Below are 57,014 nucleotides of genomic sequence, written 5' to 3'. Positions count from 1 at the left end.
GCCGGGCAAACCGATCGGCAAGGATCTGGGGCACTTGATGCGCCAGACCCTGGCCGCTGGCCATGAGGTCGGCCTGCACGCCTGGGATCACCACGGCTGGCAGGCCAACACCGCACGCTGGAGCGAAGCGCAACTGATCGAGCAGATCCGCCGGGGTGTCGACACCCTGAGCGACATCACCGGGGAGGCTGTCGAATGCTCGGCCGCCGCCGGTTGGCGTGCCGACGAACGCGTGGTCCAGGCCAAGGAAACCTTTGGTTTTCGCTACAACAGTGATTGCCGCGGGCACAGTCTGTTTCGGCCAAGGTTGGCCGACGGCAGGCTGGGCGCGCCGCAAATCCCTGTGGATTTACCCACGTTCGATGAAGTGGTCGGGCCAGAGCTGAGTGCCGCCGACTTCAATTCATTCATTCTTGATCGCTTCAGCCCGCAAAAGCTGAATGCGTACACCATTCACGCTGAAGTAGAAGGGATTCTAATGGCCAACGACTTCCGTCAATTGCTGGCGCAAGCCCGTGCGCGAGACATTCACTTTCACCCCCTGCGCGACCTGCTCCCCGCCGACCTCGACAGCCTGCCCGCCGGGCAGTTGAGCCGTGGCGTACTGGAAGGCCGAGAAGGCTGGTTGGGAGTGCAGAAGCCATGACGTCACGCTGGACAATACCGCTGCTGGTTCTGGCCTTTATCGCCTTTTACCTGTTGCCGCTGGGTACCCACGGCCTGTGGATCCCTGACGAAACGCGCTATGCACAGATCGGCCAGCAAATCCTGATCGATGGCAACTGGGTCACGCCGCACTTCATGGACCTGCGCTACTTCGAGAAGCCGATTGCCGGTTACTGGATGATTGCCATCGGCCAGGCCATTTTTGGCGAAAACCTGTTCGGTGTGCGTATTGCCTCGGCCATTGCCACCGGCTTGAGCGTGTTCCTGGCCTATGCCGTGGCCCGCCGCCTGTGGAATGACCCGCGCAAGAGCTTTGCCTGTGCCCTGGTGTACATGACCTTTGGCCTGATTGCCGGCCAGGCGGGTTATTCCAATCTCGATCCGCAGTTCACCCTGTGGGTCAACCTGAGCATGGTAGCGCTATGGTTTGCCGTCGACAGCAGCTCCAGCCGTGATCGCCTGATCAGTTGGGCGGTACTGGGTTTTGCCTGCGGCATGGGCTTTATGACCAAGGGCTTCCTGGCCCTGCTGCTGCCGGTACTGATTGCCCTGCCCTACATGCTGTGGCAAAAGCGCTTCCTGGAGCTGGTCAAATACGGCCTGGTGGCCATGCTGGTAGCGGCCATTGTCTCGCTGCCGTGGGTGCTGGCAGTACACGCCCAGGAGCCTGACTACTGGCGTTTCTTCTTCTGGCACGAGCATATCCGCCGCTTTGCCGGTGACGACGCCCAGCACGGTCGCCCGTGGTGGTTCTACCTGCCGCTGCTGGTGGTCTCCAGCCTGCCCTGGGCAGCCCTGTTGCCGGTTGCCTTCAAGGACGCCTGGAACAACAAGCGTCATGCAAGCATTGTGTTCCTGCTGCTGTGGCTGCTGCTGCCGTTGGGCTTGTTCAGCCTGAGCAAGGGCAAGCTGCCGACCTATATCATGCCGTGCATGCTGCCGCTGGCGCTGCTGCTGGGCCACGCGATGATGCAACGGGTTGAACAGGCCAAAACCAGCGCCCTGCGCTTTAATGGCGCGCTCAACCTGATCGGCGGCATTGCGGCATTGCTGGCCCTGGTGTACTTCCAGGTCAAGCAGCCGTTCTATGACAACGAACCGCTGCATATGGCCCTGCTGGTCGTGGTGCTGCTGACGTGGATCATCACCGGCCTGCTGACATTGAGCAAACCGTTGAAAATGTGGGCTGCGCCGGCGCTGGCAATGGGTGTTCTGGTACTGCTGCTGCCAGCCGCCATGCCGACCAGCGTGGTGCACAACAAAATGCCTGACCAGTTTGTCCTTGAACATATGGATGAGCTGTCCCAGGCCAAAACCTTCCTCAGCAACGATCTGGGCGCCGCTTCTGCCCTGGCCTGGCGCCTGCGCCGCCCCGACGTGACGCTCTACAACACCCAGGGTGAGGTCAAGTACGGCCTGACCTACGACGATGCCAAGGGCAAAAGCATTGGCCTGGCCGAAGTGGGCCAGTGGATGGCGGATGCCCGCCGCAAAGGCCCGGTCGGCGTGGTGATGCGCGTCAAGGACAGCGATGAAAGCCATGAAATGGACGAGCTGCCCAAAGATGCCAAGCGCTATGACGAAGGCAATATGGTGATTCTGATTTACCCGCAGATTGCTCCATGACCCTGACGCTATTGCTGTTGGCATGCCTGTTGACCTGTGCCGGCCAGATCGCCCAGAAGTACGCGGTCGAAGGCTGGCGCGGGGTTGACACCGGGGTGGGGCAAAAACTGCGCTCACCCTGGTTATGGATGGCACTGCTGTGCCTGGGCCTGGGCTTGCTGGTGTGGTTGCTGGTGCTGCAACGGCTTGAGGTCGGGGTTGCCTACCCGATGCTCAGCCTGAATTTTGTACTGATTACCCTGGTGGCCCGCTACCTGTTCAAGGAAACCATCGACCTGCGCCATTGGTTGGGCGTCGGGCTGGTGATTGCCGGGGTGGTTTTGCTGGGGCAACACGCATGAGCCTGTACCGTGGATTTGCTTTTGCTTCAGGCAGCGTGTTGCTGGTCAGTGGCGCCCAACTGGGCATGCGCTGGAGCATGACGCGCCTGCCTGAGCCGGCTCAATGGCTGGCCGCCATCAGCCAGGGCGATGTCTCGCTGATGGCTTTGGCCGTGGTGTTTGCCGCGATCGTTGCGTATGCCCTGTCGATGCTGTGCTGGTTGCTGGCCCTGCGCGACTTGCCGCTGGGCCGCGCCTATTCGCTGCTGAGTATCAGCTATGCATTGGTGTACCTGCTGGCGGCGAGCCTGCCGGTATTCCATGAAAGCTTCACCCTTTCAAAAACCCTTGGAGTGACACTGGTCATTCTTGGGGTGCTGACCATCAATTCTCGACGTACCCGCAGGAACTGCGCATGAAAATCAGTGTATTTGGTAGTGGTTATGTAGGCCTGGTGCAGGCGACGGTTCTGGCGGAAGTCGGCCACGATGTGATCTGCATGGACATTGACCAGAAAAAGGTCGAGTCGCTGCAACAAGGCCACGTCAGTATTTTCGAGCCGGGGCTGTCCGCCCTGGTGCGCGAAAACCTCGAAAGCAAGCGCCTGCGTTTTACCAGCGACGAAAAAACCGCCGTCGAACACGGCCAGGTACTGTTTATCGCCGTGGGCACGCCGCCAAGCGAAGATGGCTCGGCTGACCTGGGCCAGGTGTTCTCCGTGGGTGACGCCGTTGCCCGCCACCGCAAGGAGCCGCTGATCCTGGTGGAGAAATCCACCGTGCCCGTGGGCACCGGCGATGCCCTCACCGCCCATATCAACCAGGCCCTGGAACAGGCCGGGCGCACCCTGCAATTTGACGTAGTGTCGAACCCGGAATTCCTCAAGGAAGGCTCCGCCGTCACCGACTGCCGTCGCCCGGACCGCATCATCATTGGTTGCGCCCGCGATGAAGTGCGCGAGGTCATGCGTGACCTCTACGCCCCGTTCAACCGCAACCATGACCGCATCATTTTCATGGACCTGCGCAGCGCCGAGCTGACCAAATACGCCGCCAACTGCATGCTGGCAACCAAGATCAGCTTTATCAACCAGATTGCCGAACTGGCCGAGCACCTGGGCGCCGACATCGAGGCCGTGCGCCTGGGCATTGGCGCCGACCAGCGCATTGGCTATCACTTCATCTACCCGGGCTGCGGCTATGGCGGCTCGTGTTTCCCCAAAGACATGCGCGCGCTGATCCACAGTGCCCAGCAGGTCAATTGCTCCAGCGATCTGCTGCAGGCAGTCGAAGCGATCAACGAGCGGCAGAAGCACAAGCTGTTCGAACGCATCAACGCCTTCTTCAAGGGCAACCTTGAAGGCAAGACCTTTGCGTTATGGGGCCTGGCGTTCAAACCCAACACCGATGACATGCGCGACGCACCCAGCCGCGTATTGATGGAGGCCCTGTGGGCTGCCGGGGCCAATGTGCGCGCTTTCGACCCCGAAGCCATGCAGGAAACCCAGCGCCTGTACGGCGACGAGCCGCGCCTGAGCCTGATGGGCACGCCAGAGTCGACCCTCAACGGCGCCGACGCATTGATCGTGTGTACCGAGTGGCAGCAATTCAAGGCGCCGGACTTCGACCTGATCAAGCAGCGCCTGAATACTCCGGTGATCTTTGACGGGCGCAACCTGTATGACGGCGAGCGCCTGGCCAAGATCGGCTTGCAGTACTTCCCGATGGGGCGAGGCGAGTCCTGCAACTTGCCGGTAGGCTCGACAGCCCTTTAATGATCTAGCAGCGCCGCCATTGGCAACAATGGCGGCGTTTTCATGTGCGCTGCGATGAGTCAAGGAGACTCGACATGCCTGCCGCTTTCACCTCCCCAGCCCTGCTCACCCTGCGCAGGCAATCGCTGATGCTGGGCGCGCTCGCCCTGCTGCTGTTTATCCTGGGCAACCATCAGGAGGCAGCGATCGGCTTTGATTCGCGCTTTGTCATGTTTGCCAACGAAATGCTGCGCAACGGCCCCGGTTTTTTCCCGACCACCTACGGCCAGCCCTATGCGGATTACAGCGCCACCTCGACAGTGATCACCTGGTTGCTGTCGCTGCCCTTCGGCAAAGTCACCAGCCTCACCGCATGGCTGCCCTCGGCCTTTGCCAGCGCTACGATTGTGACCTTGATGTATCGCCTGGTTGCGGCGCAATCGCGAACCTGGGCGCTGGTCAGCGTGGCGCTGCTGTTGCTGAGCATGACCTTTGTCACCGAAACCCGTGCGGTATCGTTGGACCAGATGCTCGCCGCCGTCAGTTTCAGTGCCTTTTACCTGGCCTACTCCCATGATCACTTTGCTGCACCGCGCCGACATTTGTGGCTGCTGGCCCTGCTGGTGCTGGGCTTCGCCATTCGCGGGCCGATCGGCCTGGTGATCCCCACCGGTATCCTGTGCAGTTATTACCTGCTCAATGGCCAGTGGCGCCGCCTGATCAGCTTCGGGCTGCAAGCGCTGGTATTGCTGATAGCGTGCATAGGCACCCTGTTGCTGCTGGCCTGGCTCAGTGGCGGCGAAGCCTTTGTACACGAAGTGATCCGCATGCAAGTCACCGGGCGCATGGACGGCACCGAAGGCGCCAGCAGCGTGCTGTACTACTTCACCAGCTCCATGGGCAACTACGCGCTGGCGTATCCGCTCGCCGTGGCGGTGCTGCTGGCAATCCTGATTACCGGGCGCCATCACTCTGGCCCGGCCTTGCAACTGGTCAAATACTGCGTTGCCGCGGCTTTGGTCGTGATGATCGGGCTGTCGATTCCCCAGGCGAAAAAAGCCCGCTACCTGCTGCCCATGTTGCCGATGGCCGCGATTATTGCAGCCTACCCGTTCCAAGTCGTGAACGGGCGAGTGTTTGCTGGCCTGCGTGGCTTGATTCAAGGGTTGTTGCTGCTGCTGCCGGGTTTGCTGATAGTTGGCCTGATGGTGGTACGCAAGCGTTTTGGCGATGAACTTCCGTCCTTGACGGTCATTTTCGTCGTGCTGGCGGTTCTGCAGGTTCTGGCCATTGCCTTGTTGTTCAAGGCCAAATGGCGTGTTGCCGGGCTGGCAACCTGCGCAGTACTGGCGCTGTGGAGCAGCTACATCATGGTCTTCGAACCTGCCGAACGCAGCCTCTACGATACCCGTACCTTTACCCTCAAGGCGCTGCAACTGATCGACCAGGCCCCGGCGCCGGTGGTGCTGCACGGCATGGGCAAGGACGCCAAGGCGATCAAGTTCATGGTCAACGTCAACCGTGACCTGCTGCCACTGTTCACCCAGTCGCCAACAGAGCTTGCCGCCTTGCCGCCCCCGGCCTGGATCATCATGGACCTCAAGGATTATCAAGCCCTGCAAGGCACCGCGTTGGGCAATCTGGCACCGGCACTGAGCGGGCGCTTCGACAAGAACGACTACGTGTTGCTGCATCTGCCTTGACCCTGTGGGAGCGGGCTTGCCCGCGATGCAAGCGCTGCGGTCTGTCAGGCAGTGCGCGTCGATACCATCGCGGGCAAGCCCGCTCCCACAACTACAGCAAAACGGCAGACCACAAACATTGCGCCTGCGGTTACAATCCCCGCCCTTCTCTCTCATCCCAGGAATCCCAATGTCAGGGCTCGAACTGTTTGCCGCCGCGCTCGGCGTCATTGCCGTCTGGTTGACAGTCAAACAGAACCCCTGGTGCTGGCCCATTGGCCTGGTGATGGTGCTGCTTTACAGCTGGATATTTTTTGAGATCAAGCTGTATTCCGGCATGCTTTTGCAGGTGTTTTTTGCCCTGCTGCAAGTCTATGGCTGGTGGCAGTGGACCCGCTCGGGAGCGCAGCACGAAGGCCGTGTGGTCAGCCGCTTAAGTACCTTGCAAGTGCTCGGCGGCGTGGTTGCAGGCGCCATCGGCAGCGTGGCGCTCGGCGCAGCAATGGCCCACTGGACCGACTCCACATTTCCCTGGTCAGATGCCACGCTGACCGCCTTCAGCCTGGTTGCGCAATTGTGGATGGCACAAAAGCGCCTGCAGTGCTGGGCACTGTGGTGCGTAATCGATGTGCTCTATATCGGTTTTTTCGCCTGGCAGGACCTGTACTTCACCGCCGGCCTGTACGCGCTGTTTACCCTGATTGCCATCCAGGGCTGGCGTGACTGGCGCCGCGACCCGGCGCTGCGCACATGAAGGTGGTGGTACTGGCGGGGCCGGAATCAAGCGGCAAGAGCTGGCTCGCCGCGCTTTTGCAGCAGCGCTTTGGCGGCACCATGGTGGGCGAGTATGTGCGCTACTTTATCGAGCAGAACCCCCGCGATACCTGCCTGGCTGATATTCCGGACATCGCTCGCGGGCAGCTTCGATGGGAAGACGAGGCGCGCGCCAAACAACCCGGACTGCTGATTCTGGATACTCATTTGCTCAGCAATATCCTCTGGAGCCAGACCCTGTTTGGCGACTGCCCCGCCTGGCTTGAAGCCGAATTGCTCAAACGTCACTACGACCTGCATTTGCTGCTGTCCCCTGACGATGTGGAGTGGACCGCTGACGGCCAGCGCTGCCAACCCTCGCTTACGGAACGCCAGGCGTTTTTTGCGGCCAGCCTTCAATGGCTCACCGATCATCAACAACCCGTACAGGTGATAACCGGAGACTGGCATGCCCGGCAACAGCATGCCTGTGCCGCCGTCGAACAATTATTGAGTTGCGCAGAAACTTATTGCGCAAGTATTAGTCATTAAGTTGTGTTGTTTACAATAAACAACTGGCACACAAACCACTTAATGGTTTCAGCTTGCTGCCCATGTCCGTTGCTGATACATGAAAAATTCGTGAAGCCGCTGAAATACTGGCCTGAAGCACAACTTGCGAATTTGTAAAGTTCTTGAAACACCCCCTCATTTTACGCAAAAAACAGTTAGGCCCTTATTGCGCAAGCGTGTGGCCTGCTGCCCGCCCTCTCAAGTTCGTTACAGCTGATCAAGCCCCTGACAGTCATCGCGCTGCGTGCTGTTGTTTCCAAAGATTAAATTAAAAGTGGCACAGCTAATGCTCTCTCCTTATCACGCTGACTTGGGTCAGCGGCGCAAAGGGAGCACACTTCATGGGGCATACAAGTCGTGGTCATAGTCAGCTGCTGATGGCGTGCAGCATCGGCGTCTTGCTGGGCTGGTGCAGCGTTGTTCAGGCCGCTGGCAACGGCGAAATTATCCTGACCCGTACCGTGCAGCCCCATGCAGTGGGCAATCCGCCCATGCACCCAGATCCCGACCCGCTCACCGTCAATGCCAGCCCCTTGGTCCAGGTCATGGGTGCCACCCGCGAGCTGAGTGATGGTGATTTTGCCAGCGTCAGCAGTGGTACTGCACTCAGCCGTAGCATCATGCCTTCTGGCAACACATTGCCCGGGCTCAACACCAGCAACGGCCTGCCAGGCATGAGCAACGGCCACGGTGGCGGCAGCGGCGGCACCCTGTCCAACACCATAGGTAACAGCATCGAACAGGGCATGCGGCCGCTCTCTGCACTGAGTCAGGGGAAATAACATGACTGCCTGCCGCCTGCCTGTGCTGATTGCCGCGCTGATAGCCACGTCCAGCGCGCTGGCAGCTTCTGATAACAACGCCACCATCGACAATTCCGGCGCCGGTTACCACGGCAACGTGACTCTCAACCAGGCAGCTGGCGACCAGCAGCAACAGGTCAACGTACGCGCCGTGGCCATCGGTACCGCGGCCAAGGCCAGTACTGCGGTCAGTCAAAAAATCACCACGGCGACCGACCCCGCGCTCAATGCCAGGGCCGCGATTGGCGGCAACTCTTTCAGTAACGGCAGCGGCGCGATTGGTATCAACCAGTCCGCCGGGGCCAACAATCAAATGGTCAATGCAGTACGGGTCGGCATCAGTGCCCAGCCGCAAGGCATCGACGACAGCGCCCTGTCCCAACAGAACGTGGCGCTACCAAACTCGGGTACCGCACTCCCCGCCAGCGGCAGTCGCCAGATCGTCAACAGCGATCAGGCCTTCACCGGCAGCCGAGGGGTGGTGCAGTTGAACCAGAGTGCCGGGGTGGGGAACCGCATGGCTAACACCCTGAATATCCGGGTTGCTGATTGACCCGATAACAACGCAGCGCAATTAGAAAGTGCCAACACTTAACACAACTAATGAAGCACGGAGAATCACCATGAAACCTTCAAGCGCTTTGAAACCTCTGGCTTTCGCCATGGCCGCCCTTCTGTCCGTTGCAGCACAGGCCCACAACGATGGCCCACCACCGCCATCCAACCCGCCATCTTATACGCTGGATCCTAATGCGTCGGCGGCTGCAGTTGTGATCGACTCGCAAAACAGTCACAACAACAAAGTGACCAACAAGGCGATCAAAAACACCGCGACGGTCAAAGACTCGGTCAAAGGTGCTGAAGGCAACATGGGCGTCAACGCCGCCGCCGGTTCCGGCAACCAACAAGACAATGCCGCGGCAATAGCCACCTCAGATGAAACCTTTGTGTTTGGTACCGCCGCGTCCCTGACCAGCGTCACCCAGACCAACAGCCACAACAACGATCACAATTACGGCACACAAAACAACGCCCTGCTCAAAAGCTCCGGCAACGGCAGTTCGGGCAACGTGGGTATAAACGTGGCTGCCGGCGACTTCAACCAACAGAAAAACAACCTGGCCATCGCCGTTTCCAATGGCCGCATCGCCACCGCTGGCGCAACTGCCAGCCAAACCTCGAACAACCTGTCGGTGATCAACGAGGCCGGTGCCTCTTATCTGAGCAATGTGAATACCTGGTCGCAAGGGCCAAGCTGGAACAACAACAAAACGCCAGTCGTCAACAATGCCACCATGGACCATTCGTTCAATGGCATTTCGGGCAATGGCGGTGCCAACATCGCAGCGGGTGTGGGCAACCAGCAAAGCAACTCGCTGTCCATCGCGGCTGGCTGCAAAGTCTGCATGTAATCGCGACAGCACACGAAGGGTCTCGTTCACGAGACCCTTTTCACTCCCCTGCCAGGCGTATCAATCATGCGTATTGTCGCCCTCAGCCTGTTGTTCTGTCTGACCGGTATGAGCCAGGCCGCGCAAATGCCGATCGCCGCCATGCCCGGGGGCAACCTGGTGTTCAAGCAGGTACAGAGCATTCGTGAGCGGCGTTTTGCGGATATCGTCGAGCAAAAAACTGACTTCAGTTGTGGCGCAGCTGCATTGGCCACGATTTTGCGCCAGGCCTACTGGCTGGATGTCAACGAAGACCAGATCATCAAGGGCATGCTGCAAAACGCGGATCAGGACCTGGTGCGCACCCAGGGGTTTTCCATGCTCGACATGAAGCGTTACGTCGAAAGCATCGGCATGCGCGCCCGGGGTTACCGGATCCCGGCCCAAAGCCTGGAAAGTGTCAACATACCGGTTGTGGTGCTGCTGGACATTCGTGGCTACAAGCACTTTGTGGTCCTGCAGCGCACGCAAAAAGACTGGGTGTATATCGGCGACCCGGTGCTCGGTCACAAACGCTACTCCCATGAAGATTTCCTCAAGGGCTGGAATGGCATTGTGTTCGCCATCATCGGCCCCGGCTACGACAAGACCAATGCATTACTGACGCCCCCTGCTCCGCTGACAGCGAAAAACCAGCTCGATGGTTTCAGCCCGGTCAAGGATGCAGAACTTATGGACTTCGGATTTATCCAAAGCGACTTTTTTTAGGTGCGCAGCATGACTACGGAGCCCAGGGCTCCTGGAGCAGCACATGAAAATGCCCATCTGGCTGATTGCCGCCTGCCTTGCGACCAGCCTGCCCGTCCAGGCAGCTTCGGCCTTTAAACCGGTCGAATTGAAAGACCAGGAAATGTCCGAGTTGCGTGGCCGCTATGTCATGCCCGGACGGATCATCAGTTTTGGCGTGGTGATGAACAGCACCTGGACCAGCAGCAATGGCGATGTTATCGGCGCCAAAGCCTCCATGACGGTGCAAAGCACGGTTGAACCGCGCTTCTATGTGTCTACCTACAGCACGCCCGGCAACGGCGCACATGTCGCTGCTGGCACTGGTTCGGTCACCGGCGGCGCAGGGCTGACCACCGGCCAGGGCGTGACCCAGAGCGTCAGGGCTGCGGGTGACAATAACAGCGCCTATAACAATGTCGACATCAATGTCAGCGAGGCCAACCAGGCCCCTGTGGTCAGCCAGCAAGGCACCTTGCTGAGCGCCAACAACCCCGTTACCCAAACAGGCGGTGCAGGTAACCTGACCGTTTCTGCAACCGGTGGTGGCGTGCAGGTAGCGATCCTGGCGAACAACAACCAGGGCAGTTCATTGCAACAAATCGCCCAAGGCGGCGTGTTGCAGAACACCACGCTACTGGGCGGCAGCAATATGGTTAACAACCTCACCCAACTTAATGTGGTGCTGCGCAACAACTTGCCCAGTACAGGCGCACTGGACTGTGATTTGAGTCCGCTAAAAGGTCTTCGCAACATGGGATATTGAACTAGGCTCAAATTCTTATAATTCGAGTTATTTTGGACGGCCTATTTCATGCATCGAACGCTTACCTTTCGCGCAGTTGTATGTATAAGCACTCTTTTCCCGTCAGCCCTGCTTTTTGCAGCCCCTGATAGTGATGTAGAGCTACTGAAAAAAGAACTTATGGAGCTACGCCAGCGTTACGATCAACAACAAAAAGCCCTGGCTGTACTTGAACAGCGTGTTCGACAAGTGGAGGACCAGCCTGCGGCTCCTCCTCCCAAGCGCCTGGCCAAGTCCCCGGCCGACATGAAAGGCAACCAGGGTATTGCCGCAGCCGCAGCCAGCGGTGGTGCTGCAGGGGGCGCTGCAGCGGTATCAGGCAGCTCTTACGGGCAAGCACTCAAGGATGACTCCGCACCGGCGCAAAGCGTGGTCAACCTCTACGATGAGGCCAGCGGGTTCTTCGGCGGTGGCAAGTTCAGCTTCGAAACCGGCATCACTTATTCGCGCTATGACACCCGCCAGTTGATCCTCAATGGTTTCCTGGCCCTGGACTCGATCTTCCTGGGCAACCTGAACCTGGACCGGATCAAGGCCGACAACTGGACCCTGGACCTCACCGGTCGCTATAACCTGGACAACCGCTGGCAGTTCGACGTCAACGTGCCAGTCATTTACCGCGAGAGTACTTACCAGTCCGGCGGTGCCAACGGCGGTGACGCGCAAGCGACTTCCGAGCAGACAGTCACCCGCGATCCGACCATCGGCGACATCAACTTCGGCGTGGCCTACAAGTTCCTCGACGAGTCGGTCAATACCCCGGACGCGGTGTTCAGCGTGCGCGTCAAGGCTCCCACCGGCAAGGATCCGTTCGGGATCAAGCTGGTTCAATCGGTTGACAATACCAACGTATTTACCCCTGAAGACCTGCCTACCGGTAACGGCGTATGGTCGATCAGCCCCGCCATCTCCCTGGTCAAGACCTTCGACCCGGCCGTGTTGTTTGGCACCCTGTCGTACACCCACAACCTCGAAGAGTCATTTGACGACATCAGTTCCACGCAAAACCTCAAGCAGCCCGGCAAGGTCAAACTGGGTGACAGCTTCCAGATTGGGGCCGGCGTGGCTTTTGCTCTCAACGAAAAAATGAGCATGTCGTTTTCCGTATCCGACCTGATTCAGAAAAAGAGCAAGCTCAAGCAGGATGGCGGTGACTGGCAAACTGTCACTACCAGTGATGCCAACGCCGGTTACTTCAACATCGGCATGACCGTGGCGGCCACCGATAACCTGACCATCGTACCCAACCTGTCGATTGGCATGACCGACGATGCGCCGGACTTCACGTTCAGCCTGAAATTCCCTTACTACTTCTAGCTCACAAAAAAGGCCCGCAGCATGGCAATGCTGCGGGCCTTTTTGCCGCTCAGCGGATGTGATGCTTGTGCAACAATCGATAAAACGTCGGCCGCGACACCCCGAGTACCTTGGCAGCCAGACTCAGATTATCGCTGTGCAGGTTCAACACCTCGCACAACGCCTGGCGTTCGGCGCGGTCCTTGTATTGTTCCAGGGTGTTCATCGTGGCGACGAGCAACGGGCGCAATTCCAGACCCAGGTCATGTGCTTCGATCTGCCGTCCTTCGGCCATCACCAACCCGCGGCGTACGCGGTTGGCCAGTTCGCGCACGTTCCCGGGCCAGGCATGATTGCCCAAGGCAATCAGGGCCTCATCACTGAACGTACGCGGGCGGCGACCGGTTTCCAGGCTGTAGAAGCGGGCAAAGTGACTGGCCAGCATGGCCAGGTCACCATGACGCTCGCGCAAGGGTGAGGTGGTGACTTGCAACACATTGAGGCGGTAGTACAGGTCCTCGCGAAATTGACCATTGGCAACCGCGGCCTCCAGATCGACATGGGTCGCCGCCAGGACACGCACATCGATGGGGATCGGCTGGTTGCCGCCAACTCGCTCGATGTGTTTTTCCTGCAAAAAGCGCAACAGGCTGGCTTGCAGCTCCAATGGCAGGTCTCCGACCTCATCCAGAAACAGCGTACCGCCATTGGCCGCCTCAATACGTCCAACCCGGCGTTGATGGGCGCCGGTAAAGGAGCCTTTTTCATGGCCGAACAATTCAGACTGGATCAAATGGTCGGGTATCGAGCCGCAATTGATGGCAATAAAGGGTTTGCCGTTGCGCTGGGATTGACGGTGCAGTGTGCGGGCGACCAGTTCCTTGCCCGTACCGCTCTCGCCACGAATCAGGATGGGCGACTGGGTGGGTGCAAATTTGCTCACCATCGTGCGCAGGTCGCGCATCGAGCGGCTGTCACCCAGCAGCTCATCTTGTGGTAGATCGGGCGCGGTTGTCGCCTGTCCGCGCAAGCACGCCATGCCAAAGGCCCGGCCGAGTGTGACCTGCACCCGGGAGACATCGAAGGGCAACGTGTGAAAGTCAAAAAACCATTCACAGACAAAATTCCCGACATTGCTCATTTTCAGGACATCAGGGGTCAGCGCCGCAATCCACTCGGTGCCACTGCGACTGATCATGTCTTTTACGGCTTCAGGGCGTTCCAGATGAAAAGGTTGCAACCTCAACAGGCCAACGTCGCAAGAACGGTCGACCACCGTTGCCAGCGTGCAGCTGTCTACCGCCCAGCCGATGGTGCGCAGGCCCGGGAGCAACTCGTGACAATTTTCACAGGGGTCAACCACCAGTAGACGTCGGGGAGAGGACATTGCAAGCATGACTGTTCCTTGGCGCCAGAAAAACATAAAACCGCATTCAAAACAGTCCCTTGTTATACCTACGCGTAACCTTAGCAAGGCAGTGGGGGCTTTCTCGATTGTTTGCTTATAACGCTAATAGCCAATCAAACTGTGCAGGGCCGATCAAAGTAGAAAGACGCTGGGTACACTCTCTGAAAATTGATCTGGATCAGTCATATAAAAAAACTTTTAAAAAAATGAGCAAAGTGTGTGACCTGATGCCGGTCTGAAGTCATCAGTACAAGTAACCAACCGAACGGTAAGCCCAGCCGACGGTTAATCACTTGATGGGCATACTTGAGAGAACACCCTATGAACGCCCCGCTCCGTTTCAACGAAGCTCTTTTGATTGCCGGCCACGCCTTTGAACCGTTTCAATGCGTTGCCTGGGCTGCACAGGATGGCCACGGCGAGTTGAGCCTGACGGTCATCGATCGTACCAATACCCGTATCGGCCGCAAACAGATCCCGCGCAGCGCCTGCGCAGACGCTGCCCAGCTCGAAAGCCTGCTGGCCCAGGCCCGTGCCGAAATCAGCAGCGAAGGCTATGCCCTGCAGCCTTGGGTCATGCCTGCATAAAGCCGTTTGCGTGCCCCTGTGGGAGCGGGCCAGCTCCCACGGGCTATTTAGTTAGCCGTTAGCCATCAATGTGCAGGTAATCTGCATTCAAGTCTGCCGCCAATTGAGGCGCGCGCCCCAGGCGAATCGGGCCCCGCTCGATATCGATCAGCAGCCCCGGACAGTCGATTGCCGGTAGAGCCGACCAGGCTTTCAAGCGTCCGTCCGTCACCAGTAAAAAACGCTGTTGTTCCTGCGGGAACCGTTTGCGCCGCATGGCCAGCCATGTCGAGACTTCTTCCAGGGCTTGCAGCAAGGGAGTCCCGCCACCGGCGCCCAGCTGTTCCAGCCAGTCATTGAGCGCTGCCGAAGCCTTTTCCCCGCTGACCTGCCACACAGGCGAACTGCCGCTGGCAGTCATCACGGCCACCCGCGCGCGCTGGCGGTAGGCATCTTCGAACAGCTGGGCCAACAAGCCCTTGGCATCGCTCAACGCTTGATGCCGACGGGTTGAAGCAGAGGCATCCACCACCACCAGCCACAACGTCTGCGCTGCACTTTGCCGGGTTTTAAAGGCCAGATCGGCGCGCCGCTGCGGGCGACCACCAAGCAGGGTTTGCACCCAGTCGACGAGGCCGTTGCCAGCGCTGCGACTGGCACCCTGCCTGCCCGTGGCGAGCTGACCGGCGCGGGGTATGGCATCCGCCCCCGCAACAGTTTGAGGGCGGATGCCTAAGGCTTTTTTGGCCAGCTCGGCACTTCACGGCGTACACCCATCGGCTGGGGCGCTGCAGGCAACTCGCCCCACTGCCCCTGGCCTGATTGCGCGCTGGTGGTCGAGGTCCCTGCCGGCGCCTGTTGCGGCGCGGGCGCTGGTGCCTGGGGCGGTAGCTCACGGCGTCGATGGCGCAAGGCAAACTCGGCCACGGCATCGATGTCTTCCAGTTCGATCGCGGTTGCACCGCGCCATGCGGCATGGGCACGCGCAGCGCGCAGCCAGACCAGATCGGCGCGCATGCCATCCACCGCGGCAGCAAAACAACGCTCGGTAATCATGGCCAGCGACTGATCATCCAGGGCGATGCTGGCCAAGCGTTCACGGGCCTGCTGGCAGCGCTCGCGCAAAGCCGTTTGCGCGGCGTCCCAACGGGCGCAAAAGCCCTGCGGATCGGCGTCAAAGTCCAGGCGCCGACGAATGATTTCACCGCGCTCGGCAGGTTGCGGCAAGCCGCTCATGGCCACATTCAGGCCAAAGCGATCGAGCAACTGCGGGCGCAACTCGCCTTCTTCCGGATTCATGGTGCCGATCAGCACAAAACGGGCGGCGTGGCGATGGGAGATGCCATCGCGCTCGACCACATTGGTGCCGCTGGCCGCCACGTCCAGTAGCACATCCACCAGATGGTCGGCGAGCAGATTGACTTCATCGACATACAGCACCCCGCCGTCGGCCTTGGCCAACACCCCCGGGGAGAACTGCGCCTTGCCCTGCCCCAGTGCAGCATCGAGGTCGAGGGTGCCGACCAGGCGTTCTTCGGTTGCGCCCAACGGCAAGGTGACAAACTGACCGCTGGCGAGCAAATCGGCTAGCCCGCGGGCCAGGGTCGACTTGGCCATGCCGCGCGGGCCTTCGATCAGCACACCGCCGATTTTCGGGTCGATGGCGGTCAGGCACAGCGCCAGTTTCAATGAGTCCGCGCCGACCACCGCCGATAACGGGAAATGTGGGGTGTCAGTCATGTTTTCGGGCTCCAGATATTAGAATATTGATCGGCCTCAAAAGCCCCTCACCCCAGCCCTCTCCCAAAGGGAGAGGGGGCCGATTTGTGGTGAGGCGCAAATCCTGAACATCCCCCGATCAGTCCCCTCTCCCTCCGGGAGAGGGTTAGGGTGAGGGATGCTTGGTTACTCTTCTTCTATATCCAGCAGCAGGTTTTCCAGCGCCTCGCGATACTCCCCCGGCTCACTCCACAGCCCGCGCTGCTGCGCTTCGAGCATGCGCTCGGTCATGTCGCGCAGGGCGTGCGGGTTGTGCTCACGCACAAACTCACGGGTATCCGGGTCCAGTAAATAAGCATCCGCCAACAACGCATATTGATGATCGTCGATCAGATGCGTGGTCGCATCGAAGGCAAACAGGTTGTCCAGGGTCGCAGCCATTTCGAAGGCGCCTTTATAGCCGTGACGCTTGACCCCTTCTATCCATTTCGGGTTGGCTGCACGGGAGCGGATCACCCGGTTCAACTCTTCCTTGAGCGTGCGGATCTTCGGCAAGTCGGGCTGGCTATGGTCACCGTGGTAACTGGCCGCCGCCTCACCGCGCAAGCTTTCGACCGCCGCCAGCATGCCGCCCTGGAACTGGTAGTAGTCATTGGAGTCCAGCAGGTCATGCTCACGGTTGTCCTGGTTTTGCACCACCGCCTGCATCTGCCCCAAGCGTTGCGCAAACTGGCCACGGGCCGCCGTACCTTCATCGGCGCCGCCATAGGCATAGCCGCCCCAATTCATGTACACCTCGGCCAGATCGTCGCGGCTTTCCCACAGGCGGCCATCTATCGCGTTCTGCACCCCGGCGCCATACGCCCCGGGCTTGGCACCAAACACTCGCCAACCGGCCTGGCGCGCCGCCAGTTCCGGGGCCAGTCCTTCACGTTCCAGTTGCTCACGCTCACTGCGCACCCTGGCCGCCAGCGGGTTGAGGTCATCCGGCTCATCCAGCGCCGCCACCGCCTGCACGGCGGCATCGAACAGGCGGATCAGATTGGCGAACGCATCCCGAAAGAACCCCGACACGCGCAAGGTCACGTCCACCCGCGGACGGTCCAGCAAGCTCACCGGGAGGATTTCAAAGTCATCGACCCGCTGGCTGCCCGTGGCCCACACCGGACGCACGCCCATCAGCGCCATCGCCTGGGCGATATCGTCACCGCCGGTGCGCATGGTCGCCGTGCCCCATACCGACAGGCCGAGCTGGCGCAGGTGGTCGCCGTGATCCTGCAAATGCCGCTCAAGAATCAGGTTGGCCGATTGGAAACCGATACGCCAGGCCGTGGTGGTAGGCAGGTTGCGCACATCCACGGAAAAAAAGTTGCGCCCCGTGGGCAGCACATCCAGCCGTCCGCGGCTCGGCGCGCCACTGGGGCCAGCCGGCACAAAGCGGCCACCGAGGGCATCCAGCAAGCCTTGCATTTCCGCCGGGCCGCAGGCGTCCAGGCGCGGTGCCACCTGTTCCAGCAACGCGGCAAAAATGCTCCGTGTTTCATCCCACAGCGCAGTGTCCGGCAGTTGCAAGGTGCCCTGCAGCGCTTGCTCGATCAACTGCGCGGCATACAACTCCAGGCGCTCACGGGTATCGCCAGCGGTGCGCCACAGTTCATCGCTGACCGCACGCAAGGCCGCAGGCTGACGCGCCGTCCAGGGCTCGGCCAGGGCGCAGTCCAGCGGATCGAAACCCAGCTCGAAAGCCTTGGCCAGCGCCCGCAGCAGGCTCGATTGTGCTCCGCGGCCATCGCCCCGGGGAATACGCAACAGCGCCAACAGGGTGTCGATGCGCAGGCGCCCGGCCGGTGACTCGCCGAAGATATGCAGGCCGTCGCGGATCTGCGATTCCTTGAGATCACATAGATAGGTATCCAGCCGGGGCAACCAGATGGCCGCATCGGCTTCACTGTCCAGCGCACCGTCCAGTTGCAGTTCGCGGTCGATGCGGGTCTCGCGCACCAGCTTGAGAATGTCGCGCTGCAACTCCCGCGCCCGGCGCGGATCGAGCAGTTGCGCTTCGTAATATTCGTCGGCCAGCAGCTCCAGGTCGCGCAACGGGCCGTAGGTTTCGGCGCGGGTCAGCGGCGGCATCAAGTGGTCGATGATCACTGCCTGGGTGCGGCGCTTGGCCTGTGCGCCCTCCCCCGGGTCGTTGACGATAAAGGGGTAGACATTGGGCATGGGGCCCAATATGGCGTCCGGCCAGCAATGCTCGGAAAGCCCGACGCCCTTGCCCGGCAGCCACTCCAGGTTGCCATGTTTGCCCACATGCACCACCGCATGGGCACCGTAGCTGTTGCGCAGCCAGAAGTAGAACGCCAGATAGCCGTGGGGCGGCACCAGATCCGGGTCGTGGTACACCGCGCTGGCATCCACCTGATACCCCCGCGCTGGCTGGATGCCGACAAAGGTCAAGCCAAAACGCAAGCCGGCGATCATCAGGCGGCCGCTGCGGAACATGGGATCGTTTTGCGGTTCGCCCCAGCGCTCGATCACGGCCTGGCGATTGGCCTCGGGCAGGCGATCGAACATCGTCAGGTATTCTTCCAGCCCCAGGCTTTGCATGCACGGGCGCAGGTCGAGGCTGTCCAGGTCGTTGCTGACCCCGCCCAGCAGCGCCTGAATCAGTCCGGTGCCGCTGTCGGGCAACTCGCCTTCCAGCGGATAACCCTCGGCCTGCAAGGCGCGCAGGATATTCAGCGCCGCGGCCGGGGTGTCCAGGCCCACGCCGTTGCCGATACGGCCGTCGCGGGTCGGGTAGTTGGCCAGGATCAGGGCGATACGCTTTTGCGGGTTGGGCACCCGGGCCAGTTCGACCCAGCGCCGCGCAAGTTCGGCGACAAAATCCATGCGTTCGGGGTGAGCGCGATAACACACCACATCGGACTGGCTACGCTCGCTGCGCCATGCCAGGTCCTTGAAGCTGATCGGACGGCTGATAATCCGCCCGTCCAGCTCCGGCAAGGCAATGTGCATGGCCAAATCGCGCGGCCCCAGGCCCTGCTCGCTGGCTTGCCAGCCGGGCTGGTTATCCTGGGCACAGATGGCCTGGATCACCGGGATATTGCGGCGAAACGGGCGCAAGTGCGGAGCTTCGGGGCTGGATTGGGCAAAACCGGTGGTATTGAGAATCACCCCGGCCTCTACCTCGTCGAGCAAATCCTGCACCATTGTCAGGCAACCCGGCTCTTTAAGGCTGGCCACGGCAATCGGCAAGGGGTTGAGCCCCGCCGCCTGCAGACGCTGGCAGAACACATCGACAAACGCGGTGTTGGCAGCCTGCAGGTGCGAGCGATAGAACAACAGCGCGGCCACCGGTTGCCCCGGCTGCCAGTCGGCTTGCCAGTCCTTGAGTGCCGGGCTGGAATGAGCCGGATGATAAATCGCGCTACGCGGCAGGATCTGCGGTTCGTCCCAGGCATAGTCGCGGCCCAGCCATTGGCCTGCCAGGCAACGATAAAGCTGCAGGGCGTTATGCCTCCCGCCCTGGCGCAAAAAGTGCCAGAGCCGCTCGGCCTGCCCGGCGGGCACAGTGCTCAGGGCGCTGAGTTCAGGGTCGGGGCGGTCATCACCGGGCACCAGGATCAGGGTCACGCCACGCTCGGCCAATTGCACCAGCCGCTCGATGCCGTAGCGCCAGTAGCCGATACCACCGTGCAAAGACAGCAGAATCACCTTGGCGTGTTGCAAGACCTCATCGAAATAGAGGTCGACCGAACCGTGGTTTTGCACCTGCATCGGGTTGGCCAGACGCAGGCTTGGATAATCGTCAGGCAACTGCTGCGCCGCTTCGGCCAGCAGGGCCAGGCTTGAATCACCGCTGCACAGGATCACCAGCTCGGCAGGGGTCTGGCCGAGGTCGGCAATATTGTCGTCCGCTACAAAGCCGCCGGGCTGGGTCCTGAGCAAATGCATGGTTTAGACGCTCAACGCTGTACGCAGGGTGGACTCGAGCAGGGCCGCGTCCAGTTCCTGGCCGATCAGTACCAGCTTGGTGGTGCGTGCCTCGTCGCTGCCCCAGGCGCGGTCGAAGTGCTTGTCAAAGCGTGTGCCCACGCCCTGGATCAGCAGGCGCATCGGCTTGCCCGGAATAGCGGCAAAGCCTTTGACCCGCAAAATGCCGTGCTTGACCACCAGTTGGGTCAGGGCCTCCATCAGGGCGCGTTCTTCGGCCTGGGGCAGCTCGATGGAAATCGAATCGAAGGCGTCATGATCGTGGTCGTCATGGTCATCATCGCCATCGTGGTGATGGTCATGGTGGCTGTGGCGGCCATCAATATGGTCTTCCGAACCTGCTTCCAGGCCCAGCAGCACGTCCAGCGGCAAGCGCCCGCCGCTGGCTTCGATGATCTTCACCGCCGGTGGCAGCTCTTCGGCGACTTCGGCGCGCACACGGGCCAGGTCTTGCGGGTTAATCAGGTCGGCTTTATTGAGGATCACCAGGTCGGCACTGGCCAACTGGTCGGCGAACAGCTCGTGCAGCGGCGATTCGTGGTCCAGGTTGGGGTCGAGTTTGCGCTGGGCGTCTACCTGGTCCGGGAAGGCAGCGAAGGTGCCAGCGGCCACGGCCGGGCTGTCGACTACGGTGATCACCGCGTCAACCGTACAGGCGCTGCGGATTTCCGGCCACTGGAAGGCTTGCACCAGCGGTTTTGGCAGGGCCAGGCCCGAGGTTTCGATAAGGATATGGTCGATATCGCCACGGCGCGCCACCAGCTCGCGCATCACCGGGAAAAATTCTTCCTGCACGGTGCAGCACAGGCAGCCATTGGCCAGCTCGTAGACGCGGCCATTGGCCTCTTCTTCGGTGCAGCCGATGGAGCATTGCTTGAGGATTTCGCCATCGATGCCCAGCTCGCCGAACTCGTTGACGATTACGGCAATGCGGCGGCCCTGGGCGTTGTCCAGCATATGGCGCAGCAAGGTGGTTTTACCCGAGCCAAGAAAGCCGGTGACGATGGTGACGGGGGTTTTGGCCAGTGTTTTCATCGGATGCCCTTTGGCAAAACGGCGGGCATACGGGACGACGACCGCAGGCAGTGCGCGGTCAGTCTTCGCCACCGGATCACCCCGCCCGGTTGAAGTAAGAATCTGTCACGAGGCAGGTCTCCTGGCTTACGGCTGATACCTACCTTGCGCCTTCCCGCCTGTTTGGCAGTGGCAGTGCAAGATCAATGACCGTTTACAGTTGCGGGGGCAGCCGCGGCATACCGCGTTCCCTTCTTAGCTTCGCGCTGCGAAGAACCTCGAACGCGCAAGGCTACGCAGTGCTTTGTAACAGGTCAATGCGCAGCTTTGACCCATCGACTGTGGGAGCGGGCTTGCTCGCGATGGCATCACTGCGATCTGCCCGCAAAACCGGGTCGCCTGTATCGCGAGCAAGCCCGCTCCCACACAGGAATTTCGTTGCACATGTGTTCTAATTGCTGCCTTTTTTCAGCCACAGTGCTTCAAGGATCTGCCCATGCCGTCCACCCGCCCCACCCGCGTCCTGATTATCGGCTACGTGTGGCCCGAGCCACGCTCTTCGGCGGCCGGCGGGCACATGATGCAGATCATCGAGAGTTTTTTGCAGCGCGGCTGGCATATCACGTTCAGCAGCCCGGCCGGAATTGGCGAACACAAGGCTGACCTGGCCAGCCTGGGCATCGACGAAGTCGGAATCGAGCTCAATAACAGCAGTTTCGATACCTTTATCAGCCAACTGGCCCCCGATATCGTGCTGTTCGACCGCTTCATGATGGAAGAGCAGTTCGGCTGGCGCGTCGAGAAGCACTGCCCCGCCGCCCTGCGCGTGCTGGAAACCTCCGACCTGCAAAGCCTGCGCGACGCCCGCCAGCAACAGCTCAAGGCGCGCCTCAAAAGCAGTGCCGACCTGGATGACTTCAGCAGCCTGTTCGCTCCGGCCCGGCGCGACACGTTCGAGCAGATGGCCAACACCGATCTGGCCCAGCGGGAAATCGCCGCGATCTACCGCTGCGACCTGAGCCTGATGATCTCCGAGTACGAAATCGACCTGCTGGTTGAGCACTTCAACGTGCCCAGGGCCCTGCTGCACTGGTGCCCGCTGATGGTCGACAACGTGCCCGCCACGTTCGTGCCTTTTGAGCAGCGTCAGCACTTTCTGAGCATCGGCAACTTCCGCCACGCGCCCAACTGGGATGCCGTGCTCTGGATGAAAACCACTGTCTGGCCGCTGATTCGCCAGCAACTGCCCGGCGCGCAACTGCATGTCTACGGCGCCTACACCCCGCCCAAGGCCACGGCGCTGCACAACCCGGCGCAGGGTTTTCATGTGCTCAACTGGGCCGAAGATGCCCTTGAGGTGATGAGCCATGCACGTATCTGCATGGCGCCGTTGCGGTTTGGTGCCGGGATCAAGGGCAAGATCGCCGATGCCATGCTCTGCGGCACACCCAACGTCACCACGCCGGTAGGTGCCGAAGGCATGCATGGCGAACTGCCGTGGGCCGGTGCCATCGAACAGAGCGCCACTGCGATTGCCGCGGCGGCTGTACACCTGTACCAGAACGCCGAAGCCTGGCATCAAGCCCAACAACACGGGCAGACCCTGCTGGCGCAACGCTATCTGCAAGCCAGCCACGGCCCGGCCCTGGTTGAATGCATCGAACGTTGCCGCACCGGGCTGGAACAGCACCGGCGCAACAACTTCACCGGGGCGATGCTGCGCCACCACCAGCACAAGAGCACCCAGTACATGGCGCAATGGATCGAGGCCAAGAACCGCCCGCACACTCTTTGAACCACTTGGGACTTGCCCGGTGGGTCAATGATTGGTGCGCCTCAACAGATAGGTATCCATGATCCAGCCCTTGCGCAGGCGCGCCGCTTCGCGGGCCTGCTTGATCTGCTCGCACACGTCGGCCAGCTTGCCGGCAATCAGGATTTCGTCCGCCGTGCCGATGTAAGCGCCCCAGTAGATATCCACGTTTTCGGCGACATACGCGGCGAAGGCGCAATGGGCATCGAGCATCACCACCACATTGTCCAGATCCCCGGCGTGCAGCCTGCGCCCGGTGGTGATGCGGATCGGCTGGCCGATGCCGTTGAGCGCAATCCGATGACGCGCAGCCAGCGCCTGCACACTGCTGATACCGGGGATCACCTGATAGTCGAAATCGTCGCAGCCCCCGGCCCGCACCCGGTCAAGGATGCGCAGGGTGCTGTCGTACAACCCGGGGTCGCCCCACAGCAAAAATGCGCCGAATTCGCCGTCAGCCAGTTCCTCGTCGAGCAAACGGGCAAACACCTCGGCCCGCTGCTCGTGCCAATGCTCGACACCCTCGGTGTAGGACGGCGTCGAGCTGTCACGCTGCGGATCACTGACCTGCACCACCCGGTAACCCGGTGCGCGGATATAGCGCTGGCAGATGTCCAGGCGCAGGCGTACCAGGTCGTTGGTGGTCTGGCCCTTGTCCAGCACAAACAGCACATCGGCACGGTTGAGCGCGTTGATGGCCTGCACGGTGATATGTTCCGGGTCGCCGGCGCCAATGCCAATCAGCAAGAGTGTTTTCATCTGTCGATCCATCCAGCCCCGACACGGGGAGACTTGTCATGATCGCCAGCATAACAAAGACCCTCTGTGGGAGCGGGCTTGCTCGCGATGGATGCGACGCGGGCATTCGTTTGAACCGCGTCGATCGCAAGCCAGGCCGCTGCAGCAGGGCTTTAGTTGAGGGTTACCAGATGGACAGGTTGTAGCTCACGATCAGGCGCGTTTCGTCCACGTCACGGGCGAATTGGGCGTAGTTGGTGCGGTAGGTGGCATTGCGCAAGCGCAGGCTGACGTCCTTGAACGTGCCGCTCTGAACAACGTACTTCAGCTCGCTGTCACGTTCCCACTCCTTGCCTTCCTGCGTGCTGCCCGCCACCTTGATATGGTCGCCATTGACATAGCGGGTCAGGAACGACAAACCGTCAATGCCAATGGCCTTGAAGTCATAGTCGTAACGCAGCTGCCATGAACGTTCCTGGGCATTGGCGAAGTCATTGACCTGCAGATAGTTGACCAGGTACGGGTTGCTGCCATCCAGGTACGGCATCGAGGTGTCGCCGTTCATGCGCTGCCAGCCGGCACTGAGCTTGTGCCCGGCCAGGGAGTAACCGAGCATGGCCCCCAGGGCACGGTTGTCGATATTGCCGGCCCTGGCCGAACCCGAATCGTCACTTTTGAGCAAGCGCACGTCCGCTGACAGCACACCCAGGCCCACCGGCTGCGTGGCCAGCAAACCGACAAACTGCTGACGGTAGATGTCCTGCAGCTCGCCATAATGGTACTGCGCGGTCAGGCGCTCGTTGACCTTGTAGTCCAGGCCGTACATGGTGAAGTGATCGGCAGTGATGTTGCAGCCATAGCGCTTGTTCTTGCAGTTCAGGCGCAGGTCCTGGGAGTCCGTGGAATCCCGGGCGGTATAGCGATCAAGGCGCGAGGCCATGAACTTGAGGTCCTTGATTTCCTGGGACACCAGCATCGCGCCGTTGAACATGTTCGGCAGCAAACGGCCATCGTTGTACTTGAGCAAAGGCAGGTCGGGCAGCAACGCGCCGTACTTGAGCACGGTGTCGGACACGCGCATCTTGGCCGTCAGGCCGAACTTGGCGTATTGGTCCTTGGAACGACGGGGATCGTTACCGGTCGAAGGCAACAGGCCGCTGTTGCTGTCGGCAGGGCTGGAATCCAGCTTCAGGCCCAACATACCCAGGGCATCGAGGCCAAAACCCACGGTGCCTTCGGTGTAGCCCGATTGCAGATTGAGGATAAAACCCTGCGCGGTTTCATCGCGCTTGGACGCGCCCTGGGGGTTTGAGCTTGAGCCATCGCGAAAATCGCGGTTGAAGTACACCGTACGCGCTTCCAGTTTGGCGCTGCTGTCTTCAAAAAAACCGCCGGCCTGTGACGGTGCGGCAAAACCGGCACACACTGCCAGCGCGCCCAAGCGTGTTACCCGGCTCTGCGCCAACAATGAAAAAGGAACAACCATGTACAAGCTCCAGCAGCCAATCATTGGCAAGGTGAAAACGATCGCAGGCACGCCCGGCATGACACTCGGCGTGCGCAATCAAAAAAAGGGGCGCAATTGTACGAAAGGCTAAGCTCCAGCCTCATTCGACCTTAGTCGAACGGTCAAGACTGCACCTTGCAGCAAGGTTTATAGCCTTGAGCCGGTATCCGGCATTACATACACTGACTAACAGATTCAAACCCGGGAACGACCATGGCAATCAAGAGTTCTAGGCGCCGCCAGCGTCTGCAGGCCACTGCCACCGAACAAGCCTTGCTTGAGCTTAACGAAACCCTTGAGCAGCGCGTGGCCGAACGCACCCGGGCGCTGGCCGAGGCCAACCTGCAATTGCAGTGCGAGATCCTGGAGCGGGCACGGGCCGAAGAGGCCCTGCGCCACGGGCAGAAAATGGAGGCCGTGGGTCAGCTTACCGGTGGCATCGCCCACGACTTCAACAATATGCTCACCGGGATCATTGCCAGCCTGGACTTGATGAAGCGTTATATCGCCGCAGGCCGCATTGACGAGGTCGAGCGTTTTGCCGATGCCGCCGTCAACTCAGCGCAGCGCGCCGCCGCGCTGACCAACCGCCTGCTGACCTTTTCCCGGCGCCAGTCACTGGACCGCAAGCCACTGGACCCCAACCAGTTGGTCAAGTCGCTGCAGGCGTTGTTCAGCAGCACCAAAGGCGCGCATATCGAGCTGATCCTGGAGCTGGGGCAACACATCTGGTCGGTCAACACCGACACCGGCCAGCTGGAAAGTGCCCTGCTCAACCTGATGATCAATGCGCGTGACGCGATGCCCGACGGCGGCACACTGCGGGTCAGGACCGCCAATCACTACCTCGATGCCACTGACCTGGGCACGCTGGAGTCAGTCAGTTCGGGGGACTACGTCATGCTGGAGGTCAGCGACAACGGCACCGGCATGAGCCCGCAGATTCTGGCCAAGGCCTTTGACCCCTTTTTCACCACCAAGCCGGTGGGCCAGGGTACCGGGCTTGGGCTGTCGATGATTTACGGCTTTGCCCAGCAGTCGGGTGGGCATGTCAGTATCAGCAGCAAGAGCGGCTGTGGCACCCGGGTGTGCCTGTACCTGCCGCGCCATCACCACTTCGAGGCGAAAACTCAGGCATAATCCGCGCCCGCGCACTATGCCCCACAGTTCCAAGGTAAAGACCCATGAAAGCTCAAGCCCGCCATATCCTGGTGAAAACCGCCGAAGAGGCCGAATCGCTCAAGCAACGCATCGCCAAGGGCGAAGCCTTCGATGTGCTGGCGAAAAAATTCTCCACCTGCCCTTCGGGCAAGCGCGGCGGTGACCTGGGCGAAGTGCGGCCGGGGCAAATGGTCGGGATCATCGACCAGATCATCTTTAAAAAACCGCTGCGGGTGGTACATGGCCCGGTCAAGAGCAAGTTCGGCTATCACCTGGTTCAGGTGTTTTACCGCGACTAAAGCGCAGCAAAAGCAAAAAGCCCGAAACAACACACCTCCCCCCCCCTGTGGGAGCGGGCTTGCCCGCGATAGCAGCACTTCGATCATCCATATAGAACGAGGTGCCTGCATCGCGGGCAAGCCCGGCTCCCACAGAGAAAACATGGCGTTACCCAGCTACCAGTCAAACGCCAATGCCGGCCAAGTACCCGGTACCCAAGTTAACCCCGACAACCGATTTCACCCCAATCGCCACCAACGCGGCAGCAACTGCTGCACCTTGGGCTCGGCAAAACGGTCATCGATCAGAAACAGCGTGCCCTCATCGCTCTGGGTGCGAATCACCCGCCCGGCAGCCTGCACCACTTTTTGCACGCCGGGGTACAGGTAGGTGTAGTCATAACCGGCCCCAAACAGGGCGGCCATGCGCTGTTTGATCTGCTCATTGACCGGATTCAACTGCGCCAGCCCCAGGGTCGCGACAAACGCGCCAATCAGCCGCGCGCCAGGCAAATCAATGCCCTCGCCAAATGCCCCGCCCAACACGGCAAAACCTACGCCCTGGCTCGACAGGGTGAACTGTTCAAGAAAACCTTGGCGGGCGCTTTCGTCCATGCGCCGCGCCTGCGCCCACTGGGTGACCTGCGGGTAGCGTTCGGCGAGCAACCCGGCCACCTGTTGCAGGTAATCAAAGCTACTGAAAAACGCCAGGTAATTGCCCGGGCGCTGTTCGAACTGGCGGGCAATCAACTCCACAATCGGCCCCAGTGAAGCCTGGCGATGGACAAAGCGGGTGGATATCTGGCTCACCACCTGTACCTTCAATTGCTCGGCCTGAAACGGCGACTCCACATCCATCCACACCGTATCCGCAGGCAAGCCGAGCAGGTTAGCGTAATAGGTTTGCGGGCTCAGGGTGGCCGAGAACAACACATTGCTCTGCGCGCTGGCCAGCCGTGGCCCGATAAAACCGGCGGGCACGATATTGCGCAGGTTCAGCTGCGACAGGCGCCGCTTGCCGTCTTCGCGCAGGCTGATATCAAAGAGGAAATGCCCGTCGAACAACTCCGCCACCCGGTTGAATTGAAGCGCTTCGAAGTAGAACGCCTGTAGATTACCGCTCAGCCCCTGAGGGTGATCGTTGAGGTAATCGCCAATGGCGTTAATGCACAGCGACAAGGCCGCCAGCCATTTGCCAGGCAAGTGCGAATGAACCTGATACGGACCTACCTGTTCCTTGTGCAGGGCATTCCATTCACGGTTCAGGCGCTTGAAGGGCTTGTCCAGCGGCGCCGGGGCCGAGTACCGCACAGTGTTCAAGGTTTGCTGGTCCAGGCTTGCGCTGTACATCTGCCGTGCCCGCTCCACCAGGTTGTGCGCTTCGTCCACCAGGGTCGCCAGCCGCCATTGGTTGGCCTGGCCCAGACCGTAAAGCAACGCCGTGAAATCGAAGTAATAGTTGTAATCGGCAATCACCACATCTGCCCAGCGTGCCATCTCCTGGCTCAGGTAATAGGGGCACACTTCATGGGCCAGGGCGACGCTGCGCAAGGTCTGTTGATCGAGGGGCGAGCGGGCCACTGCGGCCATGCGCGCTGCGGGCAGGCGATCATAAAAGCCTTTGGCCAGCGGACAGGCGTCGCCATTGCAGGCGTTTTCGGGATATTCGCAAGCCTTGTCCCGCGCGACCAGTTCCAGTACCCGCAAGGGCACCGGTTGCCCGGGAGGATAGAGCACCTGCGCTGCATCGAGCGCCAGTTTGCGCCCCGGGGTCTTGGCAGTCAGGAACAACAGCTTGTCGAGCTGCTGGCCCGGCATGGCCTTGAGCAGCGGAAACAGGGTGCCGATGGTTTTGCCAATCCCGGTCGGCGCCTGGGCCATCAGGCAGCGCCCGGTACTGGCTGTTTTGTACACGGCCTCGGCGAGTGCCCGTTGCCCGGTACGAAAGTGTTGATGGGGAAAGGCCAGTGTGCGGGCGGCATCATCCCGCGCCTGCCGATGGGCCATTTCTTGTTCGGCCCAGGCCAGAAACAGTCCGCATTGCTGCTCGAAAAACTGCTGCAGAGCCGTTGCTGACCAGGTTTCCTGCAGGCGGGTTTCCTTTTCTCTGACGATATCAAAGTACACCAGCGCCAGATCGACCTGCGCCAGTTGCAGGCTCTGGCACAGCAACCAGCCATAGACCCGGGCCTGTGCCCAGTGCAATTGGCGATGGTTGGCCGGGATCGCGGTGAAGTCGCCACGAAAAGTCTTCACCTCCTCCAGCACATTGGCCACCGGGTCGTAGCCGTCTGCCCTGCCACGCACGGTCAAGGCACCAAACTGGCCTTCAAGGCTCAGCTCGGCCTGATACTGTGCATGGCGCCGTGCAGCCACCGTGCGATGCCCGGCAATCCCCTGTTGCGCCGTAGGTGAGGGGGTAAAGCGCAAATCCAGGTCACCCGCCTTGGCCGTGAACTCGCACAGGGCACGCACTGCAACGCGATAACTCACTGCGCTGGCTCCTGCCATTGCACATAGCACACTGTCACCGGCATCTGATGCGCTTGGCAAAAGGCCAGCCAGCGCAACTGGTTGTCTTGCAGGCGATCACCCGGGCCCTTGACCTCAATCATGCGGTAGGTTTTTTGCTCAGGGTACAGCTGGATCAGGTCAGGCATGCCTGTGCGATTGGCCCTTATATCCAGCAACAAACGCCGGAACCACAGTTTCAAGTGCGCCGCAGGCAGGCACTCCAGCGCCTCTTCGAGCAGGTCGGGGGGCAGGTGATTCCAGGCGACAAAAGGCGATTGCAGGCCCTTTTTGGCGGCATAGGTCTCGCCAATCGTGGCCCGATAACGACCATCATCGAGCTGCGCCAGGCAGCGCTCGAACAACTCGGTACGCTGATGATAAAAATCGTCTTCGTGCAAGTCTGCAGGGCCGACCTGATACGGGTGAAAAAATGCCCCCGGCAGCGGCGCAAAAATGGCTGGCCAGCACAGCAAGCCGAACAGGCCGTTGATCAGGGTGTTCTCCACATAATGCACCGGTGCCTGGCCAGTATGAAGATGCGCCACCACCTGCTGTTCCACGCTGCTGGCAGTGTCCCGTGGCAGGCACAGGTCGAGGCGATCCGGGGCTGTCGATTTGACCACCGCCAGGGCTGCCAGCCCCAATTTGCGCCGCAACCGCGGGATAATCCGCAACAGATGCTGATGCTCTGCGTCGTTGACTGGCCCCTGTTGCGCAACTTGCGCCAGGCTTAACGCGGCCTGGTAGAGCTCCTGGCGCTCAAGCACGCGGATACTGCGCTGGCGTGCCTCAGGGTGCTGGCTGTGCTGGTACAACTGCAATGCCCGGTCCAGCTCCCCTGCCCGCTCCAGATGCTGGCCGAGCTGAAACAGCAAACGTGCACGCCGGCGCTGCAACCAGCGGTTATCCGCCTCGTAGTCCAGCACCTGTTGCAGCACGGCCTCGGCATCGCCGTTGAGCTCAAACTGCTCGCGACAGGCGTAAAGGTGCAAGTAACCTTCAATATCGGCCCGACAGCGCAACGCCCGGGATTCAGGGCTGAACTCGACCCTTTCATAGCTGAACAGGCCCAGGTCTGCCAGCACCAGGTCCGACCAGCTCTGCCCCAGGTTGCCAAAGAACATCAACCGCAGGCGATCGCACAGCGCCCGGTGGTTGAGGGTATAAAGTGCTTCGCCAAGCCCGGGATGCCATTGCCCCAGGCTCTGCTGCTGTGGAAAAACGCCGGCCAGTTCCTCGAGCCAGTCCGATTTCCTGGCCTTGGGCCGAGTGATATGTGCGCTGAAACGGCCGAGGATCTCCGGTTTTTGCAGCAGTTCAAACACCTCGGCCAACCCCAGGGGCGCCTGCTCGTCCAGCCAGCCCAACGCCAGCAACGCCGTTGCGGCCCGTGACGGCTCGCCGATCTCCGGGTAATTGAGCTTGCTGGCCCGAAAATGCACGCCCTTGCGCATCACCATGCGCACCCACAACGCCTGCGAGGCCACGGGCAGCTGGGCAAAACCCGCGATAAAACACTGCTCGTCGACGCTCAGGACATCGTCATAACGGGCGGCGATCCAGTCGAGAACATGCTGGAAGTTCTTCAGGTAATAAAACGGGTCTTCGAGGGGATTGGAAATCACGGGCAAAACGGACCACTGGCTTTGAATACTGGATATGCGTACAGATACCAGCTTGCCCGGCACTCTGGCAAATCCTATTGGATGAGCGGCTTACAGGCGGGCAGCCCGTCAGGCTGGCTAACGGGCCTGCTGAACGCGGGTATCAACCCTTCGGTGCCGTCTGCCAGGGTTTCTTGCCCGGATCGTGTGCCGACAGGTTGGCGATCAACGAGTCGCATTGCTTGAAGTCGATTCTTTGCATCTGATACAGCGCCTGCAACGACGCCAGCGACAAACCGCTGACGGACTCGAGCCAACCGGCATCCACCTGCGTCGTGGTGCCGGCCGCCATCAACAACTGACGGAAGTCCTGGAGAAAACGCAGTTTGTCGGGGTAACAATTATGTAAAAAGGCTTCCAGCCCGCGGGCCTGATTGACAAACGGCGAGCAGATAAAACAACCCAGTTGTTCATCATTGACACCGTGCAACTCGCTCAGATATTGCGTGGCCACCCCGTGCAGTTTGTGGATTCTTTTGGGGGTATTGAAGGTTGCTCCCAACTGCTTGATCAACTGCCCTTTAAAGCGATCATTGGCCTTGTTTTCCTGGGAAGCACGGCGCAAATACGCATCCGCCCCCACGCTGTAATCCACACCATATTGATAAGTACCGCGCAAACCGTGGACATGGGCGGCCAATAGTACGACGGCAGCCTGGGGTTCTTCGATATCAAACGCTTTGATATTCCACGGCCCCTCTACAAACATCAGCACTTGCGAGTGCAACACATCCACTTCATGGCACAGGCAATCAAATATATTGATCACATTGATATCCGTGCCGACACCGGCAACCGTCACTTCGCCACTGTGCGCCGGGGCCAGATGCAACAACTGCTTGTAGTCATCATCCAACTGGCTGCACAACTTGACTGCCATTTCAAAGCCATCATGCCCGCCTCCCTTTGGCCAGTGCCCCTGTCGGTGGGCGACCTCCAGAATCCAGGTTACATACTGGCCCAGATGGCTGGGCGGGCGGCGGTCAATCAACGCGTCGACCTTGCCTCCCCACTCGCAGGCATGCCGATATAACTTGGCGCGCCCCAGCAGGTCGGCATAAAAGAAAGTTGCCCGGGCGTCGCCTTGGGTCAAATGCCCCGACATCAATACCTGGGTTCGGTTCAGCTCCGATGCCTGGCTCTGAAAAGCACCCGGCTTATGCAACCTGCCAAGGCCCTTTTTCATCGACCAGCAATAACTCCACGCGATCATCGTCATAAATAAACAACTCACTGCATTGGGTCTGGATGCGCTCCATCACATTGGCCGTCATCCGCGGCTGACGCAGTATTGCAATGCGCAATATAAAGGTGTGCGGCGAGCGCCCGGCGATACTAAGTTGTGCCGCGCGCAAAAACGCCAGGGTATAAGCGCACTCCTTGCCGCCTTCATGAACAACCATCACCCGATAGCGCCCTATTCGCTCAAGCCCTCCGGCTGCCACCATTAAACGTTGAATCAACAACTGCAAGGCAATGCGCTCGGGGCGGCTGAAAAAACCCAGGAGTCGGTGCAGGACTTGTTGATAGACAAAACTCATGGCTTGTTCATGAAAGTTATTCATGGGCTATCCCTCCATATCGAGGGTCTTATTATCGGCAGCCCGATTTGACGCGCCCACATTTACATCAACCCTGCAGGTCAGAACAGACTTGGCGCACATACGCACAGGAATAACCCTACAAGGAAACCTTCGAAAAAATACATATTGTGCTACATGACAACTTTATGAATTACTTTTGCCCTTTCTTTCCACACTAAAATTCATGTATTCGCCCTGGCCTGCTGAGCGCAACACGGGGAAAAAAATACAACTTTCGCCAGCACAAAAAAAACGCCCCTGAACACTGCGTTCAGGGGCGCGTTTATTACCGTGTACTTGTCAGACCGCAGCCAACTGCAAGGCCACCCGACCGCGACAAGGGCAATCGTCCATATAGCGATGGGCTTCAACAAAGTTTTCAAATGGAAAAACCTTGATCTCCAGCGGCGTCAGCACCCCGTCGGCGGTGAGCTGGTTGATATCACGCAAGGCACGTTTCATCGCTTCTTCGTCCTGGGCGATGCCCAGCTCGGGTTTGCCGGTGAAGTTGCCGATGCAGTGGACGAAAAACTTGATGTTCTTCTGGAAGCACGCGCAGCCCGGGAACCCCGTTTGGTTGCCGCCCTGCAAGCCATACAGCACCAGGCTGCCACGCGGTGCCAGCACATCACCCAGCACCGACATTTGCGGACCGCCCAGACCATCGAGCACTACATCCACGCCCTTGCTGTCGGTGATCTTGTTGATCTGCATCAGCAGGTCTTGCTCTTCGGTGACAATCACATGGTCGGCACCCAGGGTCAGCAGGCACTCGCGTTCGCTGGCATCCTTGGTCGCGGCAATCACCTTCAGGCCCAGGGCCTTGCCCAATTGCACGAAGGAAGGCCCGGCACAGTGGCTGGCATCGGTAATCAGCACGCTCTGCCCGGGCTTGGCCTGCGCCAGGTCGACATAGGCAAAATAGGCAATCAGCAGCGGCGTGTAATGCACGCTGGCCTCGACCGCAGACAACACGTCCGGGTAGCGGGTCAGGGTGGAGCGCGGCATCAGGATCAGCTCGCCATAGGTCGGGTAGTCGTTGGCGCTCTGGCCAGGGAAGCTGGCGACCTTGTCACCAATGGCCAAATCTTCCACACCGGCCCCCACGGCGGTGACGACACCCGCCATTTCATGGCCGATACCCGCGGGCAAACGAGCGTGACTGGGGGCCAGGTTCTGGCGCCACAGGACGTCATACCAGCTGATGCCAATGGCCTCGACACGGACCTGTACTTCGCCAGGCGCAGGCGCAGCGACTTCGTGCTCTTCGCACTTGAGCACCTCGGCCGGTCCAAACTTGTGAAAACGGATCGTGCGCGACATTACCAACCTCGCCTAATTAATCGCTAATACCACGGGACTTTATCCGGGCTTTGTGCGCAAGACTAACAGACAGCATTAATAGTCGACATGCCTGACATTGATCCGCCGACAGGTTGGCCCGCACCACATCCCGCAAAAACCCGGCAAACCCGCTTTAAACGGGTGATAAAACGCCTGCAGAAAAGTAAGAAAAAAATCTACCGAGTGACGAAAAATCGTTTTTGCCAGTAAGATCCGTTACTTGACTACCTGTTGAACCCCCAGCGAAGCCTGCCTGATGAACCGTAACGACTTGCGTCGCGTCGATCTGAATTTGCTGATCGTCTTTGAAACCCTGATGCATGAACGCAGTGTGACCCGTGCAGCCGAGAAGCTTTTTCTGGGGCAGCCGGCCATCAGTGCGGCATTGTCACGCTTGCGCAACCTGTTCGACGACCCGCTGTTTGTGCGTACCGGGCGCAGCATGGAACCGACCGCCCGGGCGATCGAGATCTTCGCCTTGCTGTCGCCGGCCCTGGACTCGATCTCCACGGCTGTCAGCCGTGCGTCCGAGTTCAACCCGGCCACCAGCACCTCGGTATTTCGCATTGGCCTGTCGGACGATGTCGAATTCGCCCTGCTGCCCTTGCTGCTCAAGCGCTTGCGCGCGGAAGCGCCGGGTATTGTCCTGGTGGTTCGCCGGGTCAACTACATCCTGATGCCGCCGTTGCTGGCCTCGGGGGAAATTTCCGTGGGCGTCAGCTACACCAGTGACCTGCCGGCCAACGCCAAGCGCAAGGTATTGCGCCGCAGCCGTCCCAAACTGCTGCGTGCCGACACCATGCCGGGTTCACTGAGCCTGGACGACTTCTGTGAGCGACCCCATGCCCTGGTGTCTTTTGCTGGCGACCTGAGCGGGTTTATCGACACTGAGCTGGAAAAAATGGGCCGCAAGCGCCATGTGGTCCTGGCCGTGCCGCAGTTCAACGGCCTGAGCACCCTGCTGGCGGGCACCGACATCATCGCCACCGTCCCCGACTACACGGCCGAAGCACTGACGGCTGCGGGTGGCGTACGCGCCGAGGACCCGCCGCTGGACACACAAAGCTTCGAACTGCACATGGCCTGGCGCGGCGCCCAGGACAACGACCCGGGGGAGCGCTGGTTGCGTTCAAGGATTCAGATGTTTTTCGGGGATCCGGACAGTCTTTGACAGAGGCGTCTGGAACCGTTCTGAAATGCTTGTTTCAGAGGGTTTCAAAGGCTCATTTTGATCCACTGCCATCCGTCGAATTCTGCTAGATTCCAGCCTTATTGGGGGCAAATATGGGGGCACGTTTGCCACTAAAAAAATGGCATGCCCCCAAATATGAACGACTCAGCCAACTAAGATAGACGCGAGTGCTCAGCTTTCTCTCAAGCTCATGTGTGAAAATATTTCCACCGGGCCCGTGTGCTGAATAGCCCCAGGACACAATAGCAACAGTTCCTCGGCCAACACCTATGCCTACTCGGCTTGCAGAGGCACAAGCCTTTATCACATGGCGGTAATGCTCACCTGTCCCACGCAGCATCACCGCCAAGACGCGCACTCGCAACAGTTTTGGACGACAGCATTTGCGCCTGTTGTGCCGGCGCCCAAGCTTAACAAAACGCTTACTCAAGCACCCCCGGATCGCGGCGGATTTCTTCCCGGGCCATAGCCTCCCACAAGAACGGGAACCCGTTGGCATCAGTGCGCTTGCCGGTGGCAAGCACCACTTGATCGGGCAACGGCGAACCGCCTCCGAGTGCCTCTACATGCCAGGCCAGACGGCTGCGCCACTCCAGGGTGATCGCACGCAAATGCGCCTGGCGTATACCGTTACCCACCACCAGCACACCGTGGTTGGCAAGCAACGCCCACTTGTTGGGGCCCAGTGCGTTCACCACGGCACGCCCCAATTCGCCGTCTTCAACCGTGCCGCGGTACTCGTCATAGAGCACCGGGTCGGTGTCAACCAGGGCCGATGTCTGGTCGTAGACCGGCGGTATGCGCCCCGCCGCCGACCACACCGATCCCCATTGCGGGTGATTATGGATCACCACCTGAACATCATGCCGTGCGGCATGTAAGTCCATATGCAAGTTGATCGCCGGGGTGATGTTCCATTCTCCTTCAATCACCTTGCCCGCATGATCGAGGCGCACGATATCCGAAGCACTCACCTCTGCCCACGTCAGCTCCCACGGGTTGGCCAGGTATGTGCCGTCGTCCTGGCGCACCGTGATATGGCCGGCGATATGGTCGTTATAGCCTTCGCGACACAACACCCGGCACAGCAGGGCAAGCGTCTGGCGGGGGCTCAGTTCGGGCAGCAGCGCATGCCGGCCCGGCTTGGGCGTGAAGCGCGCCAACAGCGCCTGGTTCAGTTTGTCGTGCAACATGGATAGTCCCCTTCAATCACGCGTGGATGCTCTGGCGAGCGAATACAGAGGCACGCTGCATGCGCCGCTGGTGGGGTTGATAATCAAGGATGGCGTTGTGAAGTACGCTGCGGTTATCCCAGATCACCATGTCACCGACAGACCAGCGATGGCGAAAGGCAAAATGCGCCTGCTGGCAATGGCCGTGTAAATAAGCAAGCACCGCGTCGCTTTCAGGGATGGCCAGGCCGTCGATGTAGGTGGTGTACGTCGGGCTCACATACAGCGCCTTGCGACCTGTTACCGGGTGTTTGATCACCAGCGGATGCAAGTGCCGACGATTCATGTTGATCACCTCCAGGTAGCGCTCGTGACTGACCACGTTCTGGCGCAACGCTGCGGTCATCGGCCCGTTCATGTCGTGCCAGGCACTCAGGCCCTCAAGGTAGTGCTGCATGCGCTCTGACAGTGCGTCATACGCCGTGGTCATGCTGATCCAGCAGGTGTCACCCCCCACCGGCGGCAAGATGTGCGCGTGGGTCATGGTGACGATGGGCGGGCTCGGTAAAAAACTTTCGTCGTGGTGCCACATATCGGCACGGTCACCCTGCCTGGAGTCAATCACGGTGATCTGCTCAAGGCCTTCGCCCAGATTGGGATAGAACGTGTGGACTTCCGGCTCGCCAAAATGCCTGGCAATCGCCAGGTGTTGCTCAGGCCTCAAGCCCGGGACGTGCAGTACCAGGGCTTCATGTTGAACAAGTGCCGCTTCAAGCCCTGCCAGGGTATCTGGCAAGAATACGCAAGCGGGATCCAGATCAAGTACCTCGGCGCCAATACTTGGCCCCAGGGGGCGGACGGTGAAAGCTGATGACATGGGCAATCTCCCGGCAGGTGTGGAGTAACCGATCCTGTAGCGCGCATCGCTGCGCGTTTGGACGTTGTCTGATCGACGAAAATGATCATACTGACGTCGCCAAGGTTCAGATATTCGCATTCCGCAAGGCACAATTTTCCTTGGTAAGTTATTGATTTTGTTTGTTTATATTCAAGATAGAGGGCCATGTGAAATGGCCCGCTCGGCTTTTTGCAAACAACCAAGGCGATAAAACCGCGATGGCCCCAAACATTCCCCCGGCTCAGCTTCCCGCGCTACGCAAGCGCCCGAGCCAGTCACGCTCGCGCGCTAGTGGACGCCGTGGAACAGGCGTGCTTGCAGATTCTCGATGCAAAAGGCGAAGCATCGCTGACCGTCGCCCTTATCTCGGAGCTGTCAGGGGTCGCCGTCGGTTCCATCTACCAGTACTTCCCCAGCAAGGATGCAATTGTGGCCTTGTTGTACGAGCGTGTTCTCGATGAAGAAACCCAGACGCTGTTGCGCATGCGTGAGCAATTGACCGGCAAGCCTTTGCGATTGGCGTTGCGGGATATACTGGCCAACATCATTCGGGTGGAAACGCGACTGTTCAAATTGAACAAGGCCTTTCACTTGCGTTACCACTCGGCCCTTCACCTGGGCAAGTGGCGCGGCCCTTACCAGACGACAGGCGAGTTCATCGAAGCCACCTGGTTGCCGCTGGTGCGACTGTACGAGCATGAGATCAACACCGAGCACCCGGCCCTGGCGGCTTATTTGCTCGGGCAAGGCTTGCGCAGCGTGATCCGCTCGGTGCTGGATGATATGCCGGCGCAAATGGAATCCGCAGCATTCCTTGATAGCCTGGTTGGCATGGCGATGGGCTGCTTGCAGCCAGCCTCGTTTGACTGATATCCGGCCACGGGCGCTGGATCGAGGTCGGGTTTTGTACTCAACCTCCGTCAGCGGGTTTTATTGTCCGCAGCCTGGTCGCCCTGATCAGGCCGGAAAATGCCTGCATCACGCCGGGCCAATGCCAACAACTCATCCACGACCATCCTGATTTTGGGTTGTATATAGCGCGTGCGTGGCCAAATCACATGGATGGGCATTTCGGCGCCTGCATAAGTGTCCAGCACCGGCACCAGTAGACCTTCCTGGATATGCGTCTGCACCAGCCAAGTGGGCAGTTGCGCCAGCCCGCCTCCGGCCAGCGTCATGTCCAGCAGCATTTCCCCGTCCCCCATCTCGTGCTTGACCCGTACTTCGTGCTCATGGGTCTGCCCCTTCTCGTCAATCAGCATCCAGGTTTTACGGGTGCCGTTGCGCCAGCCAACAATGCAATCGTGGTCCAAAAGGTCTTCAGGGGTTTGAGGCGTGCCTTGTTCTTGCAAATAACCGGGCGTCGCGCAAATCAACAGGCATTGACTGCCCAGCTTGCGCGCGACGATTTCTGCGTCATCCTTCAAATTGCCGATACGGACTACAAGGTCGATGCCATCGTTGACGATATCCACCAGCCGCTCACTGAAACTCACGGACAGATCGAGCTGTTTATAGCGCACAGCCATATCGATCAGGGTCGGCAAAATATGTCGTCGGCCAAAGGCGGCCGGCAGGTCTATGCGCAGCCGACCGATAGGCTCCTGCTGCCCGGTGGTCAAGAACCCCTGGGTCTCGGCCAGCTCATCCATCACCCGCAGGCAACTGGCCAGGTAGGCTTCACCTTCGGAGGTGAGGATCAGGCGTCGCGTGGTGCGGTGCAGGAGCTTGACGCCCAGGCGCGCTTCAAGCCGGGTGATGCTTTTACCCACCGCCGAACTGGTGACCCCGAGTTCGAGTGCCGCCGCGGTGAAACTCAAGGACTGAGTCGAGGCAACGAACTCACGAATACCGTCAAACGGATTTGCAGTCATTATGGCTTCCAGGGCTGAAGTGAAAGGGTTTCTGATTGCATATCCGCTAAATCATACAGCAATGGGCAAGCGTCAATGGCGCGTCAGCGATGGCCCCGCTCAAACAAAAATGCGCCTCAACTGGAGGCGCATTGTTCGCGGCTGCTGTTGCGTTGCGGCCAGACGACTTCGAGGCGGGTATGGGTGATTCGCCATTGGCCATCGATGCGCCGGTACTCGTCGGCATAGAGCCCAAGCAGCAGCAACGGATTGGGATCAGCCTTGGAGGCGGTCTCGAAATCGATCAGGTAGCAGCGACCTTGTGCCGTATCCGGCCCGGTCAGCTTCACCCAGTGGTTGGCGATAGCATGCAGGAACGGATAACTGCCCTGGCGGTCGCGATCAAACAGGGTGAAGGCATCATTCAGACCGGCACGTATGGCATCGATGCCCTGCATTTTGCCGACGGTGACTTCCACCACGGCATCTGCCGAAAACACCTGGTCGAGTGCGGCGATGTTGTTGCTGTCCAGATGGTGGGCGTAAAGGGTCCTGAGAGAGCGGATTTCTTCACGATCGAGCAGTGCCTTGAGCTGGATATCCATGCAAGTGACCTCGTTGATGATGGGTTGGCTGGACTGCACAGACATTAGCCTGCACATTGACTGCGCCAGGGGCATGCCAGCTTCAGCCGAGTAATGACCATCACTGTAGGCGTGTTCAAATAAAAGATAATCCACAAATAATTCCAAACATTCTGGAATCACAGGATCAAATAGAACCCCTCTTTGCGGTATGTGCGGCCAGGCGCATGCCCCTCCAAGGATCGATATGCTGCGCAAAGCCCAGATCATTACCTTCCCGGCCCTGATCACATCGGTGCTGTTGCTTACTGGTTGTCCGCCGCCCGCTGAATTCACCCAGTGGCAACGCACGTCCACTACCGTCGTGGGAGTCCAGGCGGCCATGGCTAAATGTGGCGAGCCTGTAGGACACTCAATGAACCGTTATCCGACTAACGAACGGGTGCTGCAGTTTCAGTGCATGCAGCGCCTGGGTTTTACCCGTAAAGACGGCTTTGATTTCTGCGCAGTCATGATCAATGCGCCGGCCTGCGTCGAAGCAAGAATGGGCCATGCGCTGAGTGTGTCCCAGCTCGAGGCCTTGCCGTTTGAAGCCGATGAAGGCTTCTATCCGATCAAGCCTGATTCCGGCCGCTATGAAGACATGCAGGTCACCTGGCGCAAGGTGGGCGCACCCCGCCACTTCTCGATGCAAGTGGCGAATAATCGCGAAGCGCTGCCGGTCATGTATGCCTGCGGCTATCCACAGCCGCTGGGGTCGAACCTGGACGTCGCCAACATCGGGCGCACAGCCCGAGCGCAACGCTGCATGATGGATCACGGCTTTGAACCGAAGGACAAAATGATGCTGGTGTGTCGGCCTTATCCCACCGTCACCGCCTGTAAAGGCAGCGCTGGACACCGCGGCTGACGGTTCAGGATCACCCGCGACACCCGGCTTCTGGCCGTTCACTGCCAGCAGCCGGGGGTACTTCTTTTTAGAAGTCCACTGTCGCAGACAGCTCAACGGTACGCGGCGCACCAAGGCCCAGGCTCGACAGCAGCGGCGTGCCCCAATAGGCCTTGTTGGCTACGTTGGTCACGCTGGCGCGCAAGGTCAGCGCACGGCTGGCCACCTGGGTGGCGTAGCGGCTGCCCAGGTCATAGACGGTATACCCCGGAATCGACTGGGTATTGTTGGTGTCGATGTACTGCCAGGATACCGAGGTGGCATTGGCGGTCAATGTCAGGCCGGGTACCAGCGGTGTGTCCCACTCCACCCCCAATTTGCCTTGCAGCTTGGGCAGGCCGGTGGCGGTCTTGCCCTTGTGCTCCCCGGCGGTGATCTTGGGGTCGACATGGGCCACACCGCCCATCAGGCGCACATCCTGCAGCGGCGAGCCGAAAAAGCTCCACTCGACACCACGGTTACGCTGCTCGCCACCAAAGGAGAAGATGTTGCTGACCGGGTCGATGTAACTGTTGGGGCGCTCGATCTGGTACAGGCTCAAGGTGTGGGTGAACTCGCCCAGGTCCACCTTGACCCCGACCTCCTTCTGCTTTGACTTGTAGGGTGCAAACACATCCCCGGCATTCTCTGCCGTCATCGGCGCAGTGGCGCCCTTGCTCAGGCCTTCGATGTAGTTGGCATACAGCGAGACCTGGTCAGTGACCTTGACCAGCAATGCCGCCGCCGGTGTATTGGCCGCCTCGTCATACCCCGGGACGTTGCGTGCGCCGGTTTTGACGTTAAAGGTGTCGGTGCGCACTTGCTGGCGGCGCAAGCCAAGGGTCAGCTGCACCCGATCATCAAGGATCGACAGGGTGTCTGCCAGGCCGTAGCTGGTCAGACGGGTTTCGGAGTGGGCAATATAAGGAAAGTCCCTGGCCGCCGCCGGGCCCCACACCGGGTTGTAAATATTGGTGACCCACTCGGCCCCCGGCACATTTCTGCGCCCGTAGTCCTTTTGCGTATCGCCATAGTGGGTGGCATTCAGGGTCCATTGGTGCTTGATCGCACCCGTTTGCAAATGCCCGCGCACGCCCATCTCCCCGGAGGTTTCTTCCAGGTCCATTTTCAATTGGCCCATCTTGGTCTCAAAGTCACCCGCATCGTTGAATACCGTCGCCAACATCGTGCCGCTGTATTCGTAGTGGGTCTGGCTCATGCCGTAGGCGGCATAGGCCATCAGGCTGTCGGTCAGGTCGTACTCACCGCGGATGATGGCACCCCGGTCCGTTGTCTGCACATAGGCCCAGTCAGGGTTGAGCAGTGTATCGGCCTTGGGCGGTTTGGGCACCGCCACGCCTGGGCCCAGGTTAATGCCACGGTTCTGACCGCGCACACGATCTTCAGCTTCATACAGGTCAGCAGACAGGCGTACACGCTCGCCACGCCAGTCCAGGCCGAGCGAGGTCAGCTCAGCTTTCGGCTTTTGATGGTCGATCGCGCCGTCACCCTCGCGGTACACCCCGTTAAAACGGACACCGAACTGGTTGTCATCGCCAAAACGCCGACCGACGTCCACATGCCCGCCGAACTGCGCATCGGACATATAGGTACCGGTCAGTCGGGTCAACGGCTCATCCCCTGCCCGCTTGGGCACCAGGTTGACGCTGCCGCCCACCGAGCCGCCCGGCGGCATGCCATTGAGCAGGGCCGACGGTCCCTTGAGCACTTCGATGCGCTCGTACATTTCTGGCGAAATCCGGTAGTAAGGCGCCACGCCATACAGGCCGCCGATGCTCACATCGCTGATACTGCTGGCGAAGCCGCGGATCGAGTAGTTCTCGCTGAAGGTGCCGGTCAGGCCGTTGCTGAACACTGCTGGGTCGGTGGCGGCAATCACCTGGGTAATGTTCTGGGCCTGGCGGTCGGCAATGTATTTTTCCGTGTAGCTGATGGTACTGAACGGCGTTTCCATAAAGTCCTTGTTGCCCAGCAGGCCCACCCGGCTGCCATAGGCCACTTGATCACCCGCGTAACTGGGGGGCAAACCGGCAGGTGTGGCCATGTCGCCCTCGACCAGGGTTGCGGGCAGGGTTGAGACGTCGCCGTGTTCTTCTTCGGCCAAACTCTCGGCACAGGCTGTCAGCCCTGTCATGCCCAGGGTCAGGCCAAGGAGCACGGTCTGTACAGCTTTAGCGGTGCGGCTCAAGGCAAAAACTGCGCAGGGTGGCGCAATGCGAGGATGTAGAGGGCGTTTGCTCACGCGAGGACTCCGTTGGTTGAGAGATTGTTTTTTATATGAATCAGAATGCTAGAAATGAAACTAATGAGAATCATTAGGCCTCAATAAAAGGCCTGGCCCGGGCCTGCCCTGCTTTAGCCCTGATAGCCCTTGAGCACGTCGTCGATCAGCAGTTTCAAGGAGGTCGGGCTGGCCCCGGTGACGTACCAGGCCTGGGCATCGACAAAGATCACCCGGCCGTTTTTCCAGGCATTGGTCTGGCGCAACAGTGGGTTGCCCATACTCCGGGCATCCATGACCGGGCGGCCCTCCATCACGGCGGTGCGGTCCACCACATAGATAATGTCGGGGTTGGCCTGCTGAATAAATTCACTGGACACCGGCTGGCCATGCAGGCCGGTTGCACTCGTCGGCCCGGCAGGTTTTACCCCGAGGTCGTTGAAGACAAAGCCGTAACGCGAGTGAACGCCGAAAGCGCTGTAGGCGCCGTTGTTGTGCAACACCACCAGGGCTTTTTCAGGGCGCTCCCGGGTAATGGCCCTGGCCTGCTCGACCTTGGCATCCAGGTCGGCCACTTTTTGCTGCGCCAGCGCCTGCTTGCCAAACACTTGCCCGAGGGTCAGCAGGTGAGCCCGGATAACGTCGATATGCCGCGCCTCGCTGTCGCGATAATCGACATCGAAGTGCAGGGTCGGCGCCATGTCGCTCAGTTCGCCATAGTGGCTGGCCTGCAGCGAGGTGATCAGGATCAGGTCCGGCCGTGCGCCATGTACCCGCTCCAGGTTGGGTTGCACGATGGCCCCCAGGTCCTCAACACCCGGCGCATCCTTGTAGCGGGCAAGAAAGTGCGGGACAAAATCCTTGGGCATGCCCGCCACGGGCACGCCCAACTGATCAAGAAAGTCGACCTCATTCATGTCCAGGGCAACCACCCGTTGTGGCACATGTTCGATCAGGGTGGTGCCCAGTTGGTGCTGCACCCGAACCGCTGCGTACCCTCCCTGCTCTGCCGGTGCGCGGGTGGCTTGCCGGGGCATTTCGCCGCTGCTGTCATTGCACCCTTGCACCGCCAGCGTGGCGGCAATCAACAGGACCAGCGGCCTGAGGCGATAGATGTGATGGAAGGTCATTGCCGTTCTCTTTAGGGGTTGAAGTAGTTGCACAAACGCCCGCGCGGGCCCTGGCTGATGTCGAAGTCCAGCCCGTACAGTTCACCCAGCTGCGCTTCGGTAATCACCTCGTCCACGCTGCCGGCGCACTGCACCGCCCCCGCTTTCATGGCGACGATATGGTCGCTGTAGCTGGCGGCAAAGTTGATGTCATGCACCACCAGAACCACCGTGCGCCCGTGCTCGTCACACAGCCGGCGCAGCGCCCGCATAATCTGCACGGCGTGCTTGATATCGAGGTTGTTGAGGGGTTCGTCGAGCAGCAGGTAGTCGGTCTGCTGGGCGATGGTCATGGCCAGAAACGCCATTTGCCGTTGCCCGCCGCTGAGTTCGTCGAGGTAGGCATGGCGCAGCGGCTGCAGCGACAAAAAGGCGATGGCTTCGTCGATCACCTGGTGGTCCTCGCGGGTCAGGGCGCCCCGGCTGTAGGGGAAGCGCCCGAAGGCGACCAGCTCCTGTACGGTCAGGCGCAGGTTGAAGTCCGGCGACTGGCGCAACGTGGCGACACGCCGGGCGTATTCGCCCACGGGAATGCCCGCCACCGTTCGCCCCTCGAGGCAAACGGTACCGGCGCAGGGTTGCATCAGCCGGGCAATCATCATCAGCAGCGTGGTTTTGCCCGCGCCATTGGGGCCGATCAGCGAGGTCAGGCGTTGCCCCGCAAAGCGGGCATCAACACCTCGCAAAACGGTTTTGCTGCCATAGGCCTTGTGCAGGTTGTGAACGGTGATCATGGCGCTCCTCGGGTACGCACCATCAGCACCAGGAAATATCCGCCACACAGCAGATTGATCAGGATGCCGACCGTGGTTGTGTAGTTGAAAACATGCTCGACCAGCAGCTGGGCGGCGATAAACAGGCCGATGGCAACCGCACTGCCCAGCGCCAGCGTGACCCGGTGCCTGAACGTGCGGGCCAGGGCATAGGTGCTATTGGCGACGAAAATGCCCATAAAGGCCGTTGGTCCCAGCAGGCTGGTCGATACCGCAACCAGGGCCGCGATCAGGGCCAGGTGCAGGCGCACGCTGTGTCGATAGTCGACCCCCAGGGATATCGCCTGGTCACGCCCCAGCGACAGTACGTCGAGGGTGGCCAGGCTCTTGCGCCCCACCAGGGCGACTGCTGCCACCACCAGCGCGCCATACAACAACTGCGGTGATTGCACCCGATTGAACGAGGCCAGGCTGAAGCTCTGCAGTACCGAAAACTCACCGGGGCTGACCTTGAGCTGGACAAACTGGGTAAACGTGCCGATCACCAGGGTCAGCACCAGCCCGACCAGCAGCAGGGTGTACACGTTGCTGTTGCCGTCCCGGAACAGCCAGCGGTGGATCCCCCACGAATAGGCCAGCATCACCACCACGGACAGCAGGAAGTTGCCGTGGATGCCGAGCAACACCACGCTGCTGGTGCCAAGCAACAACACCAGCAAGGCCTGCAACAACAGGTACACGGCCTCGTAGCCCATGATCGCCGGCGTCAGGATGCGGTTGCCGGTCAGGGTCTGGAAGGTGATTGACGACCAGGCGATGCACACGCCACCGATGACCATCGCCCCCAGCCGGGTCAGCCGCCTGGGGATCACATACTCAACGTCCATGCCTGCGCCCAGAAACACAAACACCAGTGCCAGCAGCGTAACGGTGCCCCACACGGCCAGTCGGGGTTGCAGGCGCCTCATCGCTGCCTCCAGATGATCAGCGCGAGAAACAGCACGCCACCCACGCTGCCTGCGGTCAGGCCAATCGGCACCTCGAACGGGTAGATCAGGACGCGCCCGAGAATGTCGCAGGCCAGCAGCAGGCTGGCCCCGCTCAGCGCCACGATGGGCAATGTACGCCCAAGGTTGTCGCCGTAACGCAGCGCCACCAGATTGGGAATCACCAGCCCGACAAAGGGGATCGCGCCCACGCTGATCACCGAGGCCGACACCGTGACCGCCACCAGCAGCAGGCCCAGCGCCACGGTGGCCGGATAGTTCAGACCCAGGCTGGTGGCCATGCCCTCACCCATGCCGACCAGGGTGAAACGGTGTGCATACAGGTAGGTCAGCGCAACGATCGGCAAGATCAGGTAGATGATTTCGTAACTGCCCTGCACCACCCGGGAGAAGTCCCCCAGCAGCCAGCCCTGCATGCTTTGCATGATGTTGTGGCGATAGGCGTAGAACTCGGCGATGGCACTCAAGACGCCGCCATACATCAGGCCGATGACCGGCACCAGCACCGTGTTCTTGAACTGGATGCGGCGAATCAGCAGCACAAACACCAACCCCGCGGCGAAGCAGACTACCAGCGCAAACAGCATGCGTACCGGCACGCTGGCAGCGGGCACCAGGGCCAGCGACAACAGGATGCCAAGCTTGGCGGCATCCAGGCCGCCCGAGGTGGCCGGCTCGACAAACTTGTTGCGCACAAGATGCTGCAGAATCACCCCGCACACCGACAGGCCAACGCCAGTGAGCACCAGTGCGGCCAGACGTGGCAGGCGACTGGCAGTCAAGGTCAGCCAGGCATCCCCCGACCACTCCAGTTGCCGCGCCCCCACCAGCAACGAGGTCACGCAAAGCAAGGCAAATACGGCCAACCCGCCTGCACGCATCAGGCTTGCCCGCCGATACGCCAGCCCTTGGCCACCCGGCGCTGCGCCAGGAAATGGGCATAACGCCCTGCGCCGGCCAGCAATGCCGCCGGCGCTCCCTGCTCGACAACCCGGCCTTGGTCGAGCACCACGATCTGGTCGGCCATAGCAATCGTCGACAGTTGGTGCGCAATCACCACCAGGGTGCGGCGCCCGCGCAGCCTGGCCAGGGTCTGGGCGATCAGTTGTTGGTTGTCGGCATCCAGCGCGGCCGTGGCCTCGTCCACCAACAGGATGGGTGCGTCCTTGATCAGCGCACGCGCAATGCCGATACGCTGACGCTCGCCACCCGACAGCCGCGCCCCGCCCTCGCCGACCTGAGTATCGAGCCCCTGCGGCAAACGCTCGATCAGTTCGCTGACTCCGGCTTGCTGCACTGCGTCAAGGAGTTCGGCGTCACTGGCGGCGGGTTTGCCCAGGCGAATATTGTCGGCAATGCTGCCCTGGAACAGATAACTGTCCTGGAAGATCTGGCTGATCTGAGCGGCCAGTTGAGTGCTGGTTATCTGCCGCACATCCACCCCGCCGATCAGTACGCAGCCCTGGCTTGGGTCATAAAACCGCGCAATCATCCGTACCAGGGTGGTCTTGCCCGAACCGGAGGCGCCAATCAACGCGGTCATGCTGCCCGGTTCGATACGCAGGCTGATGCCCTGCAGCACATCGGGCTGGTCGGGGGCATAGCGCATGCCGAGGCTGCGCAACTCGATTGAAGCATCCGCCGGTTGCTGCGGCTGTTGCGGTTGCACCAGGGGCTGGGCGGCGAACAGGCTCTGCACGGCCGCAAGCTGGCCGCAGGCGCTGCGCAGGATCTCGGCATAGCTGGCCACGTCCAGCAGCGGCTCGATATAGCGACTGGTCAGGACCAGCGCAACGATCACGGCAACCACTGACGCCCCCTGCACCTCCAGGCCCAGCCGCGGGCTGAGCCACAGGGCTGCGGCCACCAGCAGCGCAGCAAAGATCGCCTGCACCACCCAGGCATTGAGTACCACCGAGAGTGACGATTGTACGATCAGCCGCAAGCCAGACTGACGCTGGCGCTCGATGGCTTGTTCGAGCAACCGGGTACTGGCGCCTGCGCCGTTGAACGCGCGCAACACCGACTGGGCCTGGGCAAACTCGACCATGCGCTGGCTGGCCTCGGCAAATTGCCCCTGGAAAGCCCGGTCGCTGCGCCGTCCCAGGCGCGCGCTGAGCCATAAGGCCGCGGTCAAAACCACCAGCCCCAGCAGTGCAATCAGGCCCATTGGCCAGTTCAGCAGCCAGAGCGCAACAACGATTACCAACGGCGTCACCGCCCCGGTGATCACCGGGGTGAATACATGCGCCGGCAACTGGGCCAGGGCCATCATGCCCTGGGTAATCACATGGCCCAGCTGGCGGGTGTTTTGCGCGGTAAACCAGCCCAGGGGCAAGCCTGCCACATGGTCACCGATACGCTGGCGGGCGCCTTGCAACATGACCACGCCCACGGCCACGCCTGCCCTTTCCACGCGGCGCCGCCCGGCCCAGCAGGCGAGCATGCCGGTCAGCGTCAGTGCCAGCCAGAGTGCTGCACCACGCATATCACCAGTGAGCAGACGCCCCAGCACCGGCACCAGGGTGGTCAGGGTCAAACCGCTGAGCAAGCCATAGACCACGGCCAGGCGCAGATAACGATAAAACACCGGCGCGTCGTCGCCCAGCAGCTGTAAAAAGGACTTCAGCATGACGGCACCGCCAGTTGGTCGAGAGTTTGATAGCCGCCCTGCGCCCACAAATGCGCATAGAGGCCGCCGCGGGCGAGCAGTTCAGCGTGATTGCCCTGCTCACACACCTTGGTGTTGTCGAGCACGATGATCTGGTCGGCGTGCATCACGGTGTCGAGCCGGTGGGCGATAACCAGCAGCGTGCGACCCTGGGCAAAGTGCGACAGCGCGTCCTGGATCGCGACTTCGCTTTCGGCGTCGGCTGCCGCCGTGGCTTCGTCCAGCACCAACACAGGCGGGTCGAGCAGCACTGCGCGGGCGATGCTCACCCGCTGCTGCTCGCCACCGGACAACTGCGCGTCTTCACCCACCACTGAGTCATAGCCACGCGGCAAAGCCAGGATGCGCTCATGAATGTTGGCCATGCGCGCAGCGTCCTCGATCTGCTGCTGGCTGGCCGACGGCCTACCCAGGGCAATGTTGGCGCGGACACTGGCGTGGATCAGGCGCACCTCCTGCAAGACAAAACCGATATGCCGGTACAGGGTTGTCGTGTCGAGATCACGCAGGTCCGCGCCGCCCAGGGTGATACGCCCTTGGCTGGGGTCAAAAAAGCGCAGCAGCAGGCGCGCCAGGGTCGACTTGCCAGCACCGGAGCGGCCGACAATGGCGGTGGTGGTGCCCGGTTTGAGCCTCAGGTTGATCGCTGTGAGCACCGGCTGCCCGTGGTCATAGCTGTAGCCGACGTGCTCCAGGCAAATTTCGCTGCCCACAGGCGTGCGCTGCATGCCGGGTGCCGGCTGTTCCAGCACCGGGGTTTGCAGCAGGGCTTGCACGCGGCTGGCGGCAGCCACGCCGTGGTTCAGGTCATGGGTGAGGTAATGCAACAACAGCAGAGGCCCGCACAGCCCGGGGGTAACCAGGGCGAACGGCAGCACCTGCAACGCCGTCATCCAGCCCAGCGCCACAAACAGGCTGCCGAAAACCAGCACCCCACCCAGCACGGTTACGGGCGCGATCATGGCATTGGCATTGGCCATCGACCCCACCAGCGGGCGGGTGAAACCGATAAAAGCGCGGGCAAAGTCATCGACAGCCTCGCGGTAGCTGCCCTGGGCCTTGTCTGCGCCAGCAAATGCCTTGAGCACCGGCATGCCGTTGACGAACGCCACCACGGCATTGTCGATACGGCCCATGCCCGCGACGAACGCCTGCATATTGTGCTCGCTGGCCTTGACAGCCCGGGTGAAAAATATAAAGAAACCGGGAAACGGCAGGATCGAGACCATTGCCAGGCGCCAGTCCAGCGCAAACAGATAGATCAGCGAAATGGCCACGGCACCGCCCGCGCGCCCCACCGTGGTGTAGAAATGCGCAGTGAGGCTGTGCAGCGTATTGATATCGTCCTGTATCGCCTGCTTGACCTCCCCCGCTGCCCGCTGCGTGAACCAGCCCAACGGCACACGGCTCAAGCGCCGCACAATGGCCAGGCGCAGATGATGGGTGATGCGGTTGTCGGCCAGGTGCGCCAGCAACTCGCCCGCCGTGATCAGCAACATGCCAAGGCACAGGCTGGTGACAGCGACCAGTACCGACCACCACAACTGGCCCGGCTCATGTTCGAGGTTGCCCAGCACTGTCTGGCCGATATGGGCAATGGCGGCCAGTGGCACCAGGGTCAGCATGGAGCCGATGGCAGCCAGCATGGCAGCGACGATCAGGCGCCCACGGATAGGGGCCAGCAGCTGGCTGATCGGGCCGCGCACCTTGGGGTTGGCCGAGGCCGAATGAGGAGAGTCCATGACAATCAAGGGTCCGCAAATACACAAAAAGGAAAGACCGGGGGTGTTTCTCAAGGTGCCGGGGCACCGGGATTGGCCCCGGGAATCAGAATACTAATTAGTTGCATGACTATAAACTAATTTGCGAAATCCTGACAAGCCAGCTAAAACACAGCCTTCACCGTTCAAGGATTTGTCATGAAAGCGCCACAACCACCTGCCGCTCGAGGGCGTCCGCGCACCATCACCCGCGAACGCATCGTCGATGCAGGCATCGAAATCGGCTTGCCGAACATCACCTTTGTCGGCGTTGCCGCTGCATTGGGGGTCAGCCATATGGCGCTGTACAAGCACGTTGCCAATCTGGAGGCGCTCAAAAGCATGGTCGCCGAGGAGATCTTCACCCGCTGGCAGATCCCCCGTGCCCAGGCCGACCAGCCGGGTACCCTGAAGGAGTATTTGCTCGGGTTTGCCACCTCGGTGCGGGTGTTCGTCAAGGCCCACCCCGGGCTGACGCCTTATGTGATTCGCAGGCTGGCCGCGACGCAACCGATGCTCACCAAGATCGACGAACATCAGCGCCACATAGCCCAGATCTATGCCATTTCCATAGAAAATGCCCGCTGGCTGCTGGCAACCATTGCCTTCCACGGCATTGCCGTCGCCGACACGGTGTATTCGGTCACCTGCCGCGAACCGCTGCTGGAGGCGGACCGCGCAAGTGAGGAGGCAGAAATGGAAATTGAGCTGGCCCAAGGCATGCGCGCGCTTATCGTCGGTGCGCTGGTGCTGCTTCAAGAAGAAAATCCGGGGCTTGCCCCGCCCGTCAAGACGCCGTCATAACCGCCGTGCCGGCCCCCTGCAATTGACAGGGAACTACTGGGCCAGAGCGGGTCAAACCCAACTCATATCGTTCATGTGATTGAACGCAGGAGTTGGATGATGAGCAGTAAAACGACCCACGGCTGGGCATGGGCCTACAACAAGATTCGCGGCCTGCAGTGCTCCCGGCTAACCTCAGCCTACAGGGCGACCCTGTATGTGCTGCGAGGTGATACGGGCATTTTCCACAGCGATGTCAGCTGGCAAAAAAACCGGATCAGGCGTTAAACACGTAACGATCGAACTTTAAACTTTATGCCCCCTCTATATCTTTAGGGGCATAAGGTCCCTGAATGAGTGTCTTGCTAACTATCGACTGAGGTTAATGACATGCGGATTACATTACCCGTTCTATTACTGGGCATGGTGATATCGCAGGGAGCAATGGCCGCTGGAGATGGATCTGCCGCCGTCGGCGGCGGTGTTGGCGGTGCGCTGGGCAATATTGTCGGCCAACAGCTGGGTGGCTCCACCGGGGCCGCCGTCGGTGCTGGTCTGGGCGGTGCTGCAGGTGGCGCACTCGGCGCGCAAAAAGGCAGTAAAACCGAAGCCGCCATCGGTGGCGGGCTTGGCTCGGCAGGCGGCTCGGTGATCGGCCATCAGTTGGGTGGCTCCACCGGCTCGACCATCGGCGCAGGCGTGGGCGGTGCCGTCGGCGGCGCAGTCGGCAACAACCTGGGCAACGATGGCGACCGCCATCACTCCAATGGCAATGGCAAGGGTAAACACAAGCACAAAAACAAGCACCGCTAACGAGCCCTATAGTTAAGGCCCAAGAGCCCGACCTGATGTCGGGCTTTTTTGTGCCCCGGTGGCCGCTCATCCACCTTGATGACCGGCCATCTGCCATCTGCCGATTCGTCCTACAGGCCAATGGCGGCACTGCTATGCTCGATTTAATCAACAGTCATGGTGCAGTTTTTCTAGACGCTCCGGTACAGGGAAAAAAGGATCGTATGGGAAAACCTTCAGGAAATGGATTCCGGAAACCATTGAATATACGGGGCGAACTCCGAAAAGCCAGACGAGTAGGAACTTAAATAAGGAGATTTAACGTATGACTGCTCAAGAGCAACTCGTTGGCGGATGGACTGTCTACCACAAGCTGACTCCAAAGGATCAGGAAGTATTCAAAGAAGCCCTGACCGGGTTCGTGGGTGTGCAGTACTCACCGGAGCTGGTTTCGACCCAAGTCGTCAATGGCACCAACTATCGCTTCAAATGCACCGCAACACTGCCTGGCTCGCCCGGCACATCATGGCAAGCCATCGTGGAAATCTACGCGCCAATTAATGGCAAACCGCACATTACCCAGATCCATCGGGTCTAAGCGCGTATAAACCCTTCGGGGCGCGCCGCGAGTGCGCCTCGAAGGTTCCTCTGCCACCTCCCGCAAACAAAGGTTTGAAGCACCCGCCCGATACCCCTTACCCTGTGCGTTGAATACCCCCCGCAAGTACCGTCCCTCAAGCCAGATTGCCTGGCCCCGCAGAAGTGTTGAACATGCCCAGCAAACCAGCCGCAGAAAGCCCGATGGCGACTGCAGCAGAGATAGAACACGCCATCCTGACCCTGAACCGAATGGCCGAGCGCCTGTGGGGCGATGGCCGCGAAACTGAGGCCAAGGCCCTGCTCGATGCGCTGGACGCCCTGAACCGGGCGCTGGACCGCATCCGCATTGGCGAAATGGGTCGCGCCGCGACTCTGCACTGAGCACCCGGCGTTTTTTGTAGCCCAAGGCACTTGCACGATCGCCTCGCTGGCGGTAATGCTCGGTCTGACTTCAACAATACCGACAAGGCTGCTATCGCCATGGTGGTGATGCGCCGCGAACTTTGCGACTAGGCTGCACCGGATACACACCTCATATAAAAATAATCGAGTGTCGTGAGCCGCCATGAATATCCTCTACGATGAACGCGTCGACGGCGTACTGCCTGACGTTGATAAAGCCGCCCTGTTGCACGCCTTGCAAACGCGCTTGCCGCAGCTTGAAGTCCTGCATGAGCGTGAACAACTCGCGCCCTACGAGTGCGACGGGCTGTCGGCCTATCGCACCACGCCTCTGCTGGTGGCGTTGCCCCGTCACCTCGACGAGGTGCAAGAGCTGTTGCGCATCTGCCATCAGATGCGCGTGCCGGTGGTCGCACGGGGGGCCGGCACGGGGTTGTCCGGCGGTGCCTTGCCCCTGGAAAAAGGCCTGCTGCTGGTGATGGCGCGCTTTGACAAAATCCTCCATATCGACCCTGGCGCGCGCACTGCACGGGTTCAGCCGGGGGTACGCAACCTGGCGATATCCCAGGCTGCGGCGCCCTTTGGCCTGTACTACGCGCCCGACCCGTCCTCGCAAATCGCCTGCTCAATCGGCGGCAATGTCGCGGAAAACGCCGGTGGCGTGCATTGCCTGAAGTACGGCCTGACCGTCCACAACCTGCTCAGGATCGAGGTACTGACCGTCGACGGCGAACCGCTGACCCTGGGCTCGGACGCGCTCGACGCGCCAGGTTTCGATCTGCTGGCGCTGTTTACCGGCTCCGAAGGCATGCTCGGGGTCATCACCGAGGTGACGGTCAAGCTGCTGCCCAAACCGCAGACCGCCAAGGTGCTGCTGGCGGCCTTCGACAGTGTCGAGCAAGCCGGCCGGGCCGTGGCCGACATCATCGCCGCCGGCATCATCCCCGGCGGCCTGGAGATGATGGATAACCTGGCCATCCGCGCCGCCGAAGACTTTATTCATGCTGGCTACCCTGTTGATGCCCAGGCCATTTTGCTGTGCGAGCTCGATGGCGTTGAGGCCGATGTCCACGACGACTGCAACCGCGTGCGCCAGGTACTGGAGCAGGCGGGTGCCAGCGAAGTCCGCCAGGCCAGGGACGAGGCCGAACGGGTACGTTTCTGGGCCGGACGCAAGAACGCCTTTCCCGCCGTGGGCCGCCTTGCGCCGGATTACTATTGCATGGACGGCACCATTCCGCGCCGGCAACTGGCGGGCGTGCTGCAGGCCATTGCCGCCTTGTCGGCCGCCTACAACCTGCGGGTTGCCAACGTGTTCCACGCCGGTGACGGCAATATGCACCCGCTGATCCTGTTCGATGCCAACCAGCCCGGCGAGCTTGATCGCGCCGAAGCCCTGGGCGGCAAGATCCTTGAGCTGTGCGTGAAAGTCGGGGGCAGCATTACCGGTGAGCACGGCGTGGGTCGCGAAAAGATCAATCAGATGTGCGCGCAGTTCAACAGCGACGAACTGACCCTGTTTCATGCCGTCAAAGCCGCCTTCGACCCTGGTGGCCTGCTCAACCCCGGCAAGAACATCCCGACCCTGCACCGCTGCGCCGAATTCGGCGCCATGCATGTACACGGCGGGCAGTTGCCCTTCCCCGAACTGGAGCGTTTCTGATGCACACGAGCGAGGATCTCGATAACAGCCGCGTGCTGCTGGAGCAGGTCAACCAGGCCCTGCACAGCGGTACTGCGCTGCGCATTCAGGGCGCCAACAGCAAGATGTTCCTGGGCCGCGCCGTGGCCGGCGAAGTGCTCGACACTCGCAGCCATCGCGGTATCGTCAGCTATGACCCCACCGAGCTGGTGATCACCGCCCGTTGCGGCACACCGCTGGCGCAATTGACCCATGTACTGGAGCAGGCACGCCAAATGCTGCCCTGCGAGCCACCCGCCTACGCTGGCGCCACGGTGGGCGGCATGATTGCCAGCGGGCTGTCAGGGCCTCGCCGGCCGTGGGTGGGCTCGGTCAGGGACTATGTGCTGGGCACCCGGGTCATCACCGGGCACGGCAAGCATTTGCGTTTTGGCGGCGAGGTGATGAAAAACGTTGCCGGTTATGATCTGTCACGGCTGATGGCAGGCAGTTACGGCTCTCTTGGGGTGATCACCGAAGTGTCGCTCAAGGTGCTGCCCAAACCACGCCAGTGCCTGAGCATCAGCCTGCAGATGAGCAGCGAACGTGCCCTGCTGCGCCTGGCCGAGTGGGGGCAGCAACCGCTGCCGATCAGCGCCGCCTGCCACGACGGGCAGCGTCTGCACCTGCGCCTTGAGGGCGGTGAAGGCTCGGTGGCAGCCGCCCGTGAGCGGCTGGGCGGCGAACTGCTGGACGGCGCCTTCTGGGCTGATCTGAACGCACAACGCCTGGATTTTTTCGCCGTGGGCTCGCCTCTCTGGCGCCTGTCCCTGCCCAACAACACCCCGGCCCTGGCCTTGCCCGGCCAGCAGTTGATCGATTGGGGCGGCGCCCAGCGCTGGCTCAAGTCGGATGCCGAAGCGAGCTGGATTCGCGCTGTCGTCGCCGAGGTCGGCGGGCATGCCACCTGCTACAGCCACGGCCTTGTCGACAGCCCGTTCCAGCCGCTGCCTGCGGCCCTGCTGCGCTATCAGCGCAGCCTCAAATACCAGCTCGACCCGCAGGGTATTTTCAACCCCGGTCGACTGTACGCGGAGCTTTGAGCCATGCAGACCACCCTGAGCGAACTGGCCCTGCAACTGCCCCGTGCCGCAGAAGCCGAACGCATTCTGCGCACCTGCGTGCATTGCGGCTTCTGTAACGCCACCTGCCCGACCTACCAGTTGCTCGGAGATGAACTGGATGGCCCCAGGGGCAGGATTTACCTGATCAAGCAGGTGCTTGAAGGCAATGCGGTGACACGCAAGACCCAGCAGCATCTGGACCGTTGCCTGTCGTGCCGTAACTGCGAAACCACCTGCCCTTCGGGGGTCGACTACCACAACCTGCTGGATATCGGCCGCGCGCTGGTCGATGCCCGGGTGCCAAGGCCGCTGGCCCAGCGCCTGGTGCGCGAAGGCTTGCGCCGCGTGATAGCCAATGCCGCGCTGTTCAAGGGCCTGATCGGCAGCGGGCAGGTATTGCGCCCCTGGCTGCCCTCCCCCCTGCAGGCCAGGCTGCCGCGCACCCCGCCTGCACCCATCCCCCGCCCGAGCCGCCAGCATGCACGGCTCGTACTGCTGCTCGAAGGTTGCGTGCAACCGGGCCTGTCACCCAACACCAACGCAGCCACGGCCAGCGTGCTCGACCGCTTGGGTATCAGCGTAATCCCGGCGCCGCAAGCCGGGTGCTGCGGTGCCGTGGATTATCATCTGGACGCCCAGGCCGCCGGCCTTGATCGCGCCCGACGCAATATCGATGCCTGGTGGCCGGGGATTGCCCAAGGGGCTGAAGCGATCGTGCAAACCGCCAGCGGCTGCGGTGCCTTTATCAAGGAGTACGGCCACCTGCTCGGCAGCGACCCGGCCTATGCCGAAAAAGCAGCCAGGGTCAGTGCGCTGGCCAGGGACCTGGTGGAAGTGCTGCGCGACGAGCCGCTGGGCACACTTGGCGTGCGCAGCGATCTGCGACTGGCATTCCATTGCCCCTGCACCTTGCAGCACGCGCAAAAACTCGGCGGCGCGGTTGAAGGCGTACTCACTGAGCTGGGCTTCAACCTGAGCGCCGTACCCGACAGCCACCTGTGCTGCGGCTCGGCGGGTACCTATTCACTGACCCAGCCCGAACTGTCCCGGCAACTGCGCGACAACAAACTCAACGCGCTGGAAAGCGGGCACCCGCAGGTCATCGTCACCGCCAATATCGGCTGCCAGGCGCACCTCGACAGCGCTGGCAGAACCCCGGTGCGACACTGGATCGAACTGGTTGCAGAGGCATTGCCCGAGCCTGAAGCGGCGCCATGAAAGTCGGCCGCCATCAAGCCTTGGCGCCTAACCGGGCAAGCACCTCTGCGATCAACGGGTTGGGCCGTCCGGTATTCCAGGCCACGGCGGTGGTGACCACGCTGAGTTTCTGGCTCAGCGCGCGAAACACCACATTGGCAGGGGCCAGTTTTTTCATGGATGCCGGCACCAGCGCAATGCCCTGGCCATAGCTGACAAAAGCAATTTGCGAGGCCACTGAACGCACTTCATGCAGCACCCGCGGGGAAAAACCGCTGGCCCGGCAGGTGGCAATCAAGTTGTCGAAATACACCGGGCTGACCTGGCGCGAAAACATCACCAAAGGTTCATTGGACAAGCTCGACAGGCTGATCCGCGTGCGCGCCGCCAGGGGATGGTCGCTGGGCAGGGCCAGCACCAGGCGATCTTCCAGTAGCGGTACTGACTGGATCGAGGCGCCCAGGTCACCGTCCAGGCGGGCGAACGCCAGATCGATATCGCCCGCTTCCAGCGCCGGCACCGCCTCGACGCTGTCTATTTCCCGCA

General features: G+C 60.8%; 52 protein-coding genes, 1 pseudogene and 1 riboswitch (2 of these 54 running past the window's edge). Of the genes and pseudogenes, 29 read left to right on the top strand and 24 right to left on the bottom strand.

Annotation, left to right across the window (positions count from 1 at the left end; all coding sequences use genetic code 11):
- The 14 genes from arnD to AB3G35_RS14465 all read left to right on the top strand — a co-directional run.
- A protein-coding gene (gene arnD / locus AB3G35_RS14530; RefSeq protein WP_086797092.1) for a 4-deoxy-4-formamido-L-arabinose-phosphoundecaprenol deformylase crosses the window boundary here: on the top strand, positions 1 to 646 show its 3' portion. It extends 239 nt beyond the left edge of the window; 646 of the gene's 885 nt are visible here — the last part of the coding sequence; its start codon lies off the left edge, out of view; it ends in the stop codon at positions 644 to 646.
- Entirely contained in the window at positions 643 to 2,292 is a 1,650-nt protein-coding gene (gene arnT / locus AB3G35_RS14525) for a lipid IV(A) 4-amino-4-deoxy-L-arabinosyltransferase (RefSeq protein ID WP_106115920.1), read from the top strand. Before arnD ends, arnT begins: the two co-directional genes overlap by 4 nt.
- Positions 2,289 to 2,633, top strand: a complete 345-nt coding sequence (arnE, locus tag AB3G35_RS14520; protein ID WP_086797088.1) for a 4-amino-4-deoxy-L-arabinose-phosphoundecaprenol flippase subunit ArnE — start codon at positions 2,289 to 2,291, stop codon at positions 2,631 to 2,633. Before arnT ends, arnE begins: the two co-directional genes overlap by 4 nt.
- Complete coding sequence (arnF, locus tag AB3G35_RS14515; RefSeq protein WP_016780880.1) at positions 2,630 to 3,031, top strand: 4-amino-4-deoxy-L-arabinose-phosphoundecaprenol flippase subunit ArnF; 402 nt, start codon at positions 2,630 to 2,632, stop codon at positions 3,029 to 3,031. Before arnE ends, arnF begins: the two co-directional genes overlap by 4 nt.
- Positions 3,028 to 4,386, top strand: a complete 1,359-nt coding sequence (locus AB3G35_RS14510; RefSeq protein WP_169882691.1) for a UDP-glucose/GDP-mannose dehydrogenase family protein — start codon at positions 3,028 to 3,030, stop codon at positions 4,384 to 4,386. The genes arnF and AB3G35_RS14510 overlap by 4 nt, the downstream gene beginning before the upstream one ends.
- 74 nt (positions 4,387 to 4,460) lie before the next feature.
- The gene (locus AB3G35_RS14505) at positions 4,461 to 6,068 is read left to right on the top strand and encodes an ArnT family glycosyltransferase (protein WP_369781680.1); all 1,608 of its coding nucleotides are present in this window, start codon (positions 4,461 to 4,463) and stop codon (positions 6,066 to 6,068) included.
- 169 nt (positions 6,069 to 6,237) lie between these two features.
- On the top strand, positions 6,238 to 6,801 hold the full coding sequence (gene pnuC, locus AB3G35_RS14500; RefSeq protein ID WP_095041421.1) for a nicotinamide riboside transporter PnuC: 564 nt from the start codon (positions 6,238 to 6,240) through the stop codon (positions 6,799 to 6,801).
- Entirely contained in the window at positions 6,798 to 7,352 is a 555-nt protein-coding gene (locus tag AB3G35_RS14495) for an AAA family ATPase (RefSeq protein ID WP_086797082.1), read from the top strand. Before pnuC ends, AB3G35_RS14495 begins: the two co-directional genes overlap by 4 nt.
- Before the next feature lie 362 nt (positions 7,353 to 7,714).
- Positions 7,715 to 8,155, top strand: a complete 441-nt coding sequence (locus AB3G35_RS14490) for a hypothetical protein (RefSeq protein ID WP_016780875.1) — start codon at positions 7,715 to 7,717, stop codon at positions 8,153 to 8,155.
- A gap of 1 nt (position 8,156) precedes the next feature.
- The gene (locus AB3G35_RS14485) at positions 8,157 to 8,729 is read left to right on the top strand and encodes a hypothetical protein (RefSeq protein WP_016780874.1); all 573 of its coding nucleotides are present in this window, start codon (positions 8,157 to 8,159) and stop codon (positions 8,727 to 8,729) included.
- A gap of 70 nt (positions 8,730 to 8,799) precedes the next feature.
- Positions 8,800 to 9,588, top strand: a complete 789-nt coding sequence (locus AB3G35_RS14480; protein ID WP_016780873.1) for a hypothetical protein — start codon at positions 8,800 to 8,802, stop codon at positions 9,586 to 9,588.
- Between the two features lie 66 nt (positions 9,589 to 9,654).
- Entirely contained in the window at positions 9,655 to 10,335 is a 681-nt protein-coding gene (locus AB3G35_RS14475; protein WP_324707927.1) for a C39 family peptidase, read from the top strand.
- Between the two features lie 43 nt (positions 10,336 to 10,378).
- On the top strand, positions 10,379 to 11,119 hold the full coding sequence (locus AB3G35_RS14470) for a hypothetical protein (RefSeq protein ID WP_106115924.1): 741 nt from the start codon (positions 10,379 to 10,381) through the stop codon (positions 11,117 to 11,119).
- 48 nt (positions 11,120 to 11,167) lie between these two features.
- Positions 11,168 to 12,475, top strand: a complete 1,308-nt coding sequence (locus AB3G35_RS14465; RefSeq protein ID WP_106115925.1) for a hypothetical protein — start codon at positions 11,168 to 11,170, stop codon at positions 12,473 to 12,475.
- A gap of 49 nt (positions 12,476 to 12,524) precedes the next feature.
- On the opposite strand, the gene AB3G35_RS14460 is transcribed toward AB3G35_RS14465, so the two are convergent.
- A complete protein-coding gene (locus AB3G35_RS14460) occupies positions 12,525 to 13,850 on the bottom strand; it encodes a sigma-54 dependent transcriptional regulator (RefSeq protein ID WP_169870220.1) in 1,326 nt (441 codons plus the stop codon).
- Between the two features lie 333 nt (positions 13,851 to 14,183).
- Between AB3G35_RS14460 and AB3G35_RS14455 the strand changes: the two genes are divergently transcribed.
- On the top strand, positions 14,184 to 14,450 hold the full coding sequence (locus AB3G35_RS14455) for a hypothetical protein (protein ID WP_016780868.1): 267 nt from the start codon (positions 14,184 to 14,186) through the stop codon (positions 14,448 to 14,450).
- A 58-nt stretch (positions 14,451 to 14,508) separates the two neighbouring features.
- Here the strand turns inward: AB3G35_RS14455 and AB3G35_RS14450 are convergent, their stop codons facing one another.
- The 4 genes from AB3G35_RS14450 to cobW form a co-directional block, all read right to left on the bottom strand.
- Positions 14,509 to 15,051 (bottom strand): VWA domain-containing protein, encoded by a 543-nt coding sequence (locus AB3G35_RS14450; RefSeq protein WP_086797074.1) that lies wholly within the window; start codon positions 15,049 to 15,051, stop codon positions 14,509 to 14,511.
- Positions 15,052 to 15,161: 110 nt separating this feature from the next.
- On the bottom strand, positions 15,162 to 16,169 hold the full coding sequence (locus tag AB3G35_RS14445) for an ATP-binding protein (protein WP_369781679.1): 1,008 nt from the start codon (positions 16,167 to 16,169) through the stop codon (positions 15,162 to 15,164).
- A gap of 165 nt (positions 16,170 to 16,334) precedes the next feature.
- Entirely contained in the window at positions 16,335 to 20,105 is a 3,771-nt protein-coding gene (cobN, locus tag AB3G35_RS14440; protein ID WP_369781678.1) for a cobaltochelatase subunit CobN, read from the bottom strand.
- Between the two features lie 3 nt (positions 20,106 to 20,108).
- Positions 20,109 to 21,179 carry a cobalamin biosynthesis protein CobW gene (cobW, locus tag AB3G35_RS14435; RefSeq protein ID WP_369782746.1) on the bottom strand — a complete coding sequence of 357 codons (1,071 nt, stop codon included), beginning with the start codon at positions 21,177 to 21,179 and terminating at the stop codon, positions 20,109 to 20,111.
- A gap of 93 nt (positions 21,180 to 21,272) precedes the next feature.
- Positions 21,273 to 21,454, bottom strand: a riboswitch (cobalamin riboswitch).
- Positions 21,455 to 21,654: 200 nt separating this feature from the next.
- Between cobW and AB3G35_RS14430 the strand changes: the two genes are divergently transcribed.
- Positions 21,655 to 22,953 (top strand): glycosyltransferase, encoded by a 1,299-nt coding sequence (locus AB3G35_RS14430; protein WP_369781677.1) that lies wholly within the window; start codon positions 21,655 to 21,657, stop codon positions 22,951 to 22,953.
- Between the two features lie 24 nt (positions 22,954 to 22,977).
- On the opposite strand, the gene cobF is transcribed toward AB3G35_RS14430, so the two are convergent.
- Positions 22,978 to 23,730, bottom strand: coding sequence for a precorrin-6A synthase (deacetylating) (gene cobF / locus AB3G35_RS14425; RefSeq protein WP_369781676.1), 753 nt, complete (start codon positions 23,728 to 23,730; stop codon positions 22,978 to 22,980).
- 163 nt (positions 23,731 to 23,893) lie between these two features.
- Positions 23,894 to 25,195 carry an OprD family porin gene (locus tag AB3G35_RS14420; RefSeq protein WP_369781675.1) on the bottom strand — a complete coding sequence of 434 codons (1,302 nt, stop codon included), beginning with the start codon at positions 25,193 to 25,195 and terminating at the stop codon, positions 23,894 to 23,896.
- Between the two features lie 282 nt (positions 25,196 to 25,477).
- Between AB3G35_RS14420 and AB3G35_RS14415 the strand changes: the two are divergent.
- Both AB3G35_RS14415 and AB3G35_RS14410 read left to right on the top strand, forming a co-directional pair.
- A pseudogene (locus tag AB3G35_RS14415) lies at positions 25,478 to 26,329 on the top strand (ATP-binding protein); the annotation flags it as partial.
- Positions 26,330 to 26,400: 71 nt separating this feature from the next.
- On the top strand, positions 26,401 to 26,676 hold the full coding sequence (locus tag AB3G35_RS14410; protein WP_083369510.1) for a peptidylprolyl isomerase: 276 nt from the start codon (positions 26,401 to 26,403) through the stop codon (positions 26,674 to 26,676).
- A 219-nt stretch (positions 26,677 to 26,895) separates the two neighbouring features.
- On the opposite strand, the gene AB3G35_RS14405 is transcribed toward AB3G35_RS14410, so the two are convergent.
- The 5 genes from AB3G35_RS14405 to AB3G35_RS14385 form a co-directional block, all read right to left on the bottom strand.
- The gene (locus AB3G35_RS14405) at positions 26,896 to 29,148 is read right to left on the bottom strand and encodes an ATP-dependent DNA helicase (protein ID WP_369781674.1); all 2,253 of its coding nucleotides are present in this window, start codon (positions 29,146 to 29,148) and stop codon (positions 26,896 to 26,898) included.
- Positions 29,145 to 30,794, bottom strand: coding sequence for a VRR-NUC domain-containing protein (locus AB3G35_RS14400; protein WP_203304511.1), 1,650 nt, complete (start codon positions 30,792 to 30,794; stop codon positions 29,145 to 29,147). The genes AB3G35_RS14405 and AB3G35_RS14400 overlap by 4 nt, the downstream gene beginning before the upstream one ends.
- 142 nt (positions 30,795 to 30,936) lie before the next feature.
- Positions 30,937 to 32,019, bottom strand: a complete 1,083-nt coding sequence (locus AB3G35_RS14395) for a hypothetical protein (RefSeq protein ID WP_369781673.1) — start codon at positions 32,017 to 32,019, stop codon at positions 30,937 to 30,939.
- Complete coding sequence (locus AB3G35_RS14390; protein WP_369781672.1) at positions 31,991 to 32,398, bottom strand: hypothetical protein; 408 nt, start codon at positions 32,396 to 32,398, stop codon at positions 31,991 to 31,993. The genes AB3G35_RS14395 and AB3G35_RS14390 overlap by 29 nt, the downstream gene beginning before the upstream one ends.
- Before the next feature lie 318 nt (positions 32,399 to 32,716).
- Positions 32,717 to 33,739, bottom strand: a complete 1,023-nt coding sequence (locus tag AB3G35_RS14385) for a zinc-dependent alcohol dehydrogenase family protein (RefSeq protein ID WP_016780854.1) — start codon at positions 33,737 to 33,739, stop codon at positions 32,717 to 32,719.
- A 277-nt stretch (positions 33,740 to 34,016) separates the two neighbouring features.
- Here AB3G35_RS14385 and AB3G35_RS14380 point away from each other — a divergent pair, with 277 nt between their 5' ends.
- The gene (locus tag AB3G35_RS14380; protein ID WP_086797054.1) at positions 34,017 to 34,931 is read left to right on the top strand and encodes a LysR family transcriptional regulator; all 915 of its coding nucleotides are present in this window, start codon (positions 34,017 to 34,019) and stop codon (positions 34,929 to 34,931) included.
- A gap of 443 nt (positions 34,932 to 35,374) precedes the next feature.
- Here the strand turns inward: AB3G35_RS14380 and AB3G35_RS14375 are convergent, their stop codons facing one another.
- On the bottom strand, positions 35,375 to 36,145 hold the full coding sequence (locus AB3G35_RS14375) for a class II aldolase/adducin family protein (RefSeq protein ID WP_086797052.1): 771 nt from the start codon (positions 36,143 to 36,145) through the stop codon (positions 35,375 to 35,377).
- Positions 36,146 to 36,161: 16 nt separating this feature from the next.
- On the bottom strand, positions 36,162 to 37,001 hold the full coding sequence (locus AB3G35_RS14370) for a TauD/TfdA dioxygenase family protein (protein WP_369781671.1): 840 nt from the start codon (positions 36,999 to 37,001) through the stop codon (positions 36,162 to 36,164).
- Positions 37,002 to 37,322: 321 nt separating this feature from the next.
- On the opposite strand from AB3G35_RS14370, the gene AB3G35_RS14365 reads away from it, so the two are divergent.
- Positions 37,323 to 37,892: a TetR/AcrR family transcriptional regulator gene (locus AB3G35_RS14365; RefSeq protein ID WP_369781670.1), complete on the top strand. Its 570-nt coding sequence runs from the start codon at positions 37,323 to 37,325 to the stop codon at positions 37,890 to 37,892.
- Between the two features lie 50 nt (positions 37,893 to 37,942).
- Here AB3G35_RS14365 and AB3G35_RS14360 read toward each other — a convergent pair whose 3' ends face one another.
- Together AB3G35_RS14360 and AB3G35_RS14355 are read right to left on the bottom strand one after the other, a co-directional pair.
- Positions 37,943 to 38,896 (bottom strand): LysR family transcriptional regulator, encoded by a 954-nt coding sequence (locus AB3G35_RS14360; protein ID WP_369781669.1) that lies wholly within the window; start codon positions 38,894 to 38,896, stop codon positions 37,943 to 37,945.
- 116 nt (positions 38,897 to 39,012) lie between these two features.
- A complete protein-coding gene (locus tag AB3G35_RS14355) occupies positions 39,013 to 39,525 on the bottom strand; it encodes a nuclear transport factor 2 family protein (protein ID WP_369781668.1) in 513 nt (170 codons plus the stop codon).
- Between the two features lie 181 nt (positions 39,526 to 39,706).
- Between AB3G35_RS14355 and AB3G35_RS14350 the strand changes: the two genes are divergently transcribed.
- Positions 39,707 to 40,369 carry a hypothetical protein gene (locus AB3G35_RS14350; protein WP_369781667.1) on the top strand — a complete coding sequence of 221 codons (663 nt, stop codon included), beginning with the start codon at positions 39,707 to 39,709 and terminating at the stop codon, positions 40,367 to 40,369.
- 67 nt (positions 40,370 to 40,436) lie between these two features.
- Here the strand turns inward: AB3G35_RS14350 and AB3G35_RS14345 are convergent, their stop codons facing one another.
- The 7 genes from AB3G35_RS14345 to AB3G35_RS14315 all read right to left on the bottom strand — a co-directional run bounded on the left by AB3G35_RS14345 (position 40,437) and on the right by AB3G35_RS14315 (position 49,931).
- Positions 40,437 to 42,650, bottom strand: a complete 2,214-nt coding sequence (locus AB3G35_RS14345) for a TonB-dependent receptor (protein WP_369781666.1) — start codon at positions 42,648 to 42,650, stop codon at positions 40,437 to 40,439.
- A gap of 113 nt (positions 42,651 to 42,763) precedes the next feature.
- Positions 42,764 to 43,759, bottom strand: coding sequence for a siderophore ABC transporter substrate-binding protein (locus AB3G35_RS14340; protein ID WP_095041016.1), 996 nt, complete (start codon positions 43,757 to 43,759; stop codon positions 42,764 to 42,766).
- 11 nt (positions 43,760 to 43,770) lie between these two features.
- A complete protein-coding gene (locus tag AB3G35_RS14335; RefSeq protein ID WP_086797038.1) occupies positions 43,771 to 44,532 on the bottom strand; it encodes an ABC transporter ATP-binding protein in 762 nt (253 codons plus the stop codon).
- Complete coding sequence (locus AB3G35_RS14330; RefSeq protein ID WP_369781665.1) at positions 44,529 to 45,479, bottom strand: iron chelate uptake ABC transporter family permease subunit; 951 nt, start codon at positions 45,477 to 45,479, stop codon at positions 44,529 to 44,531. The genes AB3G35_RS14335 and AB3G35_RS14330 overlap by 4 nt, the downstream gene beginning before the upstream one ends.
- Positions 45,476 to 46,399 carry an ABC transporter permease gene (locus AB3G35_RS14325; protein ID WP_369781664.1) on the bottom strand — a complete coding sequence of 308 codons (924 nt, stop codon included), beginning with the start codon at positions 46,397 to 46,399 and terminating at the stop codon, positions 45,476 to 45,478. Before AB3G35_RS14325 ends, AB3G35_RS14330 begins: the two co-directional genes overlap by 4 nt.
- Positions 46,399 to 48,150, bottom strand: a complete 1,752-nt coding sequence (locus AB3G35_RS14320; RefSeq protein WP_369781663.1) for an ABC transporter ATP-binding protein — start codon at positions 48,148 to 48,150, stop codon at positions 46,399 to 46,401. The genes AB3G35_RS14325 and AB3G35_RS14320 overlap by 1 nt, the downstream gene beginning before the upstream one ends.
- Entirely contained in the window at positions 48,144 to 49,931 is a 1,788-nt protein-coding gene (locus AB3G35_RS14315; RefSeq protein ID WP_369781662.1) for an ABC transporter ATP-binding protein, read from the bottom strand. The genes AB3G35_RS14320 and AB3G35_RS14315 overlap by 7 nt, the downstream gene beginning before the upstream one ends.
- A 177-nt stretch (positions 49,932 to 50,108) precedes the next feature.
- Here AB3G35_RS14315 and AB3G35_RS14310 point away from each other — a divergent pair, with 177 nt between their 5' ends.
- The 8 genes from AB3G35_RS14310 (at position 50,109) to glcF (ending at position 56,489) form a co-directional block, all read left to right on the top strand.
- Positions 50,109 to 50,753: a TetR/AcrR family transcriptional regulator gene (locus AB3G35_RS14310; RefSeq protein WP_083369506.1), complete on the top strand. Its 645-nt coding sequence runs from the start codon at positions 50,109 to 50,111 to the stop codon at positions 50,751 to 50,753.
- A gap of 99 nt (positions 50,754 to 50,852) precedes the next feature.
- Positions 50,853 to 51,020: a hypothetical protein gene (locus AB3G35_RS14305; RefSeq protein ID WP_016780811.1), complete on the top strand. Its 168-nt coding sequence runs from the start codon at positions 50,853 to 50,855 to the stop codon at positions 51,018 to 51,020.
- Positions 51,021 to 51,122: 102 nt separating this feature from the next.
- Positions 51,123 to 51,545, top strand: coding sequence for a YMGG-like glycine zipper-containing protein (locus AB3G35_RS14300; RefSeq protein ID WP_086797028.1), 423 nt, complete (start codon positions 51,123 to 51,125; stop codon positions 51,543 to 51,545).
- Between the two features lie 304 nt (positions 51,546 to 51,849).
- Positions 51,850 to 52,122 (top strand): hypothetical protein, encoded by a 273-nt coding sequence (locus AB3G35_RS14295; RefSeq protein WP_086797026.1) that lies wholly within the window; start codon positions 51,850 to 51,852, stop codon positions 52,120 to 52,122.
- Between the two features lie 173 nt (positions 52,123 to 52,295).
- Positions 52,296 to 52,505 (top strand): hypothetical protein, encoded by a 210-nt coding sequence (locus tag AB3G35_RS14290; protein ID WP_016780808.1) that lies wholly within the window; start codon positions 52,296 to 52,298, stop codon positions 52,503 to 52,505.
- Positions 52,506 to 52,689: 184 nt separating this feature from the next.
- A complete protein-coding gene (gene glcD, locus AB3G35_RS14285) occupies positions 52,690 to 54,189 on the top strand; it encodes a glycolate oxidase subunit GlcD (protein WP_369781661.1) in 1,500 nt (499 codons plus the stop codon).
- Positions 54,189 to 55,250 carry a glycolate oxidase subunit GlcE gene (gene glcE / locus AB3G35_RS14280; RefSeq protein WP_369781660.1) on the top strand — a complete coding sequence of 354 codons (1,062 nt, stop codon included), beginning with the start codon at positions 54,189 to 54,191 and terminating at the stop codon, positions 55,248 to 55,250. Before glcD ends, glcE begins: the two co-directional genes overlap by 1 nt.
- Before the next feature lie 3 nt (positions 55,251 to 55,253).
- A complete protein-coding gene (gene glcF / locus AB3G35_RS14275) occupies positions 55,254 to 56,489 on the top strand; it encodes a glycolate oxidase subunit GlcF (RefSeq protein ID WP_369781659.1) in 1,236 nt (411 codons plus the stop codon).
- 13 nt (positions 56,490 to 56,502) lie between these two features.
- On the opposite strand, the gene AB3G35_RS14270 is transcribed toward glcF, so the two are convergent.
- Positions 56,503 to 57,014: the 3' portion of a LysR family transcriptional regulator gene (locus tag AB3G35_RS14270; protein ID WP_106115947.1), read on the bottom strand. The gene runs 382 nt beyond the window's last position; only the last 512 of its 894 coding nucleotides appear in the window; the start codon falls outside the window, past its right edge; the stop codon is at positions 56,503 to 56,505.

Origin of the sequence: Pseudomonas sp. WC2401 (genome assembly GCF_041200115.1) — a bacterium.
In the GTDB taxonomy this organism is placed as follows: domain Bacteria; phylum Pseudomonadota; class Gammaproteobacteria; order Pseudomonadales; family Pseudomonadaceae; genus Aquipseudomonas; species Aquipseudomonas fragi.
Note: the sequence above shows the minus strand (reverse complement) of the source record. Positions and strands in the feature narration are given on the sequence as shown.

Coding starts and splice junctions, on each gene's coding strand:
- AB3G35_RS14315 (WP_369781662.1), bottom strand. CDS start 49,931: ATGGACTCTCCTCATTCGGCCTCGGCCAACCCCAAGGTGCGCGGCCCG.
- AB3G35_RS14320 (WP_369781663.1), bottom strand. CDS start 48,150: ATGCTGAAGTCCTTTTTACAGCTGCTGGGCGACGACGCGCCGGTGTTT.
- cobF (WP_369781676.1), bottom strand. CDS start 23,730: ATGAAAACACTCTTGCTGATTGGCATTGGCGCCGGCGACCCGGAACAT.
- AB3G35_RS14495 (WP_086797082.1), top strand. CDS start 6,798: ATGAAGGTGGTGGTACTGGCGGGGCCGGAATCAAGCGGCAAGAGCTGG.
- glcE (WP_369781660.1), top strand. CDS start 54,189: ATGCACACGAGCGAGGATCTCGATAACAGCCGCGTGCTGCTGGAGCAG.
- AB3G35_RS14395 (WP_369781673.1), bottom strand. CDS start 32,019: ATGAAAAAGGGCCTTGGCAGGTTGCATAAGCCGGGTGCTTTTCAGAGC.
- AB3G35_RS14370 (WP_369781671.1), bottom strand. CDS start 37,001: ATGTCATCAGCTTTCACCGTCCGCCCCCTGGGGCCAAGTATTGGCGCC.
- AB3G35_RS14355 (WP_369781668.1), bottom strand. CDS start 39,525: ATGTCTGTGCAGTCCAGCCAACCCATCATCAACGAGGTCACTTGCATG.
- AB3G35_RS14300 (WP_086797028.1), top strand. CDS start 51,123: ATGCGGATTACATTACCCGTTCTATTACTGGGCATGGTGATATCGCAG.
- cobN (WP_369781678.1), bottom strand. CDS start 20,105: ATGCATTTGCTCAGGACCCAGCCCGGCGGCTTTGTAGCGGACGACAAT.
- AB3G35_RS14485 (WP_016780874.1), top strand. CDS start 8,157: ATGACTGCCTGCCGCCTGCCTGTGCTGATTGCCGCGCTGATAGCCACG.
- AB3G35_RS14430 (WP_369781677.1), top strand. CDS start 21,655: ATGCCGTCCACCCGCCCCACCCGCGTCCTGATTATCGGCTACGTGTGG.
- AB3G35_RS14460 (WP_169870220.1), bottom strand. CDS start 13,850: ATGCTTGCAATGTCCTCTCCCCGACGTCTACTGGTGGTTGACCCCTGT.
- AB3G35_RS14470 (WP_106115924.1), top strand. CDS start 10,379: ATGAAAATGCCCATCTGGCTGATTGCCGCCTGCCTTGCGACCAGCCTG.
- glcD (WP_369781661.1), top strand. CDS start 52,690: ATGAATATCCTCTACGATGAACGCGTCGACGGCGTACTGCCTGACGTT.
- AB3G35_RS14445 (WP_369781679.1), bottom strand. CDS start 16,169: ATGACTGACACCCCACATTTCCCGTTATCGGCGGTGGTCGGCGCGGAC.
- AB3G35_RS14455 (WP_016780868.1), top strand. CDS start 14,184: ATGAACGCCCCGCTCCGTTTCAACGAAGCTCTTTTGATTGCCGGCCAC.
- arnT (WP_106115920.1), top strand. CDS start 643: ATGACGTCACGCTGGACAATACCGCTGCTGGTTCTGGCCTTTATCGCC.
- AB3G35_RS14390 (WP_369781672.1), bottom strand. CDS start 32,398: ATGAATAACTTTCATGAACAAGCCATGAGTTTTGTCTATCAACAAGTC.
- AB3G35_RS14380 (WP_086797054.1), top strand. CDS start 34,017: ATGAACCGTAACGACTTGCGTCGCGTCGATCTGAATTTGCTGATCGTC.
- pnuC (WP_095041421.1), top strand. CDS start 6,238: ATGTCAGGGCTCGAACTGTTTGCCGCCGCGCTCGGCGTCATTGCCGTC.
- AB3G35_RS14335 (WP_086797038.1), bottom strand. CDS start 44,532: ATGATCACCGTTCACAACCTGCACAAGGCCTATGGCAGCAAAACCGTT.
- AB3G35_RS14490 (WP_016780875.1), top strand. CDS start 7,715: ATGGGGCATACAAGTCGTGGTCATAGTCAGCTGCTGATGGCGTGCAGC.
- AB3G35_RS14465 (WP_106115925.1), top strand. CDS start 11,168: ATGCATCGAACGCTTACCTTTCGCGCAGTTGTATGTATAAGCACTCTT.
- AB3G35_RS14480 (WP_016780873.1), top strand. CDS start 8,800: ATGAAACCTTCAAGCGCTTTGAAACCTCTGGCTTTCGCCATGGCCGCC.
- AB3G35_RS14325 (WP_369781664.1), bottom strand. CDS start 46,399: ATGCGTGCAGGCGGGTTGGCCGTATTTGCCTTGCTTTGCGTGACCTCG.
- AB3G35_RS14375 (WP_086797052.1), bottom strand. CDS start 36,145: ATGTTGCACGACAAACTGAACCAGGCGCTGTTGGCGCGCTTCACGCCC.
- AB3G35_RS14310 (WP_083369506.1), top strand. CDS start 50,109: ATGAAAGCGCCACAACCACCTGCCGCTCGAGGGCGTCCGCGCACCATC.
- AB3G35_RS14330 (WP_369781665.1), bottom strand. CDS start 45,479: ATGAGGCGCCTGCAACCCCGACTGGCCGTGTGGGGCACCGTTACGCTG.
- AB3G35_RS14360 (WP_369781669.1), bottom strand. CDS start 38,896: ATGACTGCAAATCCGTTTGACGGTATTCGTGAGTTCGTTGCCTCGACT.
- AB3G35_RS14410 (WP_083369510.1), top strand. CDS start 26,401: ATGAAAGCTCAAGCCCGCCATATCCTGGTGAAAACCGCCGAAGAGGCC.
- AB3G35_RS14475 (WP_324707927.1), top strand. CDS start 9,655: ATGCGTATTGTCGCCCTCAGCCTGTTGTTCTGTCTGACCGGTATGAGC.
- AB3G35_RS14295 (WP_086797026.1), top strand. CDS start 51,850: ATGACTGCTCAAGAGCAACTCGTTGGCGGATGGACTGTCTACCACAAG.
- glcF (WP_369781659.1), top strand. CDS start 55,254: ATGCAGACCACCCTGAGCGAACTGGCCCTGCAACTGCCCCGTGCCGCA.
- AB3G35_RS14350 (WP_369781667.1), top strand. CDS start 39,707: ATGCTGCGCAAAGCCCAGATCATTACCTTCCCGGCCCTGATCACATCG.
- arnE (WP_086797088.1), top strand. CDS start 2,289: ATGACCCTGACGCTATTGCTGTTGGCATGCCTGTTGACCTGTGCCGGC.
- AB3G35_RS14505 (WP_369781680.1), top strand. CDS start 4,461: ATGCCTGCCGCTTTCACCTCCCCAGCCCTGCTCACCCTGCGCAGGCAA.
- AB3G35_RS14385 (WP_016780854.1), bottom strand. CDS start 33,739: ATGTCGCGCACGATCCGTTTTCACAAGTTTGGACCGGCCGAGGTGCTC.
- AB3G35_RS14420 (WP_369781675.1), bottom strand. CDS start 25,195: ATGGTTGTTCCTTTTTCATTGTTGGCGCAGAGCCGGGTAACACGCTTG.
- AB3G35_RS14290 (WP_016780808.1), top strand. CDS start 52,296: ATGCCCAGCAAACCAGCCGCAGAAAGCCCGATGGCGACTGCAGCAGAG.
- AB3G35_RS14340 (WP_095041016.1), bottom strand. CDS start 43,759: ATGACCTTCCATCACATCTATCGCCTCAGGCCGCTGGTCCTGTTGATT.
- cobW (WP_369782746.1), bottom strand. CDS start 21,179: ATGAAAACACTGGCCAAAACCCCCGTCACCATCGTCACCGGCTTTCTT.
- AB3G35_RS14510 (WP_169882691.1), top strand. CDS start 3,028: ATGAAAATCAGTGTATTTGGTAGTGGTTATGTAGGCCTGGTGCAGGCG.
- arnF (WP_016780880.1), top strand. CDS start 2,630: ATGAGCCTGTACCGTGGATTTGCTTTTGCTTCAGGCAGCGTGTTGCTG.
- AB3G35_RS14305 (WP_016780811.1), top strand. CDS start 50,853: ATGAGCAGTAAAACGACCCACGGCTGGGCATGGGCCTACAACAAGATT.